Annotated in this window: 56 protein-coding genes and 1 pseudogene (1 of these 57 running past the window's edge); 26 read left to right on the top strand and 31 right to left on the bottom strand. The window is 55.7% G+C overall.

The window, feature by feature from the left end:
- Window positions 1-168, top strand: a pseudogene (locus tag QZ197_RS00355) (peptidase S41); the annotation flags it as partial.
- A gap of 44 nt (window positions 169-212) precedes the next feature.
- Here the strand turns inward: QZ197_RS00355 and QZ197_RS00360 are convergent.
- The 10 genes from QZ197_RS00360 to QZ197_RS00405 all read right to left on the bottom strand — a co-directional run bounded on the left by QZ197_RS00360 (window position 213) and on the right by QZ197_RS00405 (window position 10,604).
- Window positions 213-668 (bottom strand): DUF1203 domain-containing protein, encoded by a 456-nt coding sequence (locus QZ197_RS00360; RefSeq protein WP_296429218.1) that lies wholly within the window; start codon window positions 666-668, stop codon window positions 213-215.
- A 78-nt stretch (window positions 669-746) separates the two neighbouring features.
- Window positions 747-3,191, bottom strand: coding sequence for an FAD-dependent oxidoreductase (locus tag QZ197_RS00365; protein WP_296429219.1), 2,445 nt, complete (start codon window positions 3,189-3,191; stop codon window positions 747-749).
- 94 nt (window positions 3,192-3,285) lie between these two features.
- Complete coding sequence (locus tag QZ197_RS00370) at window positions 3,286-4,230, bottom strand: helix-turn-helix domain-containing protein (RefSeq protein ID WP_296429220.1); 945 nt, start codon at window positions 4,228-4,230, stop codon at window positions 3,286-3,288.
- Complete coding sequence (locus QZ197_RS00375; protein ID WP_296429221.1) at window positions 4,227-5,105, bottom strand: homocysteine S-methyltransferase family protein; 879 nt, start codon at window positions 5,103-5,105, stop codon at window positions 4,227-4,229. The genes QZ197_RS00370 and QZ197_RS00375 overlap by 4 nt, the downstream gene beginning before the upstream one ends.
- Window positions 5,102-5,542, bottom strand: a complete 441-nt coding sequence (locus QZ197_RS00380; RefSeq protein ID WP_296429222.1) for a pyridoxamine 5'-phosphate oxidase family protein — start codon at window positions 5,540-5,542, stop codon at window positions 5,102-5,104. Before QZ197_RS00380 ends, QZ197_RS00375 begins: the two co-directional genes overlap by 4 nt.
- Window positions 5,543-5,556: 14 nt before the next feature.
- Window positions 5,557-8,010 carry an FAD-dependent oxidoreductase gene (locus QZ197_RS00385; RefSeq protein WP_296429223.1) on the bottom strand — a complete coding sequence of 818 codons (2,454 nt, stop codon included), beginning with the start codon at window positions 8,008-8,010 and terminating at the stop codon, window positions 5,557-5,559.
- Between the two features lie 11 nt (window positions 8,011-8,021).
- A complete protein-coding gene (locus QZ197_RS00390; protein WP_296429224.1) occupies window positions 8,022-8,408 on the bottom strand; it encodes a GFA family protein in 387 nt (128 codons plus the stop codon).
- Window positions 8,409-8,417: 9 nt separating this feature from the next.
- The gene (locus tag QZ197_RS00395; protein WP_296429225.1) at window positions 8,418-8,984 is read right to left on the bottom strand and encodes an XRE family transcriptional regulator; all 567 of its coding nucleotides are present in this window, start codon (window positions 8,982-8,984) and stop codon (window positions 8,418-8,420) included.
- Window positions 8,985-9,080: 96 nt separating this feature from the next.
- Window positions 9,081-9,539: a GAF domain-containing protein gene (locus QZ197_RS00400; RefSeq protein ID WP_296429226.1), complete on the bottom strand. Its 459-nt coding sequence runs from the start codon at window positions 9,537-9,539 to the stop codon at window positions 9,081-9,083.
- A gap of 9 nt (window positions 9,540-9,548) precedes the next feature.
- Window positions 9,549-10,604: an alcohol dehydrogenase family protein gene (locus tag QZ197_RS00405; RefSeq protein WP_296429227.1), complete on the bottom strand. Its 1,056-nt coding sequence runs from the start codon at window positions 10,602-10,604 to the stop codon at window positions 9,549-9,551.
- A gap of 130 nt (window positions 10,605-10,734) precedes the next feature.
- Here QZ197_RS00405 and QZ197_RS00410 point away from each other — a divergent pair, with 130 nt between their 5' ends.
- On the top strand, window positions 10,735-12,309 hold the full coding sequence (locus QZ197_RS00410) for a gamma-glutamyltransferase family protein (protein WP_296429228.1): 1,575 nt from the start codon (window positions 10,735-10,737) through the stop codon (window positions 12,307-12,309).
- A 32-nt stretch (window positions 12,310-12,341) separates the two neighbouring features.
- Here the strand turns inward: QZ197_RS00410 and QZ197_RS00415 are convergent, their stop codons facing one another.
- Together QZ197_RS00415 and QZ197_RS00420 are read right to left on the bottom strand one after the other, a co-directional pair.
- Window positions 12,342-12,734 carry a hypothetical protein gene (locus QZ197_RS00415; protein ID WP_296429229.1) on the bottom strand — a complete coding sequence of 131 codons (393 nt, stop codon included), beginning with the start codon at window positions 12,732-12,734 and terminating at the stop codon, window positions 12,342-12,344.
- Between the two features lie 62 nt (window positions 12,735-12,796).
- Window positions 12,797-13,327 (bottom strand): NADPH-dependent FMN reductase, encoded by a 531-nt coding sequence (locus tag QZ197_RS00420; RefSeq protein ID WP_296429230.1) that lies wholly within the window; start codon window positions 13,325-13,327, stop codon window positions 12,797-12,799.
- A gap of 118 nt (window positions 13,328-13,445) precedes the next feature.
- Between QZ197_RS00420 and QZ197_RS00425 the strand changes: the two genes are divergently transcribed.
- Complete coding sequence (locus QZ197_RS00425; RefSeq protein ID WP_296429231.1) at window positions 13,446-15,098, top strand: thiamine pyrophosphate-binding protein; 1,653 nt, start codon at window positions 13,446-13,448, stop codon at window positions 15,096-15,098.
- Here the strand turns inward: QZ197_RS00425 and bluB are convergent.
- From bluB to cobO, 4 genes are read right to left on the bottom strand one after another with little or no spacing between them, the layout of a single operon-like run.
- The gene (gene bluB, locus QZ197_RS00430) at window positions 15,095-15,718 is read right to left on the bottom strand and encodes a 5,6-dimethylbenzimidazole synthase (protein WP_296429232.1); all 624 of its coding nucleotides are present in this window, start codon (window positions 15,716-15,718) and stop codon (window positions 15,095-15,097) included. The two genes, QZ197_RS00425 and bluB, sit on opposite strands and share 4 nt — an antisense overlap.
- The gene (locus tag QZ197_RS00435; protein ID WP_296429234.1) at window positions 15,719-16,078 is read right to left on the bottom strand and encodes a Lin0512 family protein; all 360 of its coding nucleotides are present in this window, start codon (window positions 16,076-16,078) and stop codon (window positions 15,719-15,721) included.
- Window positions 16,078-16,422 carry a Lin0512 family protein gene (locus tag QZ197_RS00440; protein WP_296429235.1) on the bottom strand — a complete coding sequence of 115 codons (345 nt, stop codon included), beginning with the start codon at window positions 16,420-16,422 and terminating at the stop codon, window positions 16,078-16,080. The genes QZ197_RS00435 and QZ197_RS00440 overlap by 1 nt, the downstream gene beginning before the upstream one ends.
- A complete protein-coding gene (gene cobO, locus QZ197_RS00445; RefSeq protein ID WP_296429237.1) occupies window positions 16,422-17,030 on the bottom strand; it encodes a cob(I)yrinic acid a,c-diamide adenosyltransferase in 609 nt (202 codons plus the stop codon). Before cobO ends, QZ197_RS00440 begins: the two co-directional genes overlap by 1 nt.
- Before the next feature lie 79 nt (window positions 17,031-17,109).
- Here cobO and QZ197_RS00450 point away from each other — a divergent pair, with 79 nt between their 5' ends.
- Complete coding sequence (locus tag QZ197_RS00450; protein ID WP_296429238.1) at window positions 17,110-17,412, top strand: hypothetical protein; 303 nt, start codon at window positions 17,110-17,112, stop codon at window positions 17,410-17,412.
- Here QZ197_RS00450 and cobN read toward each other — a convergent pair.
- On the bottom strand, window positions 17,409-21,110 hold the full coding sequence (gene cobN, locus QZ197_RS00455; RefSeq protein WP_296429240.1) for a cobaltochelatase subunit CobN: 3,702 nt from the start codon (window positions 21,108-21,110) through the stop codon (window positions 17,409-17,411). The genes QZ197_RS00450 and cobN overlap by 4 nt on opposite strands.
- A 47-nt stretch (window positions 21,111-21,157) precedes the next feature.
- Between cobN and QZ197_RS00460 the strand changes: the two genes are divergently transcribed.
- Window positions 21,158-21,322 (top strand): hypothetical protein, encoded by a 165-nt coding sequence (locus QZ197_RS00460; RefSeq protein ID WP_296429241.1) that lies wholly within the window; start codon window positions 21,158-21,160, stop codon window positions 21,320-21,322.
- Between the two features lie 2 nt (window positions 21,323-21,324).
- Here QZ197_RS00460 and QZ197_RS00465 read toward each other — a convergent pair whose 3' ends face one another.
- Window positions 21,325-21,774, bottom strand: a complete 450-nt coding sequence (locus tag QZ197_RS00465) for a GNAT family N-acetyltransferase (RefSeq protein ID WP_296429243.1) — start codon at window positions 21,772-21,774, stop codon at window positions 21,325-21,327.
- Between the two features lie 7 nt (window positions 21,775-21,781).
- Window positions 21,782-22,846 carry a cobalamin biosynthesis protein CobW gene (cobW, locus tag QZ197_RS00470; RefSeq protein WP_296429244.1) on the bottom strand — a complete coding sequence of 355 codons (1,065 nt, stop codon included), beginning with the start codon at window positions 22,844-22,846 and terminating at the stop codon, window positions 21,782-21,784.
- A gap of 267 nt (window positions 22,847-23,113) precedes the next feature.
- Between cobW and smc the strand changes: the two genes are divergently transcribed.
- Window positions 23,114-26,569, top strand: a complete 3,456-nt coding sequence (gene smc / locus QZ197_RS00475) for a chromosome segregation protein SMC (protein WP_296429245.1) — start codon at window positions 23,114-23,116, stop codon at window positions 26,567-26,569.
- A gap of 43 nt (window positions 26,570-26,612) precedes the next feature.
- On the opposite strand, the gene QZ197_RS00480 is transcribed toward smc, so the two are convergent.
- From QZ197_RS00480 to QZ197_RS00505, 6 genes are all read right to left on the bottom strand, one after another.
- The gene (locus tag QZ197_RS00480; RefSeq protein ID WP_296429246.1) at window positions 26,613-27,776 is read right to left on the bottom strand and encodes a membrane dipeptidase; all 1,164 of its coding nucleotides are present in this window, start codon (window positions 27,774-27,776) and stop codon (window positions 26,613-26,615) included.
- Window positions 27,777-27,790: 14 nt separating this feature from the next.
- Window positions 27,791-28,957, bottom strand: a complete 1,167-nt coding sequence (locus tag QZ197_RS00485; RefSeq protein WP_296429247.1) for a lytic murein transglycosylase — start codon at window positions 28,955-28,957, stop codon at window positions 27,791-27,793.
- Window positions 28,958-29,051: 94 nt separating this feature from the next.
- Complete coding sequence (gene cbiB, locus QZ197_RS00490) at window positions 29,052-29,948, bottom strand: adenosylcobinamide-phosphate synthase CbiB (protein WP_296429248.1); 897 nt, start codon at window positions 29,946-29,948, stop codon at window positions 29,052-29,054.
- The gene (locus tag QZ197_RS00495) at window positions 29,945-30,880 is read right to left on the bottom strand and encodes a threonine-phosphate decarboxylase (RefSeq protein ID WP_296429250.1); all 936 of its coding nucleotides are present in this window, start codon (window positions 30,878-30,880) and stop codon (window positions 29,945-29,947) included. Before QZ197_RS00495 ends, cbiB begins: the two co-directional genes overlap by 4 nt.
- Entirely contained in the window at window positions 30,877-31,251 is a 375-nt protein-coding gene (locus QZ197_RS00500) for a DUF1636 family protein (protein WP_296429252.1), read from the bottom strand. Before QZ197_RS00500 ends, QZ197_RS00495 begins: the two co-directional genes overlap by 4 nt.
- A gap of 127 nt (window positions 31,252-31,378) precedes the next feature.
- Complete coding sequence (locus tag QZ197_RS00505; RefSeq protein WP_296429253.1) at window positions 31,379-32,353, bottom strand: glutathione S-transferase family protein; 975 nt, start codon at window positions 32,351-32,353, stop codon at window positions 31,379-31,381.
- 301 nt (window positions 32,354-32,654) lie between these two features.
- Here QZ197_RS00505 and QZ197_RS00510 point away from each other — a divergent pair, with 301 nt between their 5' ends.
- The 8 genes from QZ197_RS00510 to QZ197_RS00545 all read left to right on the top strand — a co-directional run bounded on the left by QZ197_RS00510 (window position 32,655) and on the right by QZ197_RS00545 (window position 39,756).
- Complete coding sequence (locus tag QZ197_RS00510) at window positions 32,655-32,867, top strand: DUF6732 family protein (RefSeq protein WP_296429255.1); 213 nt, start codon at window positions 32,655-32,657, stop codon at window positions 32,865-32,867.
- Window positions 32,864-34,063 (top strand): sirohydrochlorin chelatase, encoded by a 1,200-nt coding sequence (locus QZ197_RS00515; protein ID WP_296429256.1) that lies wholly within the window; start codon window positions 32,864-32,866, stop codon window positions 34,061-34,063. The genes QZ197_RS00510 and QZ197_RS00515 overlap by 4 nt, the downstream gene beginning before the upstream one ends.
- Before the next feature lie 68 nt (window positions 34,064-34,131).
- Window positions 34,132-34,767, top strand: coding sequence for a precorrin-8X methylmutase (locus QZ197_RS00520; RefSeq protein ID WP_296429257.1), 636 nt, complete (start codon window positions 34,132-34,134; stop codon window positions 34,765-34,767).
- Window positions 34,760-35,962, top strand: coding sequence for a precorrin-6y C5,15-methyltransferase (decarboxylating) subunit CbiE (cbiE, locus tag QZ197_RS00525; protein ID WP_296429258.1), 1,203 nt, complete (start codon window positions 34,760-34,762; stop codon window positions 35,960-35,962). The genes QZ197_RS00520 and cbiE overlap by 8 nt, the downstream gene beginning before the upstream one ends.
- On the top strand, window positions 35,959-36,660 hold the full coding sequence (gene cobI, locus QZ197_RS00530) for a precorrin-2 C(20)-methyltransferase (protein WP_296429259.1): 702 nt from the start codon (window positions 35,959-35,961) through the stop codon (window positions 36,658-36,660). Before cbiE ends, cobI begins: the two co-directional genes overlap by 4 nt.
- Complete coding sequence (cobJ, locus tag QZ197_RS00535) at window positions 36,651-38,459, top strand: precorrin-3B C(17)-methyltransferase (RefSeq protein ID WP_296429260.1); 1,809 nt, start codon at window positions 36,651-36,653, stop codon at window positions 38,457-38,459. Before cobI ends, cobJ begins: the two co-directional genes overlap by 10 nt.
- 91 nt (window positions 38,460-38,550) lie before the next feature.
- Complete coding sequence (gene cobM / locus QZ197_RS00540) at window positions 38,551-39,318, top strand: precorrin-4 C(11)-methyltransferase (protein WP_296429261.1); 768 nt, start codon at window positions 38,551-38,553, stop codon at window positions 39,316-39,318.
- Between the two features lie 30 nt (window positions 39,319-39,348).
- Window positions 39,349-39,756, top strand: coding sequence for a hypothetical protein (locus QZ197_RS00545; RefSeq protein WP_296429262.1), 408 nt, complete (start codon window positions 39,349-39,351; stop codon window positions 39,754-39,756).
- Between the two features lie 9 nt (window positions 39,757-39,765).
- On the opposite strand, the gene QZ197_RS00550 is transcribed toward QZ197_RS00545, so the two are convergent.
- Window positions 39,766-40,938, bottom strand: coding sequence for a PatB family C-S lyase (locus QZ197_RS00550; protein ID WP_296429263.1), 1,173 nt, complete (start codon window positions 40,936-40,938; stop codon window positions 39,766-39,768).
- Window positions 40,939-41,047: 109 nt separating this feature from the next.
- Here QZ197_RS00550 and def (QZ197_RS00555) point away from each other — a divergent pair, with 109 nt between their 5' ends.
- From def (QZ197_RS00555) to QZ197_RS00605, 11 genes are all read left to right on the top strand, one after another.
- Window positions 41,048-41,569: a peptide deformylase gene (def, locus tag QZ197_RS00555; protein ID WP_296429264.1), complete on the top strand. Its 522-nt coding sequence runs from the start codon at window positions 41,048-41,050 to the stop codon at window positions 41,567-41,569.
- 10 nt (window positions 41,570-41,579) lie between these two features.
- Window positions 41,580-42,035, top strand: a complete 456-nt coding sequence (gene def / locus QZ197_RS00560; protein WP_296429265.1) for a peptide deformylase — start codon at window positions 41,580-41,582, stop codon at window positions 42,033-42,035.
- Complete coding sequence (def, locus tag QZ197_RS00565) at window positions 42,032-42,532, top strand: peptide deformylase (RefSeq protein WP_296429266.1); 501 nt, start codon at window positions 42,032-42,034, stop codon at window positions 42,530-42,532. The genes def (QZ197_RS00560) and def (QZ197_RS00565) overlap by 4 nt, the downstream gene beginning before the upstream one ends.
- A gap of 50 nt (window positions 42,533-42,582) precedes the next feature.
- Window positions 42,583-43,482, top strand: coding sequence for a methionyl-tRNA formyltransferase (fmt, locus tag QZ197_RS00570; protein WP_296429267.1), 900 nt, complete (start codon window positions 42,583-42,585; stop codon window positions 43,480-43,482).
- Between the two features lie 129 nt (window positions 43,483-43,611).
- Window positions 43,612-44,694: a hypothetical protein gene (locus tag QZ197_RS00575; RefSeq protein ID WP_296429268.1), complete on the top strand. Its 1,083-nt coding sequence runs from the start codon at window positions 43,612-43,614 to the stop codon at window positions 44,692-44,694.
- A 40-nt stretch (window positions 44,695-44,734) separates the two neighbouring features.
- The gene (locus tag QZ197_RS00580) at window positions 44,735-45,856 is read left to right on the top strand and encodes a hypothetical protein (RefSeq protein ID WP_296429269.1); all 1,122 of its coding nucleotides are present in this window, start codon (window positions 44,735-44,737) and stop codon (window positions 45,854-45,856) included.
- Between the two features lie 72 nt (window positions 45,857-45,928).
- A complete protein-coding gene (locus tag QZ197_RS00585) occupies window positions 45,929-47,869 on the top strand; it encodes an ATP-binding protein (RefSeq protein WP_272146437.1) in 1,941 nt (646 codons plus the stop codon).
- Window positions 47,856-48,215: a hypothetical protein gene (locus QZ197_RS00590; RefSeq protein WP_272146435.1), complete on the top strand. Its 360-nt coding sequence runs from the start codon at window positions 47,856-47,858 to the stop codon at window positions 48,213-48,215. The genes QZ197_RS00585 and QZ197_RS00590 overlap by 14 nt, the downstream gene beginning before the upstream one ends.
- Window positions 48,216-48,228: 13 nt before the next feature.
- The gene (locus QZ197_RS00595) at window positions 48,229-49,593 is read left to right on the top strand and encodes a DUF6638 family protein (RefSeq protein ID WP_272146432.1); all 1,365 of its coding nucleotides are present in this window, start codon (window positions 48,229-48,231) and stop codon (window positions 49,591-49,593) included.
- The gene (locus QZ197_RS00600) at window positions 49,593-49,868 is read left to right on the top strand and encodes a hypothetical protein (RefSeq protein ID WP_272146431.1); all 276 of its coding nucleotides are present in this window, start codon (window positions 49,593-49,595) and stop codon (window positions 49,866-49,868) included. Before QZ197_RS00595 ends, QZ197_RS00600 begins: the two co-directional genes overlap by 1 nt.
- A 10-nt stretch (window positions 49,869-49,878) precedes the next feature.
- On the top strand, window positions 49,879-50,550 hold the full coding sequence (locus tag QZ197_RS00605; protein ID WP_272146429.1) for a DUF1523 family protein: 672 nt from the start codon (window positions 49,879-49,881) through the stop codon (window positions 50,548-50,550).
- Window positions 50,551-50,607: 57 nt separating this feature from the next.
- Here QZ197_RS00605 and QZ197_RS00610 read toward each other — a convergent pair whose 3' ends face one another.
- The 3 genes from QZ197_RS00610 to QZ197_RS00620 all read right to left on the bottom strand — a co-directional run bounded on the left by QZ197_RS00610 (window position 50,608) and on the right by QZ197_RS00620 (window position 54,874).
- Window positions 50,608-52,926 (bottom strand): aldehyde dehydrogenase family protein, encoded by a 2,319-nt coding sequence (locus tag QZ197_RS00610; RefSeq protein WP_296429270.1) that lies wholly within the window; start codon window positions 52,924-52,926, stop codon window positions 50,608-50,610.
- 3 nt (window positions 52,927-52,929) lie between these two features.
- A complete protein-coding gene (deoC, locus tag QZ197_RS00615; protein WP_272146424.1) occupies window positions 52,930-53,925 on the bottom strand; it encodes a deoxyribose-phosphate aldolase in 996 nt (331 codons plus the stop codon).
- A 115-nt stretch (window positions 53,926-54,040) separates the two neighbouring features.
- A complete protein-coding gene (locus QZ197_RS00620) occupies window positions 54,041-54,874 on the bottom strand; it encodes an AraC family transcriptional regulator (RefSeq protein WP_296429271.1) in 834 nt (277 codons plus the stop codon).
- Window positions 54,875-54,985: 111 nt separating this feature from the next.
- Between QZ197_RS00620 and rpe the strand changes: the two genes are divergently transcribed.
- Window positions 54,986-55,666: a ribulose-phosphate 3-epimerase gene (gene rpe, locus QZ197_RS00625; RefSeq protein ID WP_272146420.1), complete on the top strand. Its 681-nt coding sequence runs from the start codon at window positions 54,986-54,988 to the stop codon at window positions 55,664-55,666.
- Between the two features lie 51 nt (window positions 55,667-55,717).
- On the opposite strand, the gene bhcD is transcribed toward rpe, so the two are convergent.
- Together bhcD and bhcC are read right to left on the bottom strand one after the other, a co-directional pair.
- Window positions 55,718-56,683 (bottom strand): iminosuccinate reductase BhcD, encoded by a 966-nt coding sequence (gene bhcD / locus QZ197_RS00630; RefSeq protein ID WP_272146418.1) that lies wholly within the window; start codon window positions 56,681-56,683, stop codon window positions 55,718-55,720.
- A gap of 88 nt (window positions 56,684-56,771) precedes the next feature.
- Window positions 56,772-57,170 carry the 3' portion of a 3-hydroxy-D-aspartate aldolase BhcC gene (bhcC, locus tag QZ197_RS00635; protein WP_296429272.1) on the bottom strand. Its footprint extends 765 nt past the window's final position, so 399 of the gene's 1,164 nt are visible here — the last part of the coding sequence; its start codon lies off the right edge, out of view; it ends in the stop codon at window positions 56,772-56,774.

The following is a 57,170-nucleotide window of genomic DNA, read 5'->3' on the forward strand; positions in this document are numbered from 1 at the left end:
CTCGAGAATGACAGCTTGTCCGAAGATGAAATCCTGCAGATCGAAGAAGATCGCGTGCGCGCCCAAGCGGCCGCAGATTTGCGCGAGGATGACTATCAATTGGCCTATGCGATTGATATTCTCAAGGGTCTGAATGCGCTTGGTCCGACAACCGTTGCTGATCGCTGAACGTAAACTGATGTAAGGTGGGTCTCGACCCACCTTGCATCAGGCTAGTCGCGCGTGATCCTGACCTGCCAGCAATTGTTTTTGGCTGACCTTATATCAACGAATGCTACGTCATCGCGGGCAAGCAGCGATCTTGCATAGCCTTCAATGTCGCTCCGCGGGGTGATCTGGCCCGTGCCATAGATGATCCGTTCATCGGCCGAATACGCCTTGAGCAAATAGTCCGGTGACGCGACAACCTCTGGCAGGGCAGTGCCGGCTGGCGCACAGTGATCCGCGCATAAGAAAACCGGGCCGGTTTCGGCGTAAGCATGGACAGCTTCAAACGGGCGGTACGCCAGCACAAGCATCGGCTTGCCCTGCGCAATCATCCGCAAGCAACAGCGGCACGGTGCGTCACCATCACTGATCTGTTGCTCTGGCGGGTTGCCATAAACATCAGCCATTCCCGCGCGGTATTGATCGGCTGTGGCCGCAGGCATTCCTGTGAAATTGGGCATTCTAGTCTCCTTTTCAGAGACAAGATCTCGCATGCAACTAGATCAAAGCCGACCCGAAACATGCGCCAAACATGCGCGTTAGACCTTCACGCGTTCACTTTTGGGGTCATAAAACGGCTCTAGCTGCGCTTCGGCCTTGACCCACGTACCCATCACGTCGATCTCAAAACTGCTACCTAGCAGATCAGCGACGCTTTCGCCCTTACACGGCACGTAACCCATGCCAATCGCGGCACCAAGGTGATGACCGTAGCCGCCGGATGTCAGAAACCCGACAGTCTTACCATCACGCACAATCGGCTCGTTGTGATAAAGCAGCGGTTCTGGATCGGTCAGCTTGAATTGGACCAACCGTTGCGCCAACCCGTCTTCGCGCTTGCGCAGAACCGCGTCGCGACCAATGAAATCAGGTTTGTCCGTTTTGACGGCAAAGCCCAAACCCGCCTCTAGGACATGATCCTCTGACGTGATGTCATGGCCGAAATGCCGGAAGCCTTTTTCCATCCGCGCGGCATCCATCATATGCATGCCACACAGCTTCGCGCCGATTTCCTGACCTGCGCCGTGCAGAGTTTCAAACACATGTCCCGCCATGTCAGAGGACATGTAGACCTCCCACCCTAACTCGCCCACATAGGTCACGCGGTGCACACGAGCGAGGCCCATGCCGATTTCAATCTCTTGGGCAGTGCCAAATGGATTGATGTCATTGCTGAAATCAGCAGGCGATACCATTTCCAACAGCTTGCGGCTGTTCGGTCCCATGACAGCCAACACACCTTCGCCAGCGGTCACATCTGTGATGACAACATTGAAATCACCCTGATTGCGTTGCATCCAAACTTGATCGGCCTGACGTGTCGCGGCGGGGGTTACGACCAAATAACAGGTTTCAGAGATGCGGGTGACGGTTACGTCCGCTTCGATCCCGGCTTTGCTATTCAAAAACTGCGTGTAGACGATTTTGCCAACAGGCACGTCGTAATCGCCGCCGCCAACATAGTTCATAAAGGCCATTGCATCGCGGCCTTCGACACGGATTTTGCCGAACGACGACATGTCATACATGCCAACATTGGTGCGCACTGCCTCGACCTCACGCGCGACATTGCCAAAGAAGTTCTGACGCTTCCAAGAGTATTCGTATGCGGGTGTCTGGCCTTCGTCGGCAAACCAGTTGGCACGTTCCCAGCCCGCTAATTCACCCATAACAGCGCCTTGGTCTAAAAGCTGTTGATGAAACGGCGTGCGGCGGATACCGCGCGCTGTCGCCTTTTGGCGGAAGGGGTAGTGGTCGGCGTAAAGCAGGCCAAGCGTTTCCTTGGACCGCTCGAACAGATACGTCTTGTTACCCTGAAACGGTTGCATCCGGCTAATATCGACATCGCCCAAATCAAACGGCTTTTCGCCTGCATCCATCCATTGCGACAGCGCCATGCCAGCGCCACCAGCGGATTGGATACCGATCGAGTTAAAGCCAGCAGCGACCCATACGTTGTCCATCTCTGGCGCAAGGCCAAGGTGGTAGGCGTCGTCGGGCGTAAAGCTTTCGGGGCCGTTAAAGAACGTGTGGATGCCCGCTTCGGCGAGCATTGGCATGCGTTCAACAGCGGCCTCCAGAATGGGTTCAAAGTGATCGAAATCCTCTGGCAGTTGGTCAAATTCGAAATCGTCGGGAATTCCCTTCATCGCCCAAGGTTTGGCGTTTGGTTCAAACGCGCCCAGCAGCATTTTTCCTGCATCTTCTTTGTAGTAGGCGCATTCATCTGGCACGCGCAGAACCGGCATTTGGGTCAAGCCTTTGATCGCTTCGGTCACAATGTAAAAGTGTTCGCAGGCGTGTAGCGGCACATTCACGCCCGCCATGCGGCCAACCTCGTGGCCCCACATGCCCGCACAGTTCACGATCATGTCGCAGGTCATTGTGCCAGCCTCGCCGCCTGCTTCCCACTCTACGGACTGTACGCGGCGGCCGGACTTATTGATCTTGGTGACCTTCGTCCGCTCAGCGACAACAGCGCCATTCATGCGCGCACCTTTGGCCAGCGCGAGTGCGATATTCGCCGGATCACCCTGACCGTCCAGCGGCAGGTAAACACCAGCTTTGACGCCTTCGATGTTTAGATGCTCGTAACGGGCTTTGACTTCGTCGGGTGTAATTTCTTCGACGCCGACACCAAATGCGCGGGCCATACCCGCTTGGCGAAAAATCTCTTCTTTGCGCTCTTCAGTGAGGGCGACAGTGATTGATCCCACACGCTTAAACCCGGTCGCGACCCCTGTTTCTTGTTCCAGACTGCCATAAAGTTCCTGGCTGTATTTCGCGAGTTTGGTCATGTTTGCCGTCGCACGCAGTTGCGCGATCAGGCCTGCCGCATGCCATGTGGTGCCTGACGTCAGCTGCTTGCGTTCCAGCAACACGACATCTTTCCAGCCAAGTTTGGCCAAGTGGTAAGCAACGGAACAACCGATAACACCACCGCCAATAATGACAACGCGTGCGTGATGAGGAAGTGTGGCCATGACGGGAGAGTCCTTTAAGCGAGTACTAAGCGTAATATGCCAGAAGCGTTGCTAATATAGTGCGTAAAATGCGTCACTTTTGGCGCAAAAAGTACTATTTTGGACGACCTTTCTTGCGGGCAGCATTTGGCGTCATGCCAAAGGCTTGGCGGTAGATTGTGGTAAAGCCGCTCGGAAATCCACAGGCCAATCCGATTTCGTTAATCCGCATATCGGTATTGAGCAGGAGATTGTTCGCCTTGTTCAAGCGCAGCCCGCGATAATAGCCGTTTGGCGTGGTATTCATCATCCCGTTGAATTTACGCTCTAGCGAACGTTTGGAAAGCTGCGCTTGGGCGGCAATTTCGCTGATGGGCAGCGGGAACTCCAGATTATCTTGCATCAATGCAACGGCCGCATCTAACCCCGGATCACCTGTCACGGTCACAGCCTGCCCCGAAAAAGGCTGAAGGGTATTGAAATGCCGGATACGCTCGTGCAGCAAAATAGCGGTCACCGTTGTCATGGTGCTGGCAGAAGCGTGCTGGCTGGCAATCGCAAGGACAATATCGAACGTTGCCCCCATACCCGCGCAAGTGATGATTGCTCCGCGATCAACGGCAAGCGTGGCTTTGGTATCAAATAGGCCCAAACGCTCCATCAATACGGTCCGGTTTTCCCAATGGGTTGTATGTCCATCAAGGGCATTTTCGTGCTCGGAAATATAGCGCGCCGCAGCCTCTGACAGCAGTACAACACGGGCCTGCCTGCTTGTGTAATTCCCAATTGCGCTGCCAAGCGATAATGCCGGAAGGGCCGGATCGGCATTACCTAAAACAAACAGGTAATCTGCATCTGGACGAAGCGGCAAGGGCGTCGTTTCAACGTGAACGGCGCTGCTTGCGCTAATCATCCCCCCATGTGCCGACCGCACGGACCACGTGAAAACCGGGGTGGTGTTGATCCGGTTGGCAAGGCGTAGAACTTCGACAATTCCTGCGAATTCGGTGAGGATAAAATCCTCAGCGACGTAGATGTCAAAGTTCCAGACTGTTTTCATGGCGCTACAATGCGGTGTCCAGCAGAGGTGATCGTTTCGGCCATTCTAGCAATATGTGCGGGGCCAACTTCACAGCACCCACCAACGATGGTTGCACCTTGGTCGATCCACTTCATCGCAAACGCGGCATATGCATCCGGACCAAGGTCTTGGCGTGCACTCAGCGCATCAACAGTTGGTTTGTCTTCCAGAAACGCGTCAGTAATCTTGGTAAAGCCATTCGCATAGGCGCCAAACGGCAAGTTCCCCTTTGCCAGCACATCCATCGACGCGGTTATCGCCTCGGGCAATGCGCAATTTATCAAGATCGCAGTGGCCTTTTGTGCAATTGGCAACACGTCCGTCAACAACTCGCCGGATCGCAGGCGCGTGCCATCGACGTCATCGACCGTCAGCGATAGCCAAACTGGTTTGCCTGTCGCCGTCGCCGCATCAAGGACGGCTTTGGCGTGGTCGATGGAGGCCACAGTTTCACACAGGATCAAGTCGACATGCGGTGCAATGATCGATGCAATTTCGGCATAAAGAGGCAGTGCGGTTTCATAGGGCGGGTGAATGTCGGGCCGGAAAGACGCAATCAAGGGACCGATGGACCCTGCAAGAACGCCCATGCCTTCGGCCTCTTTCAAAGCGGCCATATGCAGTTCCAAGAACTGACCTTCGAGGCCAGTACCTTCCAACCGGTCGTGATGAATTGTGTAAGTGTTGGTCGTGTGGACGGTCGCGCCCGCTTTGCGGTAATCAGCATGTACAGAAGCCACCATGCCGGGGTGATCAATCATCACTTGTGTGGACCACAGCGGTGTTGGGCTATCGCCTGCACGGCGAACCAATTCTTGGCCCATGCTGCCGTCTAAAAGGATGATATCAGTCATGGGTAGATCGCTCCGAATTTGGCTTTGTAGGTCGCGATCATCTCGGCCTCGGTTGCGCCGTCGTCGTAGGGCGGTGTCCAGATTTCGCTGGCCGAATGGATGTTAATCTCGACAAAGGATTGGATGCGTTTAGCCAAACCGCCAAATACATCAAGCCAAATCGGATGTTGGGCTTTGAACCAGTCCGACCCTTTGGGGTGCAAAACGGAGGTTCCTGCAACGCGGACTGCTTTGCGTTTGAAAGGATCGATAAAGTTTACCTCGACAGCGGGGTTCGCCATCAGATTGCGGCGCGTACCCGGTGAGCGGATATCGCTATACGCAATCCGGTGATCGTCCAGCACTAAGAAGGTCCCTTTGGGCGACACTGCAGGCGCACCATCCGAAGTCACCGACGCCACGAACCCCAAGGGGAACGCAGCGATCAGGTCTTTCATCGGTGCCGTTAGCATCACGCACGGATGCGTTCGTTTGTTGGATCCCAAAGCGGTTGTTCCTCTTGCACCGTTGCGGGATAGCGTATCCCGTAGATATCAATCGCAACTTTGGTGCCGGGCACAGCAAGATCTGCGCGCAGCATGCCCAATGCGATGGATTTATCAACGCGGTAGCCCCATCCGCCGGATGTGGTTTCGCCCGCAACTGTGTCACCTGCCCAGATCGTTGACATATAAGGTGCGTCCGAAGGGCCATGTTCGTCCAGTGTCAGTGTAACAAAACGCTTGGCCACACCTGCCTGCTTTTCAGATAGCAATGCGGCCTTGCCCGGGAAGTCCTGCGGTTTGTCGAGCTTGATAAACCGCTCTAGTCCGCCTTCAAGCATGGAATAATCCGTGCTCAGATCGCCTTTCCAAGCGCGGTAGCCCTTTTCAATGCGCAGCGCGTTTAGGGCAAACATACCAAACGGCACAGCCCCTGCACCAAGGACCGCATCATAAAGCGCAGGCATATTGGCATTGGCCGCATGAATTTCCCAACCCAGTTCGCCTGCAAAGCTGACACGGGCCAAGGCGCAATCAACGCCTGCAACTTTTGCTGGTTGATGGCTAAGCCAACCAGTTGAAAGGTCCGCCTCAGTTCCAAGTGCTTCAAACAGGTCGCGCGACTTAGGGCCAGTCACAATTAGAGTTGAATACTCTGTGGTGTGGTCAGTCAGCGTCAGCCCCACTGGCAGCGCGTCATTCAGCACTTCAAAATCATGCCATTGCGCAGAGGCGGCTGTGATCAGCGTAAAGAAGTCGTCAGCATGCCGCATCACGGACATCTCTGTCAGAATACGCCCACGGTCGTCTGCGAAATAAGCCAGGTTCATGCGGCCAATTTTCGGCAAAGCGCCAGTGATCCGGCCACGCAAGAATTCAGCGGCGCCATCGCCAGACAGATTGAAACGTGAAAAGCCGGGCAGGTCCAAAACGCCGACACCATCGCGGACAGCTTCGCACTCTTCTTTGACGCGTGGTTGCCATGGCCCTGCGCGATCCCAAGTCTCTGTCGCTTCAAGTGAGGTGTCATCGCCGTGTTTTGCAAACCAGTTTGCACGTTCCCAACCGTTATAAGCACCCATCTGACCGCCGAGTTCGCGGACTTTGGCGTGAACAGGTGACAGTTTTTTGTCACGTCCTGCGGGCCATGCTTTGTGCGGGAAATGCATGCCGTATTCGTGGCCGTAGGTTTCCAACGCCTTTGACAGGCAATGGTCATGATCGGTGTAGTCGGTATAGCGGCGTGGATCGACAGCCCACATGTCCCACTCGGTTTGGCCGTCCACGATCCACTCGGCTGCGACTTTGCCCGCGCCACCGCCTTGGGTGATGCCAAAGGTAAAGACGCACGCCTCGAACGCGTTTTTCACACCGGGCATCGGGCCAACCAGGGGCAGGCCGTCAGGCGCATAAGGGATCGGGCCGTTGATAATTCGGCCAACGCCAGCAGTGCCAAGGATAGGCACACGTGCCATCGCATCCTCAATATACCACTCCAACCGTTCCAGGTCGTCAGGGTAAAGCTGAAAGCTGAAATCATCCGGCTGGGGGTCGTCGGGAGTGACCCAATGGGCCTTGCAGTTCCGCTCGTAGGGGCCAAGGTTCAGGCCGTTTTTGTCTTGCCGCAGGTAATAGGACGAATCTACATCGCGCAGCAGTGGAACTTTGCTGCCGTTCTTGTCCGTCCACGCCTTCAGTTCTGGAATCTCATCGGTCAGGAAATACTGGTGTGACATCGTAACCATCGGCACGGTGCGCCCACCATATGGTTTAAACCACTCGCCCACGCGCTGGGCGCAATAGCCTGCAGCATTCACAACCTTTTCGCAGTCAATATCACCCTTTTCGGTATGCACTGTCCACGTACCGTTCGGATGCTGGGTCACACCCGTCGCGCCGCAGAAACGTTCGATCTTGGCACCCATTTGGCGCGCACCTTTGGCAAGCGCTTGTGTCAACTGAGCGGGATCAATATCGCCGTCATCGGGGTCGTAGAGCGTACCTTCTAGGTCGTGGGTTTCAAGGAACGGATACATTTCCTGCGCTTCGTCCGGCGTCATCATTTTCAGGTTCAGGCCCTGATAATTCGCCATGCTCATCGCGCGAGAAAATTCTTGGACACGTTCTTTGGAATGCGCCAGCCGGATCGATCCGGTGACGTGATAGTTCATTGGATAATCGACCTCTTCTGCCAACCCTTTGTAAAGGCCAAGCGAATAACGCTGCATGTTCATTATGGCCCAAGAGGTGCTGAATGACGGGCAGTTTCCGGCGGCATGCCACGTCGATCCGGCGGTCAATTCGTTCTTTTCTAGCAGAACGCAATCGGTCCAGCCCTTTTTGGCGAGGTGATAGAGGGTTGATACCCCCACAACACCGCCACCAATAATCACAACCCGTGCAGTCTTTGGGAAATCAGCCATGTCTTCGCCTTCTAGTCTGGGATGTGCGGGGCATCATCCGGAATGGTGTAATAATCGCCGCAATCGGCGGTATAGATATGCTTACCAGCCCGCATCTGCGTCGGCAGGTCAAGGCAACCTGCGGCAATGGCTATGTGATTTGCGCCATTCGGCTGATAAAAAAGGCTTGATCCGCAAAGTTTGCAGAATCCACGTCTGCTGGTTGGGGATGACCGATACCACGCCAACCCGATGTCTTTGGTGAATATCACATCCGAAAAATCGGCGCGGGTTGCAGCCCAGTAATGCCCGCTGGTGCGGCGGCATTGGCTGCAATGGCAAAAGGTGACTGTATCGCGGATGTGTGCCACCTCAAAAGCGACCGCTGCGCATTCGCATCGTCCCTGTATGGTTTGCATGAATTCGCCTTAGTAAACCGGGGGCGAAATAACCCAGATAATTTCACAAGGTTCATCGTAGGGGTTCGCCCATTGAAATTGCTGCCCGCGCAAGCGAAAGCTATCGCCGGCCGCAAGAACAAACTTATCGCCATCAACGCTGATGTGGAAGCGACCTTTAGTGAGATAGCAAACCTCTTGGGTTGGGCGCGTCAGCGGTTCGGTAAGCCGTGAGTGTGGGGCGAAAGTCGAAATTAGAACTTCGAAATCATCTGTCAGGTCGGGCGACAAAAGTTCCTCGAACATACCGTCAGTACGACTCCCGATTGGGCGGCGCTTACCGGCGCGCACGACTGTGCCCTCTTCACCGTCCTGCGCGATGGGACGCAAAAAGCTGGTCAACGACACGTCCAACACTGTGGCTATGCGTCCGAGATCATTGATGCTGGGTTGAGACTTGTTACGTTCTACTTGGCTGAGCCATCCGACAGAGCGGCCCAATGCGCCAGCAAGCTGTACCAGCGTCATTTTGCGGGATTTGCGCAATGACCTGATATCCACCCCAAGTGATGGCACGATGCGGATGCTATCGGGCATAATTAACCCGTGAATAATTTATTGCACATTTCATAAATACCAACCTTTTCATATACTAATCCATCAATAAAATCCGTGGCTTCCATTGTTGACACCTTACGGTTGTCTTTCAAAGACGTTTTCCAAAATAATCCCAAGACGGTCTGCATCTTCTTGCGTAAAGATATCGGGCTGATCGCTGTCGATATCAAAAACTGCAATCAAATTACCGTCCGAATTGAACACGGGCAAGACCAGCTCCGATTGGGTGCTGCTTGCGCAAGCGATATGGCCAGTGAACGCATTGACGTCAGGCACCAGCTGCACTTTTTGCGTGCGCGCCGCTGCGCCGCAAACCCCGCGTTCAAATGGAATGACAAGGCAGCCATGCCCGCCTTGGTATGGTCCGATCTTTAACGTTTCCGGCGCGGTCACGCGGTAAAATCCGGTCCAGTCAAAACGGCTATCTGCGTGATGCACTTCGCAAGCGACGGTTGCCATCAGGGCCACCTGATCATCTTCGCCCTCAGTCAGGGCGGTAATCGACTTGGCTAGGTCATCGTAGTTTACGTGCATCTTGGATCCTTATTCTGGGGTGCCGACAGTCAGTACGATTTTACCTGTATAGGCTTTATCTGCGAATGCGGATTGCGCTTTCGCAATGTCGCGCAGGGGAAACTGTGCTGCCACAAGTGGCACAACATCGCCGTTCTCTATTCGTTTGACCAGATTGCCAAACACTTCGGGTTCAAGTGCTGTGCATCCAAAAAACTGCAGGTCTTTGAGGTAAAGCGTGCGTACATCCAATTCAACGACTGGACCGCCAACAGCCCCCGCGACTGCATAGCGTCCCTTTGGGCGCAGCAGATCCAGCAAGCTTGGGAATTTATCGCCTGCGACCAGATCTATCACGACGTCGACGCTGCTATGACCCAGCAAGGCCACATAATCGGCTGTGCGATCAACAATTGTCTTCGCGCCGATGTCGCGCAACGACAGGGCCTTGGCGGGACTAGTCACCGCAATAACATGTGCGCCGCGCGCTTTGGCAAGCTGCACCGCCGCTGACCCCACCCCGCCCGAAGCACCGGTGATCAAGACAGTTTCACCCGATTGTAACGCCGTCCGCGCCAGCATGTTTTCAGCGGTAGAATAGGAACAGGGAAACGACGCAAGCGCCACATCACTTAAAGGACTGTTCACCGCGTAGGCATGCCGCGCGGCCACGACACAGAACTGTGCAAACCCTCCATCGCATTCAGAGCCCAGAAACCAGGGCTGATCGCGCATTTCCCCACCCGCTTCGACCAGACAAGGCTCTACGATCACGCGCTCGCCGATGCGCGCGACATCAACCCCTGCGCCTACCGCTACGATCCGTCCGCAAACATCGATCCCTTGGATGCGCGGGAACTGCAACGCCTCACCAGCCCAACTTGCATCGTCTGCGTCATTGTCCCCTTTGGAATACCAGCCAACGCGCGTGTTGATATCCGTGTTGTTCACGCCAGCGGCAGCGACTGCTATCAAAACTTCGCCAGTTTTCGGGGCAGGTCGTGGCAGATCGTCACGCCAGATCAGGCACTCCGGGCCTCCATGTCCTGTCAGGGCCACGCCATACATCGTTGCATCATCCGTCATCAGAACTGTCCCACTTGTTTGCATGTCACGCTACGCCTGCGTTCGCACAAGGAAAAGCCCCGACCGCAGATTGGCATTGCACCCGCGCATAAGCAGCTTAAGTTCTGGCTTCAAATAAGAGGAATGGATCATGCGCGACTTTCACCAACCCGGACGCTCGGCTGTTTATGCAACCAACGGCATGTGCGCCACATCGCACCCTTTGGCCGCCAAAGTGGCCGTGCAAATGATGGAAGCGGGCGGTAACGCCATGGACGCCGCCATTGCAGGCGCGGTGTTGTTGGGCTTTTGCGAACCACAAATGACCGGGCTTGGCGGCGATTGCTTTGTGTTGATGACACCGCCTGGTGAAGACCGCGTTGTTGCATTGAACGGATCAGGCCGTGCGCCTGCGGGCATTGATGCAGATAAACTGCGCGCCAAGGGCGACGCGATCGCGCTTTTCTCTGCCGATGCGGTATCCGTACCGGGGGCCGTTGACGCGTTTTGCCAGTTGTCCAAAGACTGGGGCAACTTGGGGCTAAAGGCCGTGCTCGCGCCGTCTATTCATTACGCTGAAAACGGTATCCCTGTTGCGGAACGTGTGGCCTCTGACTGGGTCGGCGGTATGGGCAACTTGTCTGGCGTCGCGCGTGATATGTTCTTGCTGGACGGTAAGGCCCCTCAGCCGGGACAAATGTTTACCGCACCCAAACAGGCCGAAGTCTTGCGACGCATCGCCATGGAAGGGCGCGCAGGTTTTTACGAAGGCGAGGTTGCCGAAGACATGGTCGCCAGCCTGAACGCCTTGGGTGGCACACATACCTTGGACGATTTCGCGAACACGGCTTGCGAATACACTGCACCGATCACAGGTAATTACGCTGGACTTGATCTGTTCGAGCATCCACCAAACGGGCAAGGTGCCACTGCGATCTTGTTGCTGAATATGCTCAAGCACTTCGACATCGCGGGCATGGACCCGTGGGGATCAGAGCGTGCGCATATCGAGGCAGAAGCAACCAAACTTGCCTATGACGTACGCAACAAATTCATGGCCGATCCCGACTATATGGATAGGCTAGACTACATGACTTCGCCTGAAACTGCCGAAAAGTTCGCTGCTATGATTGACCCCAAGCGCGTGCTGCCTGCTGGTTTTTCCGGAGTAGAGGCGACACATAAAGATACGATTTACATCACCGTGGTCGACAAAGACCGCATGTGTGTTTCATTAATTTTTTCGATCTTCAAAGACTTCGGGTCAGGCATCGCATCCGACAAGTTCGGTGTGCTTTTCCAAAACCGGGGCGCAGGTTTCACCCTCGAGAAAGGTCACCCGAACGAGGTAGGACCGGGCAAGCGCCCGATGCACACGATCATTCCAGCGATCCTTAAGAAGGATAACAAAGTTTACATGCCATTCGGGGTGATGGGCGGGCAGTACCAGTCTACGGGTCACGCGCGCTTTGTGACCAACGTCACTGATTTCGGACTTTCACCGCAGGCCGCAATCAACGGCCCGCGCTGCTTTGCCGAACTGAATAAACTAAACGTCGAGGACGGCTATAGCGACACCGTAAAAGCAGAGCTTTCGGCGATTGGTCACGATGTGCAAAAACCCGTAACAGCCATTGGCGGCGCGCAGGCAATCTTGTTGCATGAAAATGGCGTGCTTGAAGGCGGCAGTGATCCACGCAAAGACGGGTGCGCATTAGGATACTAAAAAGTAGGGCGGGGGTTTCCCCGCCCGACCGTTCAGCCCGCGCGCAATGACCGTAAAAACAGCCCGATCCCGCCAACGAGCAAAACAAGAATAACGATCAAATCAAACGCGCTCATCCGTGCAAGTTGCAGCGTCATATTTGCGATTACACCAAAGATCAGCGCGACCATTGATCCACCGGCAAGCAGCCAGCCAATCCAGTTCTTGGAACTGTAAAAGATCATCCCGACGCCGAACATAAACGGAATGAGCACCATGCCCGACGTGATCGGCACGCCACCAATGCCGAACACCCGCGATCCAAAGCCGAAATTGGGCCGCACGATGATCCCGTTCAGCAGCATATAGCCGCCACCGATCATCATAATCAGACCGATGAGGAACGTTCCCGTTCCGCCGTTGCTGCCGCCTGCGCCTCGTGCCATGAAAGTCTCCGCTTTGTGGGTCCTGGTTTTTGTATCCCAGTCATTCAAGCTTTGCTAGCTGATCAAATCCGTGCCTTCAATGCGTCCATCAACGCGGTCAGGTTCTTAATGTAAACCTCGCCGGTCAGTTTGCCGTTATCGTCGAATTCATTGCTGGAATTCGCCAACATGATCTCTGGTCCTTGTAAGATGTCGGGACGAAACGCCGTCATCGCATGGCGCAACGAATACTGTGACCGCTCACCGCCTGCACGCCCCGCAGCGGCGGACATGATGGCGACCGGTTTCCCGCTCCATGGTGCGCCTTTGGTACGGCTGACCCAATCCAACGCGTTCTTGAGCGACCCTGACAGTGCTTTGTTGTATTCGGGCGTTGCGATGATCACCGCGTCCGCAGCCGCGATCTGATCGGCCAGCGTCTGCACTGATGCGGGAACGCCTTCGGCGGCCTCTAGGTCACCATTATAGAGCGGCAAATTGATGTCGCCTTCGATGAATGTATCCGCGTTGAAAATCGCGGCCGCATTGCGCATCAAAAGTGTATTTGTGGACGCCTTGCGCAGCGATCCAGAGATACCAAGTAGGGTGGTCATTGTGGGCTCCTGTCCATTGTTACCTGTCCAACTAGAGCCCAATCAGAAATTAGCCATAGCAACGGTTGCACAGGCGCTGTGCGTGTCCCATTCTAGATCCACAAAGCGGGAGGTGGCGATGATCCGACACGGTGGAAAAATACTTAGCGACCAGTTGTTAAAGCTTGGCGTGCGTCGTGTCTTTTCGGTGCCCGGCGAAAGCTTTCTAGCGGCCCTTGATGGGCTTTATGACAGCGGTATTCCCAACATCGTGTGCCGCCAAGAAGGCGGTGCCGCGATGATGGCCGAAGCTTACGGCAAAATGACTGGCAAGCCCGGAGTCTGTTTTGTCACGCGCGGTCCGGGTGCTGCAAACGCGTCGGCGGGCATTCATATTGCGATGCAAGATAGCACGCCAATGGTGCTATTTGTGGGCCAGATCGACAACCGCCACACTGATCGCGAAACCTTTCAAGAAGTTGACTATAAAGCCATGTTTGGCGGGTTGGCCAAATGGGTCGCCCAAGTGAACGACACTGACCGTTTGCCCGAATACATCGGGCGCGCCTTTGCTGTGGCGATGTCGGGCAGACCCGGACCGGTGGTTCTTGCGTTGCCGGAAAACATGCTAAGTGCTGCAGCCGATGTGCCTGATCTGCGCTTGACCAAGCGTCTGAAAACAGTGCTGAGCGCTGACACACTGCAAGCCATCATGCATGCTTTGGCTGAGTCTGAACGCCCGTTGATTGTGGCTGGCGGCCCGCATTGGAACGCTGAGGCGCGCACCGATTTGCAAGCTTTCGCCGAACGGCAGCAAGTGCCAGTAGCCCTAGGCTTTCGCAGGCAAGACTACATGGACAATCACCACGCCAATTATGCCGGAGATCTGAACGTCGGCATCAATCCAAGACTGGCCGCGCGCGTGCGTGATGCGGATTTCTTGCTGCTTCTCGGCACGCGATTGGGTGACATTGAAACCCAAGGTTACACGCTGATCGACCCTGCTGATCCGCAAAAAACGATCATTCATATCCATGCCGACGCCGATGAAATCGGGCGGGTTTATACTCCTGATATCGGCATATCCGCCACAGCGCCCGCCGCATTGCGGCAACTGGCAAATGCCAGCCCCGCCGGTGATTGGTTCACGTGGACTGCCGCCGCCCGCAACGATTACGAAGCATGGCTGGCCCCACAGGAAAGCCCCGGCGCGCTTAAGCAAGAAGACGTCATCAAATGGCTGTCTGACAATTTGCCGGATGATGCGGTTTTGACTAACGGGGCAGGCAACTATGCAGCATGGTTGCATCGATATTTCGTGTACAAACAACACGGAACCCAGCTTGCGCCGACGTCCGGTTCGATGGGCTACGGGTTTCCCGCTGCGATCTCTGCATCGTTGGAATACCCTGACCGCACAGTCGTTTGCTTGGCAGGTGACGGCTGTTTCCAGATGACCTGCAACGAGATGTCGACCGCCGTGCAACACGGGGCCAAGCCCATCGTGATCGTGATGAACAATGGCCGCTATGGCACCATTCGCATGCATCAGGAAAAACACTATCCGGGCCGTGTTTCAGGGACCGCCTTGACCAATCCCGACTTTGCCGCACTTGCGCGTGCCTACGGCGGGCATGGCGAAGTTGTCGAAACCTCTGCCGATTTTCCGGCGGCATTCAAACGTGCCAAGGCTGCGGGCACAATCGCGATCATAGAATGCAAAGTGGATGAAGAAGCGCTGTCAACGGGGGCGACCCTTAGCGCCGTGCGCGCGGCGGCAATGAAAAGTTAAACTTCTTGCCAGATAGTCTGGGTATTCTCTTGCCAATCACTGCGATGCAGTAGGGGGGTATCATCGCTTTGCGCGGCTTTGCCGATGCAAAGATAGCCCGTTAAACGCCAATCTTCGGGGACATCCAGCGTCTTTGCGATGGCTTCAGGATCAAGGATCGAAACCCACCCAAGCCCAAGATTTTCAGCGCGTGCTGCCAACCAAAGCGTATGGATTGCCGCGACTGTCGAATAGCTGAGCATTTCTGGCATCGTTTGCCGCCCCAACCCATGACCTGCCTTTGGCTTGGCTTTGGTAAACACAGCAAGGTGCACAGGTGCGACGCGCAAACCTGCGAGCTTTAGCTTGTTGTAACTCGCTCGCTTAGCGTCGGCATAAATCGCAGCTGCTTTGGTGTTCTCCGCTTCAAAATTCGCAATCACAGCCTCACGCAAGGCAGGCGTCGTGATTTGCAAAACGCGCCAAGGTCGCGCGTTTCCGACGGACGGGGCCAGATCCATCGCTTCGCGCAAACGCTCTAGGACGTCGGGTGCAACGGGATCGGGCAGAAAGTGACGCACATCGCGACGCCAACGCAAAACATCGCGCAAAGCGTCTCGATGGTTTTGCGTCAACTCCATTTAGGTCTGCGCCCATTTCCCCACTTGGCTGGGCAGAAACGCCTCAACCGATGCGGTGGCCACGACGGCCGTATCACCCGTTTCATCATTGGGAATATTCAGCCCGCCTTGGACGACATTCACCGTCGCACGGCCACGCGGTAGACCGGATTTCAACGCCTCGGCGTCGATCTTGTCCGGTTCTTGCACGGCCACTGTGACCTCCACGCGCATTTCGGTGTGCGACAAGTCGATGCTTTGAAAGATGGGCAGGGTAGAATGGCGGATCGCATCTTCGATCGCGCGGCGGGCGGCCTTTTGATAGTCCATCCCGTGCAGATCGTTGCCCATGCCCATTTCGATAATCACGCGTTGGTCCATTATGTGCGCTCCATCTCGAATGATACGTTAATCGCTACATTGGCGATTACGGTCGGTTTGCCGTCAGGACGCGGCACATCAAGGCCGCCGTGATGGACGGTGATGGTGGGCTGACCATAAGGGAAAATATCCATCAAACTTGCGGTATCGACCTGATCAGGTTGCTGCACGCCGACTTGGACGTCGATCAGCATCGCCTCTTTGGGAAAACCAAACAGCTCTGCCATATTGATTGAGTTATGCCAAAGCGCATCTTGCAAACCACGCCGTGCGGCTTGGGTATAGTCTTGGCGGCGCAGGCTGGTGCCCATGCCGAATTCAGTAAGAACGCGGTGCTTGGCCATTAAAATTCAACCCCGATTTGCGCTTTGATGCCGGACCGGAACGGGTGTTTGATCAGTTCCATTTCGGTCACCAGATCGGCTAGTTCAATCAGGTCTTCATGCGCGTTGCGCCCTGTTAGAACGACGTGGGTCATTTCTGGCTTATGGTCACGCAAGAACTCCACGACTTCGGCAGCACTGACGTAATCATAGCGGATTGCGATGTTGATTTCGTCCAGCAGCACCATGTGGTTGGTTTCATCAAGGATTAACTCCTTGGCCTTGCCCCATGCGGCTTGGGCCATTTCGATATCGCGGGACTTGTCTTGGGTTTCCCAGGTAAAGCCTTCGCCCATCGTGTGAAACGCGCAAGTATCCGTGAATTTTGCAAGGATCAGATCACGCTCGCCGGTAGACATCCCGCCTTTGATAAACTGCACGACAGCGCATTTCATGTCATGCGCGATGCAGCGAAAAATCATCCCGAAAGCGGCCGAGGATTTACCTTTGCCTTTGCCCGTATGGACGATCACCAGACCTTTCTTGTCGGTCTTGGTCGCCATGATCTTGTCACGCGCGGCTTTCTTTTTGGCCATCTTCATCGCGTGGCGGTCTGTATCTTCGGTCATGGTATCCTCCGGTCATGCATAAAGGTTTTGTTAACCTCAAACGGGCACAACTGAACGCTAACGAAAATGGGGTAGTGCGATGCGATATCAGTTGGCTGGGACCATACTTGTGGCAGCGTCATTGGCTGCATGCAATACCGCATCGCCGGGGTTTATGGGGGCGGATGTGCAAACAGTGACTGTTGATGGCAGCACATTTGATGTCCGCCGCAAAGGTGATCGCGTCGAGTTAATCCGCACTAACCGCGAGGCGGTTTTTTCTTTGCGCAGCATTGTTCCGCGCGCGGCTGAGGCAGTTGTCGCGGCAACAGGCTGCGCCCCAAAAGACGGAACTTGGACTGGTGATCAAGCCGTCATGCGGGTGCGGGTGGACTGCCCCTAGGTCAGTAATCCGGCAATCCGCGCACGGGCCGAATTGGATTTGGGCTGCCAGAGATTGCGATCAATCGCTTCTTGCAGGCGCTGGGCGATCTCTTTGAGGGCAGGCGCATTTGCATCGGCGATAAACGCGCGGGTATCGTCGTCTTTGATGAATGCTTCTTCAACCAAATCGAAATGGTGGTTGCGCACGGCACCTGTCGTAGCCGCAAAGGCAAAGAGATAGTCCACTGTTGCGGCAATTTCGAAGGCGCCTTTGTAGCCGTGCCTTTTAACGCCATCGATCCACTTTGGGTTCACTACGCGCGAGCGGACAACCCGTCCGATTTCATCATCCAAAGTGCGGATCACCGGTCGTTCGGGGCGTGAATGGTCGTTGTGATAGATGGGCCTGTCTTGACCTTGCAGTGTGCTGATCGCCGCCGCAGCACCGCCTTCAAATTGGTAGTAGTCGTCGCTGTCTAGAATGTCGTGTTCGCGGTTATCTTGGTTTTGCACGATGGCTTCGGTTTGCGAAAGGCGTGCCTCAAAAGCGTTGCGGGCTTTGTGGCCTTGCGCGCCTTTGCCGTAGGCGTAGCTGCCCCATTCCAGATAGGCCTCTGCAAAGTCGGATTTATCCGCCCAGATGCGTTCGTCAATTAATGCCTGCAGGCCTGCGCCGTAAGCACCGGGTTTGGAACCAAAGACGCGGGTTTGGTCTTCGCCTGCCTGGGTACGTGCCGCGGCAGGGTTTAGATCGGCGGGCTCGTCAAGGTCTTGGACTGCGCGGGATGCTGAATCGACTAGGGCAATCAACTGTGGGAATGCGTCACGGAAAAAGCCCGAGATGCGCAAGGTGACATCAACTCGAGGCCGTCCAAGAACCGATTGCGGCAAGATTTCAAATCCAGTGACACGCCGGTTGGCGCTGTCCCATGTTGGTTTGACGCCCATCAGCGCGAGTGCCTGCGCGATGTCATCGCCGCCCGTGCGCATGTTGGCGGTCCCCCATGCTGTGATCAGCATGCTGCGCGGCCAGTCACCATGGTCTTGAAGGTGCTTTTCGATCAATAGGTTCGCCGATTTCCATCCTAGCGCCCAAGCCGTTGGGGTCGGGACCGCGCGGCTGTCGACCGAGAAAAAGTTGCGGCCAGTTGGCAACACGTCCAAACGCCCACGAGTTGGTGCACCTGATGGGCCGGGATGGACGAACTTTCCGGCCAATCCAGTCAGCAAGGCGGTCCCTTCGGCAGAGCCACAAGTTTGGATTGTCGGCAAGATACGTTCGGCGATCTCTGCTGCAACCAGCGCGCTTTGCGGACCTATTGCAGGTGTTTCCCCGCTCACGATCCGCTGGCTGAGCGCTTCGAGTTTTTCAACGGTGTCGCCATTGCTGCGCCAATGGGTTTCATCCAGCAATGCATCCGGTTTTTCTGGTGCAGGTGCCGCGAGATCGCAATCAAGCGGGTCGATTGAAAGGCCAAGGTCTTTCGCCAAAGCACGCAACAAAGAGGCGTCTCGGCCTTTGCCTGCACCGCGTGGCACGCGCGCCAGAGCAATCGCCAGATCGCGTTCTTGTTCACCTGTCGGGGACTGCCCGAAAATGTGCAGACCGTCGCGGATTTGCGCTTCTTTGAGCTCGCAAAGATACGCATCAAGTTTGCCCAGATCACCGTCGCTATCGCCCGTGAAGCCGGCGTCTTTGCCAAGGCCCGTCACATCCGAAAGCGACAAAATCTCTTTGCGTAAATGCGCGATGCGGCGTGGATCGACGCCTGCTGCCTCGTAATACTCATCAACCAATGCCTCGAGATCGCGAAGCGGTCCGTAGCTTTCGGCGCGTGTTAGCGGCGGGGTGAGGTGGTCGATTATCACCGCGGATGCGCGCCGTTTGGCCTGCGTGCCTTCGCCGGGATCGTTCACGATGAAGGGGTAAAGATGTGGTGTGGGGCCAAAGACGGCCTCGGGCCAGCAGGTTTCTGACAATGCCACCGCTTTACCCGGTAACCATTCAAGGTTGCCGTGTTTGCCCATATGCACGATCGCGTCGGCACCCCAGTGGTGCCGCAGCCAGAAATAGAATGCCAGATAGTTGTGGGGCGGGACCAGATCGGGGGAATGGTAGGTTTCGGTTGGATCAACATTGTAGCCACGTGCAGGCTGTAGCCCGACGACCGCATTGCCGAAACGGTGGATGCTCAAGGCGAAACCTGTCCGTGGGGTGTCTGTCGGAGCCTCCGGCGGAGGTATTTTTGAACAGAAGAAGACGTCGTCTTCGGGTGCGCCCCAGCGCGATGTGATTTGTTCTTTGACGTCCCAAGGCAGTGCGTCGAAGTGCTGTTTGTAGGCGTCTAAAGCGAAAAATTCGCCGCCCTCTTTTTCGGCGCGATCGGTGAGCCAGTTTGTTGGACCTGCCATCATTTGCGCCATCAAGGTGGCACTGTCGACTGGGGGTGTCACCGCATGGCCGCTGGATTTCAGCAAGTTGAGAACATGTACCGTTGCTGCAGGGGTGTCGAGGCCGACACCATTGGCCAGCCGCCCGTCTTTGTTGGGGTAGTTGGCAAGGATCAGGGCCGTCTTTTTGTCAGCAGCGGCAGTGTTGCGTAGATTAGCCCAGCCTTTGACCAACTGCGTCACAAAATCAACGCGGTCGCCGCGTGCTTGATATGTGGCGATGGGGCATTCGGTGGCTTCGTCAAAGAACGCTTCGCCTTTGAAGCTGACTGCACGGGACAGGATGCGCCCGTCGACCTCTGGCAAGGCCACATTCATGGCGATATCGCGCGCGGTCAGGCCGTGTAATCCATCGGCCCATGATGCTTCTGATGCGCCTGAAAGGATGACTTGAAAGATGGGGGCGTCGTTGCTGAGCAGCGGATTGGTTGGGCTGTCGTCGCCATCATGTGGGCTGCCCACTGCGAATGCGGTGCAGTTGAGGATTACATCGGGCGGTGCGGACGCGAAGATTTGATCAAGTGTGGCGGTGCTGACAGGGTCTTTGAGGCTGGCCACGAAAATCGGCAAAGGGTTCAGGCCTGCGCGTGATAGACTGCGCACCATGCGGTTGATGGGGTTAAGACCGCCGCCTTGGACCAGTGCGCGGTAGAAAACGATTGGCACGATTGGTGCGCCATCCGTCCAGCCCGCTTTGGCCGCGGACAGATCAGCGATGCCTGCGCCGGGCCAATAGACGCCTGCACGTAACAACGGGCTTGGTGCGCTTGGCTTTTCGCCACCATCAAGCATGGCCTTCGCGTAGGCCAGCATATTAGCGCTATTCTGCGGGCCGCCTTCGACCAGATAAGACCACAGCGTGTCGTAGTCTTCGCCGCTGACGGTCGAGAGTTCGCGCAGTTCTTGATCGGGTTTGTCGTCGCCGGGCAATGCCGCAAAGGGGATGCCAGCCTCGCGCAAACGCGCTGCATATTGGACCAGTCCATATTTCCAATAGCCCGCGCCGCCCAATATGCGGGCAATCACCAACCGTGATTTTGTGGCGCAATCATCCAGATGCAGATCAACCGACATCGGGTGGATCAAATGCATCATGTTTGCCAAGCGCAGGCTGGGTGGGGCCGTCATTTCTGATCGCGCCTCTGACAATGCTGCCAACTCGGTATCGGCCGCCGAGATAATCACAACATCGGCGGGGGTTTGCCCCAGATCGACCGGTTCGGTGCCGTCAGAAATCGCACCGGGTGTTGCGGCTAGCAGGTGCATTGGCGAAACCCTCGTGCTAAAGAGCGGCCAAACATAAGGTTACGACCATGGATTATAAAGCTACAGGAGCGGCGACATTGGGTAAGAATGCACCGAGACATAACGAACACAATGCCCACGGCAGCACCAAAAAACCATTTGGTCAGCGCCCCAGCAAAGAAGAATTGTTGGCGCGGATGAAAGCGGCGGCTGAGGCCAAAAAGGAAGAGTAAGTTCACAGCTTCTTTTCCATGAAAAGAGAGCTGTTTGCTTCTGCGTAGTCGCCAAAGACACCGCAGTCTTCAAATCCAAATCTGCGATAAAGCCTATGGGCTGCATGCAGTACATTGCCTGTTTCAAGCTTGATCACGGTCAAACCATCTGCGCGCGCTTGATCTTCGATCTGGCGCAGGATGGCGTCGGCGACACCTTTGCCGCGGGCGTTCTCTGCGACGAACATTGATTTCACTTCACCGTAGCCGTTATTGATCTTCAGCGCGCCAGTGCCGCAAAGGTCCTTGCCGATCCTTGCGGCAAAGAAATGAATGCTGGGGTCAACCAGATCAGCGATGTCGAGATAGAAGTTATCCTCCGGCGCAAACTGGCTTTCCATCAAAGCATGACTTTGCTTTAGCAGCGCCGTGGCCTGCGGGTGGTGAGGATCTGTTTTCTCGACGATGATCATCTTGCAATTAGGCTTGCAGGGCGGCGGTGATTGCGGCGTGATCCAGTCCGGCTTCGCCGATCACAACGAGCCGCGTTGTGCGCGGCGCATCGCCAAAGGGCTGGTCGAAATAGGTGTCAACGCGTGGGCCCACGGCCTGTAGGGTCAAACGCATCGGCTTGCCTTCGATTGCGACAAATCCTTTGAGCCGCAGAATGTTGTTGGCGCGGATCACGTCTGCGACTTGCGCGGCGAAGGCCGCCGCATCCGCGATTTCGCCGCGATTGACGATGAAGCTCTCGAACTCGTCATGACCATGCTCGTGGGCGTGATCATGGTGATCGTCTTCGTCGTCATCATGGTGATGGTGGTGATGCACCTCGTGGCGGGCCTCAAGATCGCTTTCGGCACCGATGCCTTGGCCCAGTAAAATATCAATAGGCAGCGCACCCATAGAGGTTTTGACGACTTGTACGCCAGCGCGCGATTCCGATTTAAGACGGGTGGTCAACGCGTCAGCCTCTGCCGGATCAAGTAGGTCGATTTTATTCACAACGATCATATCGGCGCAGGCGATCTGGTCCTCGAACAACTCTGACAATGGCGTCTCGTGGTCCAGATTTTCGTCCTGCGCGCGCTGGGCGTCGACCGCCGCAACGTTATGCGCAAACTGCCCATCATGAACGGCGCGGCCATCCACAACGGTCACAACACCGTCGACAGTCACTTTGGTCGAAATGCCTGGCCAGTTGAACGCGCGCACAAGTGGTTGCGGGAGGGCCAAACCGGATGTTTCGATCACAATGTGATCTGGTTTTGGGTCGCGCGCCAGCAAGGCTTCCATCGTAGGAATGAAATCATCGGCAACGGTGCAGCAAATGCAGCCGTTGGACAGCTCGACGATATCGTCTTCTGTGCAAACCTCTGCGCCGCAACCCTTCAGGATATCCCCGTCCACGCCCAGATCGCCGAATTCGTTGATGATCAGCGCGATCTTCTTGCCCTGTGCGTTTTGTAGCATGTGGCGGATCAGCGTCGTTTTACCAGCGCCAAGAAAGCCGGTGACAACGGTAGCGGGGATTTTAGCGGCCATGAAGAGTGTCCAGTTCAAAAAGGTTAGAATCGTGGGATAAGCAGGTTTGCGCAGAGACCTATTCAATCAAGCGCCCAGCTTCAATAACCCGTCATGCTGCAGTCGCCGCAGCGTCCAGCGGCAATTCCCCGCACGAAACCGCCCTAAACCGCAATATCTTGTGGATAACTAGCCCAATTCCGCCACATACGGGGGCTGCCCGTTGACAGCTACCGTGACGCAGGGCGATGCTTTTGAACCTTTAGGAATCACTTGGGACAATTGTAGGTGCGCTTTAGCAAACTGCGACTGAACGGCTTCAAAAGCTTTGTGGACCCCACCGATCTGATCATCACCGATGGTTTGACGGGCGTTGTGGGCCCAAACGGCTGTGGAAAATCCAATCTGCTAGAGGCGCTGCGCTGGGTCATGGGCGAAAACCGTCCGACGGCAATGCGCGGCGGCGGCATGGAGGACGTGATTTTTGCCGGAACGGCCACGCGGCCTGCGCGCAACTTTGCCGAAGTGTCACTGGTCATCGACAATGGTGAGCGGCTCGCCCCTGCCGCGTTCAACGACAATGATAACCTTGAGATCACGCGCCGGATCACGCGTGATGCGGGGTCTGCCTTTAAAGTAGGGACCAAGGACGTCCGTGCCCGCGACGTCCAGATGTTGTTCGCCGATGCATCAACCGGTGCGCATTCACCTGCGCTGGTCCGGCAAGGCCAGATTTCTGAATTGATCAACGCAAAGCCAAAATCGCGCCGCCGGATTTTGGAAGAAGCTGCGGGAATTTCAGGTCTGTATCAACGCCGCCATGAGGCCGAGTTGAAGCTGAAGGGTGCGGAATCAAACCTCACGCGCGTTGATGATGTGATTGAGCAATTGGCAGCGCAACTGGCGCAGTTGGCGAGGCAGGCAAAGCAAGCAGCACGCTACCGTGAAATCGGTGAAAAGCTACGCAAGGCCGAAGGATTGCTGTTGTTTCGCCGCTGGAAAGAGGCGGACGAGGCTTTGTTGGCTGCTGCTAACCAGTTACGCGAACGCACGACAGCGGCTGGTGCGGCCGAAAAGGCGGCCCGTGAAGCCGCCAAAGCGCGGGCTGTGGCTGAGGACGCATTGCCAGCTTTGCGCGAGGAAGAAGCGATTGCTGCCGCTGTCTTGCAGCGTCTGCAGGTCCAGCGCGATACGTTGAAAGATCAAGAAATTCGCGCCCGCGAGATGATTGAAACATTGCGCGCTCGCATTGATCAACTGACCCGCGATATGGACCGTGAAAGTGGTTTGAACAAAGACGCGCACGAAACAATTGAGCGTCTAGAATGGGAAGCCCGCGAAATCGGGAAAGCCGGCGCAGGCCATGACGGCCGACTGGAAGAGGCCCAAGTTGGCGCACGTGAAGCTGCTGGCGTTTTGCAACAACGCGAAGCGGATTTGGCACAACTAACAGAAGACGTCGCCCGACTGGCCGCGCGCCACCAATCTGCGCAGCGTTTGCTTGAAGATAACCGTACGACAATGACGAAAAGTGAAGCAGAAGCTGTGCGCGCTAAGGCTGCGATGGCTGATGCTGCTGCAGCGCTTGCCAAAGCCGAAGCTGATTTTGTAACGGCAGGTGAGGCTGAAACAGCGGCCGTCGCCGCTGCCGAGGCCGCAGATGCGGCACTGATTGCGGCAGAAACGAAACGCGCCGATACCCAGTCACGCGAAAGCGATGCCCGCGCTTTGCGGTCGGCTGCCGAAGGCGAAGCCAATGCGCTGCGTGCCGAAGTGTCTGCCTTGGCTAAACTGGTTGAACGCGACACGGCCGAAGGCGGGCAGGTTCTTGATCTGCTGCGTGTGCAGGGTGGTTATGAAAAGGCGCTAGGTGCTGCGTTGGCCGATGATCTGCGCGCGCCAGCTGTTGACGCAAGTGCGAAATCAGGCTGGGCGATGCTGCCCGGATATAAAGCTGCGCAAACCTTGCCCGAAGGGGTGAAGGCGTTAACAAACTACGTGACAGTGCCGGAAGTGTTGGCGCGCCGGATGAGCCAAGTTGGCCTTGTGGATGCCGAGGACGGCCCGCGCCTTCAAGCTGACCTTAAGCCCGGACAGCGGCTTGTCTCTGTTGACGGTGATTTGTGGCGTTGGGACGGGTTCCGTGCGGGTGCCGAAGATGCGCCCTCTGCAGCGGCATTGCGGTTGCAGCAGCTGAACCGCTTGACCGAACTCAAGCGTGACTTGGAAGAGATTTCAGCGACGGCCCAAGGTGCTGCTCAAGCGCACGAGACGCTGACTGCGATGCTCAAAACGCAATCCGAAGCGGATCATGCCGCCCGTCAGGCCCGCCGGAATGCCGATGGTGCAGTGGCAGATGCCAACCGTGCGGCGAGCCGCGCAGAGGCAGATCGTAACCTTTCGGAAGGCAAATTGGAAAGCTTTGGCTTGGCGGTGAAACGCCATGAGGAAGAAGCGTTGGGTGCACGCCGCGCTTTGGTTGAGGCTGAAAAAGCGGTTGCGGCGCTGGGCGATCTTGGGACGGCCCGTGCCGCTGTTGAAGATGTAAAAATGACCGTAGAGGCCGCGCGCATCACGATGATGTCGCGAAGGTCAGCGCATGATGAAGTGCGCCGCGAAGGCGAAGCACGGCTAAAGCGTAGCCAAGAAATCACGAAAGAAGTCAGCGGCTGGAAGCACCGCCTTGAGACGGCCAGCAAGCGCACCGCTGAATTGGCCGAACGCAAAGATGCTTCGCAGGCCGAACTGACAGAGGCGTCAGCCGCGCCAGAGGAAATTGCCGCCAAGCGCGCCGAACTCGCAGATGCAATTGACGAGGCTGAAATCAGACGACAGGCATCGTCCGATAAACTAGTGGTGGCGGATACTGCTTTGCGTGATGCAGGGCATTTAGAACGTGACGCAGAGCGGCTTGCCTCGGAAGCACGCGAAGCCCGTGCGCGGTCGGAGGCGCGTGCAGATGCTGCTCGCGAAACTGTCGCTTATGCGGCAGAACGGATCATTGAAGCGCAAGAGGTAGCCCCTGAAAAACTGCTCGAGACGCTTGATATAGACGCTAGTCAAATGCCTGCCTCTGATATCGTTGAAGGGCAAGTCAACGCGCTGAAGCGGCAGCGCGACAGTCTGGGTGCCGTGAATTTACGTGCCGAAGAAGATGCCAAAGACGTGCAGGTCGAGCACGATGGATTGGTATCCGAAAAGATCGATCTTGAGGCGGCGATTGCTGCTTTGCGCTCTGGTATTGCTGGTTTGAACAAAGAAGGCCGTGAGCGGCTTTTGACTGCGTTTGAGCAGGTAAACGATAACTTTGGCCTGCTGTTTACACATTTGTTCGGTGGTGGTGAGGCCAAGCTGGTCTTGGTCGAATCCGATGACCCGCTGGAAGCCGGACTTGAGATTATGTGCCAGCCGCCAGGTAAAAAGCTCAGCACGCTTTCGCTCTTGTCTGGTGGTGAGCAGACACTGACCGCCATGGCGCTGATCTTTGCGGTGTTCTTGGCAAACCCCGCGCCGATCTGTGTGTTGGACGAGGTTGACGCACCTTTGGACGACGCCAACGTCACCCGCTTTTGTGATCTGCTGGACGAAATGACCCGCCGGACTGAAACGCGGTTCCTGATCATCACGCACCATGCCGTCACCATGAGCCGTATGGACCGGCTGTTTGGTGTCACGATGGGCGAACAGGGCGTGTCGCAGTTGGTGTCGGTTGATCTGAAACGTGCGGCGGCGATGGTGGCCTAGGGCCGGAGCCTCCGGCGGGGATATTTAGGCTCTGAAGAACAGTTTAGCGTAGGCGTGCGCGTAGGACTCTGATCATATTGCCGCCCATGATTTTCGTGATTTGTGCTTCGGTGAGGCCGGTTTCGAGTAGGGCATGGGTGAGGCTGGCGAGTTGTGATACGTCAAAACCGGTTGTCACTGCACCGTCAAAGTCTGACCCAAGCGAAACGTGATCTTCGCCCAGCAAATCGACCGCTGCTTTGATTGTTGCGGCCACCCCTGATGGACTGTCGTCGCAGATGACATCGGCCCAATAGCCGATCGCGATGACCCCGCCTTTTGCAGCGATTGCTTGCATCAGGTGATCGGGAAAGTTGCGTTTGACGGGGCAGACGCTGAAAATACCTGTGTGACTGACGACGATGGGCATGTCAGTTATTTCCAGCACATCACGCGCCACTTGCTGCGACGAGTGCGCAAGGTCCAGGATCAGCCCGCGTGCTTCGACGTCTGCCACAACTTGCCGTCCGAAATCGGTCAGGCCGTGGTCACCCTCGCCATGCAAAGACCCACCCAAGACGTTATCAAAAAAGTGTTGCAGCGCGATCATGCGGTGCCCTGCTGCCATCAGTTTATCAAGGTTTGCGATGTCCCCTTCGAGCGCATGTGCCCCTTCGATACCCAACAAGCCGCCAACCACGATTTGCCCCGCAGCGCGGTCTGAAAGCAGTGTTTCAAGGTCGGCACGGGTTTTGATGACCCGCAGTTGCCCATTCGATGCATCCGCATAATCATGCAGTCGCTTTGCTTGGTGCATTGCGCGCTCCAGCAGGCTGTTCCATGTGCGCGGCGGCCAGAGTTGTGCGACAACCAGCGTTGTAATGCTGTCTGAAGCATCGGCTGAATTGCCATCATAATTTTGCCCTGCCGGGCTTTTTGTGACCGCAGTGAACATTTGCAAGGCGACATTGCCTGCGATCAAACGTGGCAAATCCACATGCCCGCGATCGGAGTGATCCAGCAAGCTGCGTCGCCACATAAGAGTGTCAGCATGCCAATCGCCGATGATCAGTTCATCGTGCAGGGCTTGCGCCTGCGCCGATACGGGAAATGGGACATGCGGTGTGACGGCGTTGCGGTTGTCTTCGACGATGCCGGGGACAAATATCAAAAACCCCGCGACGGCCGCACAGAGGGCAAGGCCCAGAATTTTAACGAACAACTTCATTGGTTGCGGTCTATCTAGAGCCGACCTAACAGATCACGCGTAGGCCATGCATCGGCTGGCAACCCGAGGCGTCCCTGTTCAGCCTGTACCGCTGCCCGTGTCATCGCGCCCAGGATTCCGTCTATGCCACCCACATCATGCCCGCGTGCGGTCAGTTTGCTTTGCAGTTGCTGCATTTCTTGACCGCTAAGTGCAGGCGTCGGATTGCCCGCATCATAGACGGGTGCGCCGCCCAAACGTGTCGCGAAATAGGCAGCAGTTGTGACGTAAACAAAGCTTTTGTTCCACTCAAAGTAGACCTCGAAATTCGGATAGGCCAAGAACGCTGGGCCGTCGCGTCCCATTGGCAGCAGGACCGATGCTTCGAGGTTGGAGGGCCCCAGCGATCCAGTGCGCGCAGTGACCCCGCGACTGGCCCATTCACGCACACTGGCTTTGTGGTTCAGGCCGGTTTGTGACCAGTCCAGATTGGAGGGCAAAGCGATCTCTTGCAGCCACGGTTCATTCGCCCGCCAGCCTAGTGACGACAGAACATTCGCGCCCGTCATCAATGCGTCGGGTGACGAGTTTTTGAGGTCCACGACCCCGTCGCCATCCCCGTCCATGCCTTGGCGCACGATTTCACGGGGCAGTTTTTGCAATTGCCCGATTTCGCCTGCCCATGCCCCAGTTGTTGTAGCCGGGTTCATGCCGCCGCGGCGGTAAAGTTCGATTGCGGCAATCAGTTGAGGGCGGAACAGCTCTGGCCTGCGGCAATCGTGGGCAAGTGTGAGCAGTGCGTTGCGTGTGTTAAAGTTACCTTGGACTTGACCAAAATCGGTTTCAAACGCCCAAAATGCCAAAAGGACGCCGCGCGGGATGCCAAAACGGGCTTCGATCGTGTCAAAGGTGCTGTCAAAGCGGCTTCCATAGGTTGCCCCGTTGTTGATGCGGTTTTGGCTGATTAAGGCACGCGAGAAACTTACAAAGTCTTTCTGGAAAACGCCTTGTGACCGATCTGCATTGATGACCGATTGTTCGATCTGCGCGCCTTGGAAAAAGGCATCTGTGACGGATGCGGGAATGCCCGTTGCTTGCGCTTCGGCTTTGACGTCGTTGATGAATGCGCCAACTGGCCCGCCGCAGGTTTGGGCATTGGCCGCATTTGCGAAAAGAATGAGGGCGAGGGCTGCTGCGCGCATTGTGATCTCCGGCTTGGTTGATTGCGTTGAGCGTAGCAGTGCAGGGCAGGCGCGCAAGTGGTCATGCAACACAGCGGGGCAATACGCCGACTGGTTAGAGCAGAGCCAAAAGCAGGGCCATCACGAGCGACGCACCCCAGGTTTTCCAAAGCACGCCTATTGTCCGGTCGATATCGTCCGCACCCAGATCGCGCTCTCCATCGCCATTCACAAACGGGAAATCCTGCATTTGCCCATCATAGCTGCGCGGTCCACTGAGGGCGATGTCCAGACCATGCGCCATCGCGGCCTCTGGCCAGCCGGCATTTGGAGAGCGGTGCAGCGGGGCTTCGTGCAGGATTGGACGCGGGTTCGGGCGCGTTGTCACAGCCCAAATCAACACTGCGGTCAAGCGCGCAGGGATCAGGTTCAGCAGGTCATCAAACCGTGCCGCTGCCCATCCGAATTGTTCATGTTTTGGTGTGCGGTAGCCGATCATACTGTCGGCAGTATTGGTAATCTTGTAGATTAAAAGCCCCGGCAGTCCTGCGATTGCGAACCAAAAGATTGGCGCGATTACGCCGTCTGACAGATTTTCAGCGGCACTTTCGATAGCAGAACGCGCAACTGAAGGTCTGTCCATCGTGCGCGTGTCGCGTCCCACGATCATCGCCACGCTTTTTCGTGCATCGCCGAGTGAGAGGCGCAACGCGTTGCCCACGGCCTGCACATGTTCGACAAGAGATTTTTGTGCCAGCAGAATGGCGAGGATCACGATGTCTAGGAGGTTTGTCGGCAAAAGCTGGATCAGCCAGCCTGACAATCCCGCACTCACGCACAATCCAATCAACGTCATTACGCCCATGAGCTGCTTGTTGTCGCCGCGATTGAACCGCGCGTCGCACCACCCGATGAGCCGTCCCATTAGCACGGCTGGATGTGGGACGCGGTTCCATAGCCAGCGCGGTTCGCCCAAAGCAGCATCCAGAAGCATCGCTATGACTAGCGTCACAACGCGGCTTCCAACTGGTCCCACCGATCAGCAGCAGGCAGGCCAAGGCGCAGCCAATTGTCTGCATAGGGAAATGTGCGCGACCATATGTGATGACGCGCTAGGCGGTCTTGCATGGCCGCAGCGTCCCCAACATCATAAAGCCGGAAAAGCGTTGTGCCGCCGACCAGTTTTGCTCCTGTCGCTGTGACCAAACGGTCAATGCGTTTGGTGTCACCTGTCAGACACATGCGGGTTTCATTGGCCCATTGCGGATCAGACAATGCCTTTGCCCCGATGGACAGGGCGGGGCCAGATATCTGCCAAGGGCCAAGTGTGTCCGTCAGATTGGCGATGATCGCAGGGTCGCCGATTGCGAAACCAAGACGCAAGCCTGCCAACCCCCAGAATTTACCGAAGCTTTTCAAAACGACTGTGCCGGGGCGTTTGGCCAATGCGATCAGCGAAGCATTGGGCATTACATCGCAAAAGCTTTCGTCGATGATGACATAGGGGGCTGTCAGATTGTCAGCCTGCCACAAATGCCCGTCTGGATTGTTAGGATGCACCGCGACGATCGCGTGGCTTGGTTCTTGACCCAAGATCCATCCGGATGCAGCAAACGCTGCCGCATGTTCATTGTAGGTCGGGCCGGGGATAGAAACTGTGCCCGTGGGAAGGACGCGCGGCATTGCTGCAATGATCGCCGACGCACCAGTGGCCCCAATGATAGCAGCCTCATCAGGGATGTTCCAAAAGCTCCGCGCTAAATCATAAAGCCGCGTGAATGCTGCCTGATCCGGCAAGGCCGTCCAAGCGTCATGCGGAAGTGTCGGCATGGGGTAAGGTGTTGGATTAATTCCAGTCGACAGGTCCAGCCAGCTTTCACGCGTCCCACCGTATTGGGCAATCGCGGCATCAATACCGCCGCCATGATCGCGCTTTTGGGTCATTCGTCTGTCGGCAATGGCGGGTGACGGGTCACAAAGTGGCCCTTGATCGCGACCGGCCATTCACGAAACGGAACGCGGCCTGTTTCGGACTGGGCATGCTGCATGGCGTAAGCCACGATTCCAGCTGCGGCATCCGCGTCAGGATCAAACGCACCAAGGGTATAGTTCAGCTTTCCGGCGCCCTGAATTGCGACATTGCATGCGCCTTTGCAGCCCATCAGGCACGACACACGACGCGTTTTGACGCCGGACAAGCCCGTAGCTGCCGCTTCGATCAGTTCGGCAAGCGCCTCACCGTCGGTCTTTTCCATCGCACCCGCGTCCCAGCCTTCGCGCTTGCAGGTGTCGCAGGTCGTAATCCAAGTCGTCATCGCTCACCGCCCAATCTGTGTTGCCGCGTTTCAAACGGATTCTTGCTCTGTGCACAAGGTATCAAGCGCCAAACTGCCGATTGGAACAGTTTGGCGCTGCGTTTTTGGGCTGAATGATGCTTGGCGCCTATGACCGCCCGTGTGGTGCATCCAAATGCAGTTCCGGATTGATCGGGATAATCCGGTTTGGGTTAATCGTGTCATGGCTATAGTGATAGTGGCGCACGATATGCTCCATATTCACCGTCGCTGCGACCCCTGGGATTTGATAAAGTTCACGCATGTACCCTGTCAGGTTTGGGTAATCAGCAATGCGCTTGCGGTTACACTTAAAGTGCAGGTGATAAACAGGATCAAAACGGACCAGTGTGGTCCAAAGCCGCCAATCGGCCTCGGTCAACTTGTCGCCCATCAGATAGCGGTTTTCAGCCAAACGTGCCTCTAGCCAATCCAGAGTGTCAAATAGCGGGTGAATAGCCTTGTCGTAGGCCGCTTGAGTTGTCGCAAAACCGGATTTGTAGACGCCATTGTTCAGCGTGTCATAGATCCGGTCGTTCACAGGCGCGATGGCATCACGCAATTCTTCCGGCCAGTAATCGTCGTTGTTGCCGGTCACGTCATTGAACGCGCTGTTGAACATGCGAATGATCTCGGACGATTCGTTCGAGACGATTTTGTTCGTCTGTTTGTCCCACAAGATCGGCACGGTTACGCGGCCGCTCACGTCTGGTACGGCTTTGATGTAAATATCGCGTGCAAACTGCAGACCGAACAGCGTGTCACCTGTGGCGCCGTGTTCATCTGCCTCGAAGGTCCAGCCCTCGGACAACATATCGGGATGAACTGCAGAGATGCTAATATGATCGGTTAGGCCCTTAAGTTGGCGAAAGATCAATGTGCGGTGCGCCCATGGGCAAGCGTATGAAACATAAAGGTGGTAACGTCCTGATTCCGCTTTGAAACCAGCCTCACCAGATGGGCCAGCAGACCCGTCCGCTGTGACCCAATCGCGAAAGCTTGCGTCTTTGCGCACGAATGCGCCGCCGGATTTCTTTGTATCGTACCAAACGTCGTGCCAGACACCGTCAACAAGTTGGCCCATGTGTATTCTCCTTCAATGCGTTGATCCGTACTTAGCGCAACTGCAACCTCGAACATAGGGCATTGAATGCGCAAAGAGCGTGCGATGATGCACACCAGAGGATCTTGCCGCGGCGCAGGTCCAAATTGTCGCTTATGCGTTTGCCCTGCACCTCACTGGCCACTATACGGACCACCAGACGAAGCCCACGCAGGGCCAGAACGGTTGGGGGCAGATCGGTCGACCCACTAAGGGGACCAGATGCCGCATCGTCGATATCCGCAGTGCGGGTTTCTGGTCATGTCGTGAAACGGAGGGTCCCATGCGCGGATTGCTAACACTGACGTTGATTTTTGCTGGAACTGCTGCGGCAGCACATCCCGGCCATTGGGCGGATATTGCAGGCCACGACCATTGGGTCGCAGGTGCGGCAATCGGTCTGGCGGGATTAGCCGCGATATGGGGTGCTCTTAAAGGCAAAAAAGCCCAAGAAGACGCAGAACCCGAAGAAGAAATGGAAGAGGAAGCAGCATGAAAACCGGTGTTATGATTTGCGGTCACGGTTCGCGCAGCCAATCGGCCGTGGACGAATTTGCAACGCTTGCTGACAAGTTGCCCGCCTACTTGCCCAAAGACTGGATGACTGACTACGGCTATCTGGAATTCGCCAATCCGGTCATCCGTGACGGCCTTGATAAACTACGCGAGGCAGGCTGCGAACGCATCCTTGCGGTGCCCGGCATGTTGTTCGCCGCGATGCACGCCAAGAACGATATTCCTACGGTTTTGAACACCTACGCTGCAAAACACGGCATGACCGTATCTTACGGCCGCGAATTGGGCGTTGATCCAAAGATGATCGCCGCCGCCGCTGGACGTATTCAGGCTGCGGTTGATGCGGCCAATGCAGAACATGGCGAAATGCCTCTGACAGAAACGTGCCTTGTGGTTATCGGACGCGGTGCATCTGACCCTGACGCCAACGGCAACGTCGCCAAGATCGCGCGCATGCTACAAGAAGGCATGGGCTTTGGCTGGGCAGAAGTTGGTTATTCCGGTGTCACTTTCCCACTTGTCGAACCCTGCCTGCAACACGTGGCAATGCTGCCTTACAAGCGCATTATAGTGTTCCCGTATTTCCTATTTTCCGGCATCCTGATCGACCGTATTTACGGCTTCACCGATCAAGTCGCTGCCGAACACCCCGATCTTCAGTTCATTAAGGCTGGCTACTTGGGCGACCACCCCAAAGTCCTCGAGACCTTTGCCGAACGCATTATGGAACAAGACAGCGACACCCCGCCGCCCAACTGTGGCATCTGTGGATATCGCAGTCAGGTACTGGCGCTCGAGGACGGCAAATCACACAAAATCAGCGTCGAAGACCGGAGCCATCCGGCCTTTGGCTCCGTCCCGCCGCCGACCTGCGTTCTGTGCAAGTACCGTACGCAAGTGTTGGGCTTTGAAGGCGAAGTGGGGGCCGTACAAGAAAGCCACCATCACCACGTCGAAGGCCAAGGCGCAAACGCACCCGGCTCTAACGTTGCTGATTGCGCGCTGTGCGACACATTCTGTACCGGCATGTGCCGGCTCGCGGCGCAGGACAAGCACGACCATGATCACCACCACGGTCACGACCATCACCACCATGATCACGACCACCAGCACGCAACGTACCCACATGCTAAACACCCGCATGGCCCCGAAAGCGCGCGCAAGCCAAAGCCCTGATCATCATCTTGCCCTGAAAACTCCCGCCGGAGGCTCCGACCTTCGCCTCCCGACACAAAGGCCAGCCATTGCGCCCCTACGAAAAAGACCCAAAGGCGATCTACGCCCAAAGCTTCGCCACAGTGCGGGCAGAGGCGCGTCTGGACCGGTTTGCTCCGGCGATGCAGCCGTTGGTCACACGGTTGATTCATGCGTGTGGCATGATCGAAATCGCAGATCGCTTGGCGTTTTCCCCAGATGCCGCAGTCGCCGGACATGCGGCACTTGCTGCCGGTGCTCCTGTCTTATGTGATTGTGAAATGGTCGGCGCGGGTATCATCCGGCGTTATTTGCCAGCCCAAAACGAGGTCATTGTGACTCTCAACAATCCGTCCGTGCCAGCGCATGCAGCAGAGATTGGCAATACGCGATCTGCCGCAGCGGTAGAGCTGTGGAAAGAACATATCGACGGCGCTGTTGTGGCGATTGGAAACGCGCCAACCGCACTATTCCACTTACTAGAGATGCTTGATGCTGGCTGGCCAAAACCTGCTGTGATCTTGGGCTTTCCAGTCGGGTTTATCGGCGCCGCCGAAAGCAAGGCAGAACTTGCGTCGAACCCGCGCGGCAGCGAATTCGTCGCATTGCGCGGACGGCGTGGCGGGTCTGCAATGGCTTCGGCTGCGGTAAATGCGCTGGCTGCGGGATTACCCGAAGATGTCTGATCCTTGGCTGCATATCGTCGGGATTGGCGAGGACGGAATGGAAGGGCTTGTGCCCGCGACCCGCGCCACTGTCGAAGCCGCAGAAATTATCATTGGTGGTGACCGCCATCATGCGCTGACAGATAATATCACCGCCGAGCGTCTCGCATGGCCCCACCCCTTTGATGCGCTAATTTCAATCATCGAAGGCTTGCGTGGACGGCGCGTCGTGATCCTTGCGACGGGCGACCCTTTGTGGTTTTCGGTCGGTGCGCGGATTGGACGGGCGCTTGACCCATCAGAGATCGTTTATCACCCGCAATTGTCAGCTTTCCAATTGGCTGCCGCCCGTATGGGATGGTCGCTGCCCGACGTGGAAACACTGACCGTGCATGGGCGTCCTGTTGAACAGATGATCGCGTTTATCCAACCTGATGCGCGCTTGTTGGTGTTGACGACGGGTGCTGAAACGCCAGCACAAATCGCAGCGTTCTTGACGCAACGGGGTTTTGGTGGCTCAAAAATGACCGTGCTTGCCGCGATGGGTGGCAAAGATGAGGCCCGTTTTGACGGCATAGCGGAAAGCTGGAACCACGAGGTGCCGGCTTTCAACACACTTGCGGTTGAATGTATCGCCGCACCAGACGCCGCCCTTCTGCCGCGCGTCCCGGGTTTGGCGGATAACCTGTTCCAGTCAGACGGCACCATGACCAAGCAAGAGGTCCGCGCAGCAACTGTCGCCAAACTGATGCCGATGCGAGGTGCGCTTTTGTGGGATATCGGCACAGGCTGCGGCTCTGTCGCAATCGAATGGATGCGCGCGGCACGCTATGCGCGCGCTATCGGGATTGAACCGCGCGCTGACCGGCGCGCAATGGCAGCCGCAAACGCGCTGGCGTTGGGCGCACCCAAGCTTGAACTGATCGAAGGCACGGTGCCCGAGGCGCTGATTGGGCTGGACGCGCCGGATGCTATTTTTATTGGTGGCGGGCTTAGCCGTGCTACGTTTGATGCTGCTTGGGATGCCCTACGCCCCTTGGGTCGTTTGGTCGCCAATGCGGTCACCCTTGAAAGCGAAGCCGAATTGATTGCCCTGCATAAAATCTACGGCGGCGATCTGGTGAAAATATCGATCCACCGCGCAGAACCTGTGGGCCGTATGACGGGTTGGCGACCTTCAATGCCAGTCACACAGTGGAGCCTTGTGAAACGATGACAGGAACACTTTATGGTGTCGGCCTTGGGCCGGGCGCGCCCGATTTAATGACTTTGCGCGCCGCCCGCTTGATAGAGGCAGCGCAGGTCATCGCCTATCCGACGCTTGCGGGTGCGGAAAGCTTTGCGCGTGCGATTGCAGCGGATTTAATCGCCAATGATGCCCGCGAAATTGTTATGGATGTCCCGATGTCCGTTGAACGCGCACCTGCACAGGCCGCCTATGATAAAGGCGCTGCCGAGATTGCGGCAGCGCTCGATGCGGGCGATGATGTTGTCTGCCTTTGCGAAGGCGATCCGTTCTTTTACGGGTCGTTTATGTATCTTTTTGCGCGCCTATCTGATCGCTACCGCGTCGAGGTCGTGCCGGGCGTGACATCTATCACTGCATGCGCTGCACGTGCGGGCATGCCGCTTGCGGCTCGCAACGAACGCCTGACCGTGCTGCCCGGCCCTTTGCCCGAAGCAGAATTGCGCGCGCGCATTGATGGCGCAGAAAGCGTCGTGATTATGAAGGTCGGCAGGCATCTGGCCAAGATCCGTTCCGTGATCGCCGATCTTGGGCTGACTGCATCTGCGGTTTACGTCGAACGTGCGACCCTGCCACAAGAAGTTGTCTTGCCGCTGGCCGATGCCCCCGAGAAGGCACCATATTTTTCAATGATTTTGTTGACGAAAGGGGCCGATCCTTGGCTTTGAAACCCGTTGTTTTGGCGCTGTCGCGCTCGGGTGAGGCGACAGCCCACCGTGTCGCAGGCGTCCTTGGCGCACAAGTACATGGCCGCAAAGACCGTGTCACAAAGGCGGATGCATTCTTTGACAACGCGCTGGACCACGCGCGTGATCTGTTTGCGGCAGGTGTGCCTGTTGTTGGGGTCTGTGCGTCTGGCATTCTGATCCGCGCCGTGGCCCCCTTGTTGGCTGACAAGCGCACAGAGCCACCTGTGATTTCAGTCTCTGATGATGGTGCTGTTGTGGTGCCGCTGTTGGGTGGTCATCGCGGTGCAAATAAAATGTCTGCGCGGATCGCCGCCGCTTTGGGTGCGGTTTCGGCTGTTACTACGGCGGGCGATGTGGCCTTGGGGGTTGCCCTTGATGAACCGCCTGCTGGTTGGCGTTTGGTAAACCGCGATGATGCAAAGGGTGCCATGGCAGCGTTATTGTCTGGTGCCGGAGCCAATGTCGTTGGCGATGCACCTTGGTTGGCTGATTTGCCGAAAGGCGAGGGCGTAAAGTTATCGGCTACAATGACGCGCCAGTCTGATTTGGGCGCGGCGCATTTGCAGTTTGCACCGTTGCGTCTGACACTGGGTGTTGGCTGTGCACGTAATTGCGATCCGGTAGAGCTGTCTGATCTTGTGGCCGAAGTCTTGGCCGAAGCTGACGTGGCACCTGAGGCAATTCATTCGGTTAATACGATTACCTTAAAAGCGGACGAACCCGCGATTATTCAACTGGCAAATGCGCTTGATGCGCCGCTGTGTTTGTTCGAGGCCGAAGCACTTGAGGCGCAGACGCCACGTTTGGCAAACCCGTCCGATGTTGTGTTCGCCGAAGTTGGCACACACGGCGTATCTGAGGCGGCGGCACTTGCCCAATCTGGTGCATCGGGTGAATTCCTAGTGACCAAGCGTAAGACGGCAAATGCCACTTGCGCGTTGGTTTTATCCCCAACGCCGTTGACAGAGTTTGTTGGACGGTCACGTGGAAAGCTAAGTGTTGTTGGGATCGGCCCGGGTCAAGCTGCATGGCGGACACCCGAAGTATCTCGGCTTGTTTCCGAGGCGGAAGAGCTTGTTGGCTACGGCCTTTATATCGATCTGCTTGGCCCCTTGGCGATTGGCAAGGACCGCTCTGATTTCCCGCTTGGCGGAGAAGAGGATCGTTGCCGCTATGCGCTGGAACAAGCGGGTAAGGGCAAGAACGTTGCACTGGTGTGTTCGGGTGATGCGGGTATTTATGCGATGGCGGCACTTGTGTTTGAATTGCTGGACCGTGGTCCTGAACAGATGGGTGTCACGGATGCTGCGCGGCGGGTTGAGGTTGTTTGCTCGCCGGGTGTCAGTGCGCTGCAAGGTGCCGCTGCAAGGGCTGGGGCCCCGCTGGGTCACGATTTCTGCGCGATCTCATTGTCTGATTTGCTTACCCCGCGCGAAGATATTGTGAAGCGTTTGAAGGCTGCAGCGGAGGGTGATTTTGTGATCGCCTTTTATAATCCGGTGTCGATGCGCAGGCGGACGTTGCTGGCCGAAGCGCGGGATATCCTGCTGGAACATCGCCCTGCAGATACGCCCGTGATGTTGGCGTCATCGCTTGGCCGGCCAGAGGAATATGTCCGCTATCGTCGCTTGGATGAGTTACAGGTGGATGAGGTGGATATGTTGACTGTTGTTTTGATCGGGTCTTCGCATTCAAAGCTGGCCCAATTGGGCGAGGGGCCGCGGATGTATACCCCGCGCGGTTATGCCCGCAAGATTGACGGGGACTTGGCAGGATGACGCTGTTTCGCAAATGCGAAATGCGCCCCACCCTGCCTGCCCGTGGCCTCTGGCAGACGTTTATTTGGAATAAGAAGTATGAGGGTGCGCTATGACTGTTTACTTTATTGGCGCAGGGCCGGGCGATCCTGAATTGCTGACGATCAAGGCGGCTCGTATCATCGGGGAATGTCCGGTGTGCCTTTATGCAGGGTCTTTGGTCCCTGTCGAAGTTGTCGCATGCGCGCCCGAAGGGGCGTCTGTGATGGACACGGCCCCCATGACTTTGGATGATACCCATGCCGCGATTTTGGCAGCTCATGCCAAGGGTCAGAATGTGGCCCGTGTCCATTCAGGTGATCCGTCGCTTTATGGTGCGATTGCCGAGCAAATTCGCCGGTTAAAGGCGGATGGTATCGACTATCAAATCATCCCGGGCGTGCCTGCCTATGCTGCCGCTGCCGCCGCGTTGGGCACTGAACTAACTGTGCCAGAGGTGGCCCAATCTATTATTCTGACCCGTATGTCGATGAAATCAACGGGCATGCCAGCAGGTGAAACGCTTGAGAATTTTGCGCGTACCGGTGCGACTTTGGCGATCCATCTTGGCATTCGTGCTTTGCGTGAAATCGAGCGCCAGTTGGCCCCGTTTTACGGCGAAGATTGTCCGGTAGCGGTGATTTACCGCGTTGGCTGGCCGGATCAGTTGATCATTCGCGGGACGTTGATGGATGTGCGTGAAAAGGTGCGTGAGGCCAAGATCACCCGCACGGCGCTGATCCTTGTTGGGCCTGCATTATCTGATTCGCATGGTTTTCCGGACTCGGCGCTTTATGATGCAGCCAAACCGCATGTGTTGCGCCCCCGCGTTAAGGCATAAGAATAAGGCATTGCCGCACTGCGGCGGATTTTGTCATTTGATCTTTACCTTTTCCGTAGCATCTTTGGTGCAGGTAAAAAGGGTGCCGTTATGTATACGTTTATGTCAGATGCCGTGCGTCAGGGTTTGGAAGATGCGCGTAAGGCCGCGCTAAAACGCAAAGATCGCCTTTCAGTCCATGATGGCGACGATACATACCGTGTTCGTAGGCTTTGGGATGGCGGATTTGCGCTTGATCTGGATGGATCAGATCGGTTGCGCGGACGCGTCGATATCTATGATGGTCCCAAACATCTCTACCAATGCCTTGTTATGTCGTCGGTTGCTGACGACAATGAGCGGGTGTTCGAATTCAAATGGCTGACACCTGCAGCAACTGCACCAGCTGCAGATTTTGTGAAACCAGACTTTGTACCAGCAGGGCTAATCAGTAGATAAAGCCAAGCGTTATTGCAGGTCTGCAAAGGCAGCTTGCATGCGCTCGACCGCTTCTTCAACGTTGGCGCGCTGTGTCGCGAGGTTAAACCGCATGAACGTTTCGCCACCTGCGCCGAATGTCGGCCCCTGAGAGACAGCAATTTTTGCTGTTTCACGAATGCGCGTTGCAACTTCTTCATGCGACATGCCTGTATCGGCAAAATCAACCCACGCCAGATACGTTGACTGCAACGGAAGCGATTTGACGCCGGGGATTGCGTTGATACCGGCATCAAAGATTTCGCGATTGGTCTGTAGGTGTGCGATCTGTGCATCGACCCAAGCCGCCCCTTGGGGAGAGTAAGCCGCGGTAATCATCGTGATCCCAAAACCAGTTGGCGCGTAATCCAACGACCTTAACCGCTGGCGCATCTCACCGCGCAATTTATCATCAGCAATGATCATGTTGCCTGTGCGTTGACCTGCGATGTTGAATGTCTTGGACGCGGCGGTCAGGTAGATCGTGTTGTCGCTATCATCGGGGGCTGCCACCCCTGTGGGGACAAAGCTGTTGCCTGCGTAAACCAGGTCGTGGTGAATTTCATCGCTGACCAGCAGCATGCCGTTCTTGCGCGCAAATGCTGACACCGCACGCAGTTCATCTGCTGTCCAAACCCGTCCAGACGGGTTTTGGGGTGAACACCAAATGAGCATTTTCTCTTTGCCAGTCAGCCTGCTTTGCGCGTCGTCAAGATCAAGAGCGTAAGTGTCGCCTTCGCGTCTCAAAGGGCATTCGGTCACAACACGCCCCGCCTTTCCAATCTTAAGCGCGAATTCATGATACACGGGGGTAAATATCGCGACTGCATCATCAGGCGCGGTCCAGACATCAATACAAAGCGCGATCGCATTGCCAAGACCTTGGGTCGTCAGAATCCAGTCGGGTTTTATCTCCCAGTTGTGGCGCGTCTGCATCCACCAAGTGATCGCATTTAGGTAGGCCTCATGTTCAAAGCTATAGCCGAACACACCACGGTCGACTGCTTCTTGCAGCGCAGCGGTCACGCAAGGTGCTGTCGCGTAATCGGAATCAGCCGTCCACATTGCCAGTCCGTCGTCAGGCGAGACGCCAAAGAGCTTTTCCATCAAATCCCACTTTGTACTTTGTGTATTCCGGCGGTCGATGGGGGTGTTGAACGACATGCATTTTCTCCTGCGATTATGCGGCCAAACTGCGGCGCTGCGCCACGAGGTGCAAGTCGATTTTCGTCCACTGCTTGCGATGTGCGCGCGGACGGATTAAATCACCCGAATGTCAGTTAGAAACATCCTTCTTCACCCCGACCCGCGCTTGAAAAAAGTGGCCACGCCTGTGACGTCCGTCTCGGATGAATTGCGCCAATTGGCTGATGATATGCTTGAGACAATGTATGACGCGCCCGGCATTGGGTTGGCAGCACCACAGGTGGCTGTGATGAACCGTATGATTGTGATGGATTGCGCCAAAGACGAAGACGCAACCCCAGAGCCGATGGTTTTGATCAATCCAGAAGTTGTTTGGACCTCGGACGAACAATCCGTCTATGACGAGGGCTGTTTGTCCATACCAGAGCATTATGCAGAAGTTGAACGCCCCGCGGAAGTTGAAGTGTCGTGGATGAACCTTAATGGTAAAATTCAACGCGAACACTTTGACGGGTTGTGGGCCACCTGCGTGCAGCATGAAATAGATCACCTGGACGGAAAGCTGTTCATTGATTACCTGCGCCCGCTGAAACGCCAGATGATCACCCGCAAGATGCAAAAGCTGAAACGCGAAATGGCGCGGGGCTAGGGTTTTGGCATTGCGCGAAATCTGTTATGAAGGCGCGCCGGTATTGTTAGCGACAGCAGCGCCAGTCTCCAAATTTGACGACGCGCTTGGCCATTTGATCCGTGATATGTTCGAGACGATGTATGCAGCCCCTGGGCGCGGATTAGCCGCCCCGCAGGTTGGCGTCAGCCAGCGGGTGTTTGTTGTCGATACGAAATGGAAAGAAGCAGATCCAGAATCGATGCTTTTTGTGAACCCGCGTATTGCAACGCAGGCGGATACGCAAATTGATGGCGAAGAGGCCTGCTTGTCGATCCCCGACAAACGCTTTCGCGTCAGCCGCCCCGCTTGGGTCGAACTGGTCTGGCAAGACCTTGACGGTGTCGTCCAGAAAGGCCGGTTTGAAGGCATGAAAGCCGTCTGCATTTGTCACGAACTGGATCATCTGAACGGTATCTTGATTACCAAAAGTGGAATGCAATTATGACTCATCGCCCTTTTGTCATGTGGCCCCATACATCACTCAAGACGGTCGCCGCCCCTGTGAAAGAAATCACGGATGACGTGCGTGCGATTTGGGACGAAATGATCAATGCGATGGATACCATGCCGGGCGTTGGTTTGGCTGCCCCGCAATTGGGGATTGATATGGCATTGGCCGTTGTCGATGCGTCGAGCGAGCGCGGCAAAGCAATTCGTATGGCCAACCCAGAGATTTTGCACAGCAGTATAGAGCCGCGCGATCATGAAGAAGGATCGCCCAATTTGCCGGGTGTTTGGGCTAAAATCACGCGACCTCGTGCTGTGACTGTGCGGTTTTTGAATGCCCAAGGCCAATGGGACCGCCATGATTTTGTGGGTCTTTGGGCGACATCCGTGCAGCACCAGATTGATCATTTGAATGGCAAGATGTTCTTTGATCGCCTGACACGTATGAAGCGGGATATGTTGATCAAGAAAGCGCGCAAGCTTAAGCGTGGCTGACCACCGGATGCCTCCGGCGGAAGTTTTTTAGGAATAAGAAGGTGGAACCAATGCGTGTGATTTTCATGGGGACACCTGATTTTTCAGTGCCGGTTTTGCAAGCTCTTGTGGATGCAGGGCACGAGATTGCCGCAGTTTATTGTCAGCCGCCCCGTCCTGCAGGGCGTGGCAAGAAAGATCGCCCCTCGCCCGTTCAATTACGGGCAGAGGCATTGGGGCTAGATGTGCGCTATCCGGTAACGCTCAAGTCCGTTGATGCGCAGGCAGAGTTTGCGGCGTTCAATGCCGATGTTGCTGTTGTCGTTGCGTATGGCTTGATATTGCCGCAAGCGATTTTGGATGCGCCGCGTCTTGGGTGTTTGAATATTCATGCGTCGTTGCTGCCGCGCTGGCGTGGCGCTGCCCCGATCCACCGCGCGATTATGGCGGGTGATGCGCAAACTGGCGTTTGCATTATGCAAATGGACGCGGGCCTTGATACTGGACCCGTTTTGTTGCGCGAAGCGACGGATATCGCAGCGGATGAGACGACCGGCGGTCTGCATGATCGGTTGTCTGCAATGGGTGCGTCCCTTGTCGTGACTGCTTTAGATCAGTTGCAGAACCTGACCGCGACGGCCCAACCGCAAGGGGGCGTGACTTATGCTGCCAAGATCGACAAAGCAGAAGCGCGCGTGGATTGGACCCAATCCGCAGCCGTTGTCGATCAACTCATCCGTGGATTGTCACCGTTTCCAGGTGCGTGGTGCGAGGTGTCGGGCGAGCGTCTTAAGTTGCTTGGGTCGCGTGTCGTTGACGGCGTGGGACAACCCGGAGAAGTCTTGGACGGGTTTGTTATTGCTTGCGGGCAAGGCGCTGTCGAGGTGACGCAGGCCCAACGGTCCGGTAAGAAAGCAATGGCCGCCGCGGACGTGTTGAAGGGGCTGACGCTGGGCGCACGCATCGGATAGCGGAATTGCTAAATCGCTTTTCATTGCGGCGATGTTGTTTAAGAATTGCGCCAAAGCGCACACCAGATTTGAAAAGCACGGCAATAGTGCTTACGTATATTTCGACAGAATAATAAATAGGGACGGGATATGGCGAATTTTGAGACTCAGATAAAGCAATCACAAACGCAGGTCGCCGAAGCGCAGAGCAAGATTTCAGAGCTGACAAGCCGGATTGAAATGGCGCGTAGCAAGATGGCAGAAGGTACCGATATCGCGGTCGATATCGAGAACGCCAGCCTTGAGGACGTGCATGCCCATACTGAGTTGATGAACGCTAATATTGCAGAACTGATCATGGGCTTGGATGACGTCACAACGGCGTTTTCCAAAGACTTTGACGAGATGCGATCAAAGACTGGCATGGAAAGCCTGATTGGATTTTTCAGCAAAGGAAAGTCCGACAGCATGCGCCAAGAGCGGATGCGCACTGCGTCAGTTGATGACAAATTGCAGGATCTGATTAGTAAGTCTGATGTCATTATGAAGCTACTCGAAGGTCAACTGGGTGTCCTGAACGAGCAGAAGATCAGTGTTGAAACGAACCTGACGGGCACTTTGGAAGAACGTGAAATGACGGTCGGTTCGCTTGAGGCGATCCGTACCGATATCCTGGCGATGGATCCGAAAATGATCACGCTAGAGAATAAGATTTCTGTTGAGCAAGACGCCGCCGCCCGAACTAAGCTTGAGACAGAGCTTGCAGGGTTGAACGGCCAATATAACGAAATGGTTCAGAACGAGCAGGTTCAATTGGCCAAATCGCAGACTTTGGAACGCTATATCGAAAAGGGAAAGACCTGGATTGATAGTTTGCAAAATCAGGCGGCCACGCAAATGGTGCTGATCAACAAATTGCAGACAGATACCAAGCAACGTGTTGTCTTGTATGACGCCTTATCCAAGTCGCTGAAGACGGCTCAGCAGCAAGATGTGGCTCATAAGATCAACGAGATCGGTGTGAAGACAGACCAAGAGGCACAGACGGCGATGGCCGCCATTGGATCGGCCACAAATGCGCGGATGGCGGACATGTTGGAAGCTCACGAGGATCACATGGTCTTTGCACGCGAAATTCTGGAACAGAAAGCGAAAGCGGATGAACGCTTTGTGCGTCGGTTCCAGAAGATTGTCGAAAAGCACGACAGCAACCAGTATGGGGATCAAAGCTAGGGGTGCGCATTTGTACTGTGGTCAAATTGAGGGCAAGTGAATGAGTGGTTCCAGCCTTCATGCTGATCACATGAAGCTTGAAGATACCCGCGTGACCCGTCGGTATTTTGACAAGTTCGCCAAAATCACCAGCTATCTCACCAAGGTTGCTGCTACGATGGAAACCGAGGGCCGCTTTGACCGTCATGATATTGATGTCATGGCACGCTATCTTGTCGCGCTAAACTGGACGTTCACGGCACTGGCGCACAAGTATCATTTTGCTGGCCGTTTTGAACATGCGGGCAAGTTGACATTTGACCGCAGTGAAAGCGGGTTCCCGATCTACCAAGAGATTTTGGAGATGGCGAATGATGCGCTTCAGGCCAAGCGGCATTTGGCGTCGCAGCCTTCGGTTGATGCGCTCAAGGATCAAATGTTGCAGGTTATTTTGCGCGAGCAAGAGATCCCTTCAAAGCTGCAGTTTGCGCTGTCCCAGCGGCTTTATTATGAAGAACTGTCGCGTGGAGATCAGTTTTGGGCGCGCAATGATCCACAGACTGTTTGGCTGGGTAATGAGGGCGATCGCCGACATTTCTTGGTGCATTGGGCGGTCTATGACAGTCAGGTCAATTTGCCGACAATCTATTTGATGAACGTCGAAGACACGGGCCGCACCGGTTTGCCCAAAGACGAACAGCGCTGGCCCGAAGCGCAGGCGCATTTAATGGCGCAGTCCTTGGCACATCTAAAATTGCTGACGATTGCCAAGGGGTTTGATACCGATTTCGACGATTTGCACCCGACCCGTTTGCGCAGGTTTCACATCGGGCCAATGTATAGCAGTGCGTTCACTCGTCAGACTGGCCCGTTGCGCGAAGTACTGAAGGAAGCGAATGCGCCGGTTGGCGAAGACTGGGCCTTGGTTTGGACCGAAGAAGAGTTGATTTCGGAGCGGGTCGAGAACGTCAAATCAGGCTGGTTTGGGTCGGTGGAACGGCAGATTTTTGCGCTTGATCCGTTTGAGGGTGGAGGTGCTGAAATGGGAGCCAGCCGGATGGAACGGTCTTTGATTATGCCGCAACGTCCCTATCAGGCGCTAGCCGAACGCAACCCCGCAGGGTTTCGTGATGTGCGGAAATTTGTGGTCAGTGAAACTGGCCGTGTGTTGAGCTATCGCTAGCGTCCAGAGTGATGCGAAGGGGCGGGATGCCTCCGGCGGGAGTTTAAGAGGCAAGATGATAAGGATAAGACGATGAGCCAGACAAGCGATCAGATGGAGTTGCGTGAGGAAGATATTCGCGCCCACTATGTGCCAGCAGCCGAGATGTTGATGCATCTGGATCATGCACCGCGTTTGGCAAAGGCGCGACTATCGTTGCAAACAGCAGAGAAATCACCAGATGTTGCGGCTACCCGCAGGCGGTTTCGGTCGACCACACCCGGGATATTGTCGCGCACGTCGGCCCCATCGGGAGGTGTGCGTTTGTTGGACCGGATAGCAGAATCGGACGAGGATGATCCACTGACGTCGCCAGCGCAGGCCGCGACCGCGCATGCGCTGCGCCGTGCATTGTCGATTGCCTTTACCGTCGCGGATGCGTTTTCGGATCAGACCGCTTTGACGGAACTTAAGCGTATCAATCTGGAGGGGCGGTTGTCGCCGGAAAGATCGGCTGAATTCACCGAGTACTTGGCCGCGGAATCGCTGGTTGCGCTTTATACATTTGCCAATGCCACGACGTTTTTTCTGGCGACGCGCGCTGGTGAGCAAACTGTGGACGTGGGCAACGTTGATGAGGTGCTAACAGATAACGCGCCTCTTGCATTGCATGGCGCCCTTTGGGAATTGGACCAGAAGCTAGGCCAATTCGCCACGGACGAGCCAACATTGATTGCGACGCTGTTGGGTTATTGCGAGCAGTTGATGGCCAAAGTAGAAATGCGGGCCGCGAATGCAGGCCGCTTGGCGTCTTTTCATGCCGCATCTTGGCGCGTTGAAGCGGATGATTTCACGGTTCAAGGTTTTACGCCTGCGCGCAAAGCCAAGGGCACGGCGCTGACGATGACCTTCAAAAAGCCCAATGAGGTCGTGGGCAATCACATCGCAAAGTATCAGGCGATGAAGCTGTCCAAGATGCTGATGGCCTATGATTTCGAGCGTAAACTGAACCCCTTTGCCGAACTTGGCGGGTTTATCTTTACATTCATGGGGGACGGTAAGCCGGGCACAGGTAAGACCACTTTGATCCAGATGATGGCAGGGCTGGTTCATGAGTATTGCCAAAATGCGGGCTACCCGTTCCGGTATCAAAACCTATCGACGGACAATATTGACAGTTATCAGGGCAAGTCGGGCCAGAATGCGAAAGCCTTTATCAACAACGTGCTTGATCCCGGTGTCATTGGCTTTGGTACGATTGATGATATCGACCAATTGGCGGGCAAGCGTGGAGATAGGCAGTCTTCTGCGGGGCAACTTGAAATCACTGCCGTGCTGATGGAAAGCTTTGCGGGGGCCAACACAGTTGTGCGTGGCAACTGCACCTTTGGCATGTTTTCGAATTATCCTGAAAACGTTGATGACGCGCTGCGCCAACGGGCCGGTGCGCGGTTCTTGGTGGATGGGCCGCAAACGCTCGATGACTATATTGATATTCTGTATCTGCTGATGGGTAAAAACCACGATATCCCCGTTGGCGCGCATGAGGTTTTCAGTGCGCAAGAGATCAAAAAGGCGGTTGCTGCATCCTTTGAAGGGCATTCGCGTCCTCATGAAGAAGGGCTTCAAAAGGTATTTGAACAGGTCCAAGCGCAGGTCGGTGATCTGGACACAATTGCGAAGTTGGGAACTTACCTGAAGGGAATTCAAGAGGCTGATCCGCGTTTCACAGGCCGTGCAATCAAGAACATCACTGATGCCGTTAAGGTCCGCGCGATGGATTTTGAGCTGCCTGATGAGTGGATAGAAGAGCCTGATTTGTTCTTGTTCAAAGACTACGACACAAAGAAGGGTATGATTTCGGAGTTGCGCCAACCCATCACGGTCGAGATGCTGATTCAAGAGATCAACCGCTATGCCGACAGCGAATTCCGCTATGCTGATAAGTCCGATGAGGTAGCGATTGATGCGATGGTCCGCGATTTCGGCCGTCAGGAATTAGCGAAGAAGCGTTATCTAGATGGGAAAATCTAACATGGCCGAGGTGCTGTCAGACGGGTTAATCCTGCCGGCGCTTGTGTTGGCAACAATGGCATTCTTTGTGCCCCGTTTGCTGGCCCTTGCATTGCCAGAAGGTGTCGCGCCTTTGTTGGCCAATGCCTTTTTGTCCACCGTGTTCCTAATCGTCCTATCGGGCATTTTCTTTTGGTGTCTTTATATCTGGCAAGGTTTGCAGGTGGCACAGTTGACCAACCAAGGCGTCGCTGTGAACGTCGTGTACTTTGGCCAATTGGGTTTGATATCCGCGATCATTTGGGCGCCGATCATGATCTTGTCGGTTGCCGGGCTACCGCGCAAATGGGTGCACAGGACATGGTAAAAGGGGCGCCACTATGCATCGTTTAATCGAGAAGGGCTTGATGTTCGGCAACCTTGTTCGGGTCGACTCGTCGATTCTGGTCGATAGATATAATCGTGCGTTAAATCACCTAACTGGGCGAAAAACGGAACAAAAAGTATTCCATATTGATATATCAGGGTATTCACCAGAGATCGGCGAGGAGTTTGACGACCCGCTGTATCTGAACCATCAAGGCGTCAACCGGCAGTTTATTCTGGTGACTGTTGATCAAGTTACCGCACCGTTGCTGAACGCCAAGTTTTCGACGTCGCGGGGGACTTTGAAGCAGTTCATCGAAGACAACAGAGCAGAGCTATTTGCTTTAACCGCGCGCGATGCAGTTGCCGGAGAGTTGGTGAATTCAGTTTATAGTGCTCAGACGCCAGATAAATTGTTCGATATTCGTATGATAACGGTTGAGGCTGACACGACCAGCGGCACAGTTGCAGAGGCCAAGCAATTGGGCATCCTGATCGACCAGTTCAAAACAGAGCCGGATGGTTGGTACGATGACGTTCTAATCGCCAAAATGATTGGCATGGCCAAGCGCACGGGCGATGTGATCCGAAATCCGGTTTCCCTCAAACAGATGTCGTTCGCCCAAGACAATTTCTGGACCAGTCACTTTGGCGGAATATATGTGTTTCGAGGGGTTGCGCATCCTGCTGCGATTACTGCGGCACCAAAGGAAGAGCTTGGCAAATTGCCGATCCCTTTTACGTTTGACTTCAACGACCGGTCCGCGATCGCGAAATTCCTATCTCTCAATAAGCTGGTAGAACCTATCATGGAGGCGCGCGGCGTCGATTCCGCCGCAATCATTCGTCAGAAAATGGACTTTATTGTCATGTCGGTTGCCACCGAGATGAAGGAAGAATTGACTGGTGCGACCCGCCGCGACTTGCGCCGGATGGGACGCCAATATGCCGACAAACTGCCAGAAGCGTGGCAGGGATTGGCAGAATTGCTGCGCTGGGCCGAAGAAGACGGCCCTTGGCCTGTAATCACGTCAGAGCATCCAGCCTATTTCTATACTTTGCGCGCGCGTGCGCATGTAGATGCAGACCTTGTGAATATGCTTTTGGCTGAACTGTCTCCGCTTGATATTCGCCAGCTCTTTATTTGCCACAAAGAGGCGTTTTATGCGGCCTACGCAAGCTGGCCGGATGAAAAGCGCGCCTATGTCGTTGATTTTCTTGACCGCGAGTACCAGGTCGATAAGGCAGGGACGCGCGAGGCGTTATTCGGACATGAGGGGTCTATGTTTGATATGCCTTCCGTGCCACATAGTGGATCGCAGCGCGATTTGATTGCGCGCGTTGGCCCTTGGGGCGCTGTTTCGCGAAGGAGTAACTGATGGGATTTATCAAACTTGTTGTGTTCGGCTTTATCGGACTTAGCATTATTTATCTGTCCGTTTCAGTCTATTCGCGGTCGGTCCGCAAGGAACGCCTTGAAGACAGGTTCGATACTGAAAATCCGGACGGTGGAACGCCCGGCGCACGTGAGACCTTTATTACCGAAGGTATGGTGGCCTATAATAGTTCTATCCGGCCAAAGCTGATTGGGTTGGTCTATGTTGTGCCTACGGTTGTGATTGGCGCAATCATCTACACAATCAACGCAAACTAAGGACATCACTATGCAGCGTTTCAAAACGATTCTTCGTGTCACTGCCTTTTTGGTGATTGGCAGCTTTTTCCACTACGTTTTGCCGCAGCATGACGTCGTAAAGGTCACTTCGACCGAGATCATTCGCACCGATTTCAGCTCTTTGAACCGCATTTTTTATGCGCAGGCAGACTCGGGTGCTTCAGAGCAACCGACACGGGACTTGCGCCTGATCAATACACAAAAGCAAAAGACGTTTTTGTTGGGCTTTTTGCCGCGCGACACGTCCGGCGTGATGGTTTACCGCAATGAGGACACAGGCTGGATCTGGCCGCCCTATTTCAAGTTCGATAGCTCTGATTTGCAGGCAGAGGCCGCGAACTTGGCGCGCGGTGACGAGTGGGCCGTCGTGACGCATTATGGCTGGCGGATCCGCTGGGCGAGCATCTATCCAAACGCTGTTGGCGTGAGGACGATCTCTGGACCTGAAGTCACGATTATTCCGTGGTTCAATATTTTCTTCTTCGTGTTTTTGATGGTCGCACTTGTTTTCATCCGTGCCATGTGGCGCCAGTTCCGCGAGCGGTCCGTTGATCCGCTATTGGATGCGGCGGGGCATGAATTTGACGAGGTGCAGGCGAGTGTCGCCGCGCGCAAAGGTCGATTGTCGCGTTGGATTGATACTTGGCGTAGCAAAAAGTAGGGGCTTTGCCCCCGGCGCTGCGCACCTCCCCCAGGATATTTTTTCTCGGAAGAAGGCCTATTCGCCGTAGGGAATCCAGATGTTTTTGACCTCTGTTGCGGCGGTAAGGTATTCCTTCGTGGTCGGGGATAATGCTTGACCGTTGTTGACCCATGTCCGTTTGAGGTTGCCTGCGCTGGCTTTTTCAATTTGGGCTGAAAGGTCAGTGCTAGAGAAGGACCAGATGGCATCGATATCAAGGTGCTTGGCCAACGTTGGAGCGAGTTGCGCATGGCTGCCAGTGATGATGTTCACGACGCCCGCAGGCACGTCCGAGGTTTCGAGCACTTGATAGAAATCTGACGCGGCCAAGGGGAAGGGCTCGCTTGCGACAAGGACCACGCGGTTGCCCATCGCGATGGCAGGGGCCATTGCGTTGACCAGTCCAGCAAGGGGGGCTGCATCATCACATAGCACGCCAATTGTGCCGACAGGTTCTTTCATTGCCAACGCGACCCCGCGAATGGGAACGCCGTGCGCTTGGCCGTCATATTTGTCTGCCCAAGCCGCATAGGTGAACAATGTGCGGATCGCGGTTTCTACTTCGTCTGCACCGGATCGTTTGCCTGTCATGTTGTTGATGCGGGTCGCGAATTCGTCCGTCCGTGCTGATAGGTTCTCGGCGATGTAGTAAAGGATTTGAGCGCGCAGATGCCCTGTGGTTTTGGACCAGCCCTTTGCCGCATTACATGCTTCAACCGCGTTGCGGATGTCTTTGCGGTTGGCGACTGACGTATGCCCCAACAGTTTACCACGCGGGCTAAAGACCGGATTGGAGTAGCCTCCATCTGGGCGTGATTGTTTGCCGCCGATATACAGTTTCGCGGTTCGGTCGAGTGGATCGGCAGGGTGGCCGTCTTGGGTCGTGAACGCTTCGATTTTCTCAAGCGGTTTATGCGTGCCTTTTGGTTTGGTGTAACCCGCAAGACCTTCCCAGCCGCCTTCGCGTCCAAAGCCGCTTTCGCGTACGCCGCCGAAACCGGCGGCCGCGTCCATCATGTTCGTGCCGTTGATCCAGACGATGCCCGCGACCAGTTTAGGCGCGATATCCAAAGCCAGATTAATGTTTTCCGACCAGACTGATGCCGCCAATCCATAGCGTGTATTATTGGCAATTTCGACCGCCTCGGACGGTGTCCGAAAGGTTGTCGCTACCAGTACTGGGCCAAAGATTTCTTCCTGCATCAGGGTCGATGCGGGTGACAAACCTGTGATTAATGTCGGCGGGTAGAAGCAGCCTTCGGGCGCTTTGGTCTGATAGATTTCGCCTTCGGTATTCGCGTCCACCATCTTGGTGATCTGCGCCAATTGGACAGGGTCCACGATCGCACCCACATCGATGCATTTGTCCAAAGGGTCGCCGATACGCAGCCCGTCCATGCGGGATTTCAGCTTGGTATAGAATTTATCTGCGATCCCTTCTTGGACCAGCAGGCGTGACCCTGCACAGCAAACCTGGCCTTGGTTGAACCAGATTGCATCCACTAGACCTTCGACGGCGGAATCGAGGTCTGCATCCTCAAACACGATGTAGGGGGATTTTCCGCCCAGTTCGAGGGACAGTGCCTTGCCGCTACCTGCGGTGGCTTCGCGGATTTTGCGGCCAACCTCTGTTGACCCCGTGAAGGCGATTTTGTCGACGTCAGATTCTACCAGTGCAGCCCCTGTTTCGCCGTCACCAGTGATGATGTTCACGACACCGGGCGGCACACCTGCCTCTGTACAGATTTCGGCGAAAATCATCGCTGTGAGTGGCGTGTATTCTGCGGGTTTCAAGACAACGGTGTTGCCCATCGCCAAGGCAGGCGCGATTTTCCATGCCAGCATCAGCAGTGGAAAATTCCATGGGATAATTTGACCGCAAACACCCAATGCTGCGCGGTCCGGCAGTTCGGCTTTCATTAGTTGGGCAAAGCCCGCGTGATGGTAGAAGTGCCGGATTGCCAATGGCACATCAATATCGCGGCTTTCGCGGATCGGTTTGCCGTTATCAAGCGTTTCCATGACTGCCAGCAAGCGGCTGTGTTTTTGCATCAACCGCGCGATGGCATAGAGAACACGCGCGCGTTTATGGCCGGACTTTGCCCAAGCTGGCTGCGCTTTGCGTGCGGCAGCGACGGCCAAAGCGACCTCGTCGGCTGTGCCTTTGGTCACGCCCGCCAGCTTGACGCCTGTAGCGGGATTGGTTGTCGCGAAATCATCGCGGAGCGCGCCCCATTTGCCGTTGATGTAGTGGCCAGCGATACCGCCGCGATCTGCAAGCCACGCCAGCGCTTCGGCGCTGCTTTCGGGGGCAGGGCCGTAGTCCATGGTGTCAAAAATCTCTTTAATGGTCATGGCTTATCCAATCGCGTGCCGCCACTGGGCCGAATAGGCCCCCGTGACGTGATGTTCGAGTTGCCGTTCAATGTCGCCCAGCAAGCTGGATGCGCCAAAGCGGAAAAGGTCGGGTTGTAGCCAGCGGTCGCCCAGTTCGTCTTTGATCATGCTGAGGTAGACCAATGCGTCTTTGGCTTTTGAAATTCCGCCAGCGGGCTTGTAGCCAACTTTGATGCCTGTCCGGTCCTGGTAATCGCGGATTGCACGGATCATCGTTAGCGTGACTGGCAAGGTTGCGTTTACAGGCTCTTTCCCAGTCGATGTCTTGATGAAATCAGCACCAGCCATCATGCAGACCAATGATGCGCGGGCAACGTTGCGAAGGGTCCCAAGTTCGCCCGTCGCGAGGATCGCTTTTACGTGTGCATCACCGCAAGCGGCGCGCATTTCGCGCATTTCATCATAAAGTGCTTGCCAGTTGCCGGTCAGCACATGGCGGCGGCTGATCACGATGTCGATCTCTTGCGCGCCTGCGGCTACGCTGTCACCGATTTCGGCGATACGCAGGTGGAAAGGTGACAGGCCCGCGGGAAATCCGGTCGAAACCGCAGCCACAGGAATGTTCGTGCCTTGCAGTGCATCAACTGCCGTTGCGACCATATCGTGGTAAACGCAGATCGCACCTGTGGTCAGCCCCTCCATACCGAGGGCCTCCAGAATATGTTGCGAAACGGGTTGGCGTGCCTTGGCACATAAGCGCCGCACGCGCCCTTCGCTGTCGTCACCCGAGAGGGTAGTCAGGTCCATCAAACTAACGGCTTTGCAAAGCCATGCGGCCTGATAATCTTTTTTGACGCTGCGCCGTCCGGGTAAAGTTTGCGCCCGGCGTTCAATTGCAGACGTGTTGGCTTGCACCGCCATGACCCAATCAAGGTCAAGCGGCATGCCTTCGTTGCGTGCTTCATGAAGCTGCGGCAGTTGCTGCGTCGTCAGCGTTGAGGATTGGGTGGTTTGCAAGGGAGCCTCCTGCGGTACCGGATAAGGGTCGCACTTTGACTTTGTCTTGGCAAGTTTTGTCCAAATGGTCAAATTATTTTAACGGGTCACGCGGCGCATTGCCTGCGACCTCGCGTCAGTTGGGCTGAACGACGTCGCGCTGCAACTTTTGACGGTATTGCAAGGGGGTGACGCCATAAGCGGCCCGAAACAGCTTATGGAAATGCGACATGTTGGGAATACCGCATTCAGCGGCTATTTCACTGATCGCTTCGCTGTCAGTTGTTAGCGCACGGGCTGCATGGGTCATCCGAATGGTGTTCACGTAATCCGAAGGCGTCTGACCAAGGTATTTGCGCATCATCCGGCTGACATGCGGATGTGCTTTGCCTGCCTGTGCTACCAACCCAGCAGACCCTGCACGGAAAACTTCGGGATCATTTGCAGCAAGGCATGCTTGCGCAAGCCATGCCGGAACATCTGCTGCGAACGCTTCCGCAGTCAGGTCCGCGCAAAGTGGCAGCAGGAATGCTTCGGCGGCAAGAGTATCGCCCAAGCTACGTTCCAATTGAACGGCTGCATGGTTTAATGCCGCCAACTGCCGAATATCCCGATGGACTTGGACGGGGCCGGTTTTGGACCAAAACAGATGGCCGTTTACGCTGGGGTGCCGTTTGGCCAAAGACTTGATCGTCTGGGGATGAAAACAGATCGAGACTACTAGTGCATGTTCCCCACGCCCTTGCAGGGCATGTGTTTGACCGGGCTGGATGAAAACAACATCGCCTTCGGTCAGGGTCACGACTTTGCCCTCAAGATGATGACGTATCTTGCCGTTTTGCACCCAGACCAATTCAAAAAAGTCGTGGCCATGCAATGTCCGCGGGCGCGCAGTGGTTAGCGTTGCGCGCGTGAGGTGGGACTGGGCACCAGCTATTAGAATATCTTTGTGGCGAAGAATTTGCGTCATAAGTGCACTCTAGCACCGAATTTGCTGCACTGCAGCATGAAAATGTATCAGCTCGTGACAAACTGTACGTGTCAGGGTATCGCGTGGCCAACAAATCGCATGAGGTATGCCATGACTTTTGACCGTTCCATCAAGATCGCCCCGTCGATCCTATCCGCTGACTTCGCCAATTTCGGGGCCGAGTGCGAAGCCATCGAAGCGCAAGGCGCCGATTGGGTGCATGTTGACGTTATGGATGGGCATTTTGTCCCCAATATCACCTTTGGTCCAGCGATCTGCGCCGCGATCCGCCCGCATATCAAAGGCGTCATGGACGTGCATCTGATGATTTCGCCTGTTGATCAGTACATTGAAGGCTTTGCCAACGCGGGTGCGGACATCATTACTGCCCACGTTGAGGCAGGCCCGCATATCCACCGCACACTGCAAGCAATCCGCGGTGCAGGTGCAAAGGCGGGTGTCGCGCTGAACCCCGGCACACCTGCGTCATCAATTGAGACATTGCTTGATATGGTAGATCTGGTTTGCGTGATGACAGTGAACCCCGGTTTTGGCGGGCAAAAGTTCATAAACAGCCAAGTCGAAAAGGTACGCGAGCTGCGCGCGATGATCGGTGATCGTCCAATTCATATCGAGATTGACGGTGGTGTCGATCCGACCACTGCGCCCTTGGTTGCAGCGGCTGGTGCGGATGTACTGGTGGCAGGATCTGCGGTTTTCCGTGGCGGGTCTGTCAGCAACCCTGCGCCATACGGTGAGAATATTCGCGCAATCCGGGCTGCTGCGGAATAATCACGCAAAGAAAAGCCCCCTGAGCTTTGTGCTAGGGGGCTCAATTCCGTCTTAAAAGTCGACTTCGATCGCGATGCCTTGCGCAATCGCCAATTTCACGATGCTTGCTGCAACCGCAAGATCCTGCAGGCCGACACCTGTGCCGTCAAACAAAGTGATTTCGTCGTCTGACGTGCGCCCCGGATGCGTGCCATTGATGACCGCACCCAATTCGTTCACGTCGCTTTGCTTGATCAAACCTGCGGCAATGGCATGCTGCGCCTCGCCGATGCTGATGGATTGCGCGACTTCGTCGGTGAAAACGGTTGCTTGCGCAAGAAGTGCTGTTTCAAGCTCTTGCTTGCCCTTTGTGTCAGTCCCCATGCAGGCAACATGTGTGCCCGGGCTGATATGCTTGGCCATGACTGTGGGGGCAAAGGTCGACGTGATCGAAATCACGACATCGGCTTCGACCATGCCCTCTAGCGCGACCGCTTCAAAAGGCACGCCAGCTTCATTTGCAATCTTTTCAATGTTGGGCAGCATTTCTGGATGATAGTTCCAGCCGATGACTTTCTCGAACTCACGTTGCTCAAGGGCAGCACGCAACTGGAATGTCGCCTGATGACCTGCGCCAACCATACCCATGACTTTCGCGTCTTTACGGGCCAAATGCTTGATCGAAACAGAGGACGCCGCAGCCGTCCGCAACGCCGTCAGCAGATTACCACCGACCATTGCGCTGACCTTGCCGGTATCGGGATCAAACAGGAAAACCGTGGACTGGTGGTTGATCGCCCCATGCTTTTCCATGTTGTTTGGCCAGTATCCACCAGCTTTCAGACCAAGCGCCATGCCCGCCTTGTCGAACCCGCCTTTGAAGCCATAAAGCGCGTTTTCATAGCCAATCGCTTCGCGGATAACCGGAAAGTTGTAGGCGTCGCCTTTGGACATTGCGGCGAACACATTTTCAACGGCTGTAAACGCATCGGCGCGTGTTAGCAGGGCTGCGATCTCTTTTTCAGGGACAATATACATCGTGGTTTTCCTTGCAAAACGGGCCGGTCTGAACGACCGACCCTGACTTCTTTTTTCCTAAGTAAACTTCCCCCGGAGGGTCCGATGCTTAGTATGCTTTACCGCGTGCAGATACGGGCCACAGCGTTTCGACCTTGCCGTTGCGCACACCGACGTACCAGTCATGCACGTTGCACGTCGGGTCACAGTGACCTGGAACCAGCTTGAGCTTGTCATTGACCTTCAACACACCGTCGGGGTCAGCAACAACGCCGTGCTCGTCCGAACATTTGACATATTCGACATCGGTGCGGCCATAGATCGTTGGCAAGCCACTATCGACGGACTGCGCTTTGAGGCCCGCATCAACGATAGCTTTGTCGGCCTTTGCGTGGCTCATCACGGATGTCAGGATGAACAGCGCGTTCTCCCACTCGCCTTGGTCGATGCGGTTGCCGTCCTTATCAAGGATACGGCCATAGTCGGCGTCCATGAAGGCATATGACCC

The organism is Yoonia sp. (assembly GCF_017854415.1).
In the GTDB taxonomy this organism is placed as follows: Bacteria; Pseudomonadota; Alphaproteobacteria; order Rhodobacterales; family Rhodobacteraceae; genus Yoonia.

Coding starts and splice junctions, on each gene's coding strand:
- bhcD (WP_272146418.1), bottom strand. CDS start 56,683: ATGTATATTGTCCCTGAAAAAGAGATCGCAGCCCTGCTAACACGCGCC.
- QZ197_RS00400 (WP_296429226.1), bottom strand. CDS start 9,539: ATGCACGTAAACTACGATGACCTAGCCAAGTCGATTACCGCCCTGACT.
- QZ197_RS00585 (WP_272146437.1), top strand. CDS start 45,929: ATGAGCCAGACAAGCGATCAGATGGAGTTGCGTGAGGAAGATATTCGC.
- QZ197_RS00550 (WP_296429263.1), bottom strand. CDS start 40,938: ATGTCGTTCAACACCCCCATCGACCGCCGGAATACACAAAGTACAAAG.
- QZ197_RS00440 (WP_296429235.1), bottom strand. CDS start 16,422: ATGGCCAAGCACCGCGTTCTTACTGAATTCGGCATGGGCACCAGCCTG.
- QZ197_RS00390 (WP_296429224.1), bottom strand. CDS start 8,408: ATGCAAACCATACAGGGACGATGCGAATGCGCAGCGGTCGCTTTTGAG.
- QZ197_RS00385 (WP_296429223.1), bottom strand. CDS start 8,010: ATGGCTGATTTCCCAAAGACTGCACGGGTTGTGATTATTGGTGGCGGT.
- fmt (WP_296429267.1), top strand. CDS start 42,583: ATGCGTGTGATTTTCATGGGGACACCTGATTTTTCAGTGCCGGTTTTG.
- QZ197_RS00590 (WP_272146435.1), top strand. CDS start 47,856: ATGGGAAAATCTAACATGGCCGAGGTGCTGTCAGACGGGTTAATCCTG.
- cobO (WP_296429237.1), bottom strand. CDS start 17,030: ATGACCGAAGATACAGACCGCCACGCGATGAAGATGGCCAAAAAGAAA.
- def (WP_296429264.1), top strand. CDS start 41,048: ATGTCAGTTAGAAACATCCTTCTTCACCCCGACCCGCGCTTGAAAAAA.
- rpe (WP_272146420.1), top strand. CDS start 54,986: ATGACTTTTGACCGTTCCATCAAGATCGCCCCGTCGATCCTATCCGCT.
- QZ197_RS00370 (WP_296429220.1), bottom strand. CDS start 4,230: ATGAAAACAGTCTGGAACTTTGACATCTACGTCGCTGAGGATTTTATC.
- cobM (WP_296429261.1), top strand. CDS start 38,551: ATGACTGTTTACTTTATTGGCGCAGGGCCGGGCGATCCTGAATTGCTG.
- QZ197_RS00465 (WP_296429243.1), bottom strand. CDS start 21,774: ATGATCATCGTCGAGAAAACAGATCCTCACCACCCGCAGGCCACGGCG.
- QZ197_RS00395 (WP_296429225.1), bottom strand. CDS start 8,984: ATGCCCGATAGCATCCGCATCGTGCCATCACTTGGGGTGGATATCAGG.
- cobI (WP_296429259.1), top strand. CDS start 35,959: ATGACAGGAACACTTTATGGTGTCGGCCTTGGGCCGGGCGCGCCCGAT.
- QZ197_RS00495 (WP_296429250.1), bottom strand. CDS start 30,880: ATGACCCAAAAGCGCGATCATGGCGGCGGTATTGATGCCGCGATTGCC.
- QZ197_RS00415 (WP_296429229.1), bottom strand. CDS start 12,734: ATGGCACGAGGCGCAGGCGGCAGCAACGGCGGAACGGGAACGTTCCTC.
- QZ197_RS00580 (WP_296429269.1), top strand. CDS start 44,735: ATGAGTGGTTCCAGCCTTCATGCTGATCACATGAAGCTTGAAGATACC.
- QZ197_RS00450 (WP_296429238.1), top strand. CDS start 17,110: ATGCGATATCAGTTGGCTGGGACCATACTTGTGGCAGCGTCATTGGCT.
- QZ197_RS00365 (WP_296429219.1), bottom strand. CDS start 3,191: ATGGCCACACTTCCTCATCACGCACGCGTTGTCATTATTGGCGGTGGT.
- QZ197_RS00375 (WP_296429221.1), bottom strand. CDS start 5,105: ATGACTGATATCATCCTTTTAGACGGCAGCATGGGCCAAGAATTGGTT.
- QZ197_RS00620 (WP_296429271.1), bottom strand. CDS start 54,874: ATGACGCAAATTCTTCGCCACAAAGATATTCTAATAGCTGGTGCCCAG.
- QZ197_RS00380 (WP_296429222.1), bottom strand. CDS start 5,542: ATGAAAGACCTGATCGCTGCGTTCCCCTTGGGGTTCGTGGCGTCGGTG.
- QZ197_RS00425 (WP_296429231.1), top strand. CDS start 13,446: ATGATCCGACACGGTGGAAAAATACTTAGCGACCAGTTGTTAAAGCTT.
- QZ197_RS00410 (WP_296429228.1), top strand. CDS start 10,735: ATGCGCGACTTTCACCAACCCGGACGCTCGGCTGTTTATGCAACCAAC.
- QZ197_RS00505 (WP_296429253.1), bottom strand. CDS start 32,353: ATGGGCCAACTTGTTGACGGTGTCTGGCACGACGTTTGGTACGATACA.
- QZ197_RS00610 (WP_296429270.1), bottom strand. CDS start 52,926: ATGACCATTAAAGAGATTTTTGACACCATGGACTACGGCCCTGCCCCC.
- cobW (WP_296429244.1), bottom strand. CDS start 22,846: ATGGCCGCTAAAATCCCCGCTACCGTTGTCACCGGCTTTCTTGGCGCT.
- QZ197_RS00485 (WP_296429247.1), bottom strand. CDS start 28,957: ATGCGCGCAGCAGCCCTCGCCCTCATTCTTTTCGCAAATGCGGCCAAT.
- QZ197_RS00510 (WP_296429255.1), top strand. CDS start 32,655: ATGCGCGGATTGCTAACACTGACGTTGATTTTTGCTGGAACTGCTGCG.
- QZ197_RS00500 (WP_296429252.1), bottom strand. CDS start 31,251: ATGACGACTTGGATTACGACCTGCGACACCTGCAAGCGCGAAGGCTGG.
- QZ197_RS00420 (WP_296429230.1), bottom strand. CDS start 13,327: ATGACCACCCTACTTGGTATCTCTGGATCGCTGCGCAAGGCGTCCACA.
- QZ197_RS00600 (WP_272146431.1), top strand. CDS start 49,593: ATGGGATTTATCAAACTTGTTGTGTTCGGCTTTATCGGACTTAGCATT.
- QZ197_RS00480 (WP_296429246.1), bottom strand. CDS start 27,776: ATGAAGTTGTTCGTTAAAATTCTGGGCCTTGCCCTCTGTGCGGCCGTC.
- QZ197_RS00360 (WP_296429218.1), bottom strand. CDS start 668: ATGCCCAATTTCACAGGAATGCCTGCGGCCACAGCCGATCAATACCGC.
- QZ197_RS00595 (WP_272146432.1), top strand. CDS start 48,229: ATGCATCGTTTAATCGAGAAGGGCTTGATGTTCGGCAACCTTGTTCGG.
- cobN (WP_296429240.1), bottom strand. CDS start 21,110: ATGCACCTGCTAGCCGCAACACCCGGTGCGATTTCTGACGGCACCGAA.
- bluB (WP_296429232.1), bottom strand. CDS start 15,718: ATGGAGTTGACGCAAAACCATCGAGACGCTTTGCGCGATGTTTTGCGT.
- def (WP_296429266.1), top strand. CDS start 42,032: ATGACTCATCGCCCTTTTGTCATGTGGCCCCATACATCACTCAAGACG.
- QZ197_RS00435 (WP_296429234.1), bottom strand. CDS start 16,078: ATGGACCAACGCGTGATTATCGAAATGGGCATGGGCAACGATCTGCAC.
- QZ197_RS00605 (WP_272146429.1), top strand. CDS start 49,879: ATGCAGCGTTTCAAAACGATTCTTCGTGTCACTGCCTTTTTGGTGATT.
- cbiE (WP_296429258.1), top strand. CDS start 34,760: ATGTCTGATCCTTGGCTGCATATCGTCGGGATTGGCGAGGACGGAATG.
- QZ197_RS00575 (WP_296429268.1), top strand. CDS start 43,612: ATGGCGAATTTTGAGACTCAGATAAAGCAATCACAAACGCAGGTCGCC.
- QZ197_RS00405 (WP_296429227.1), bottom strand. CDS start 10,604: ATGACGGATGATGCAACGATGTATGGCGTGGCCCTGACAGGACATGGA.
- QZ197_RS00460 (WP_296429241.1), top strand. CDS start 21,158: ATGGATTATAAAGCTACAGGAGCGGCGACATTGGGTAAGAATGCACCG.
- QZ197_RS00515 (WP_296429256.1), top strand. CDS start 32,864: ATGAAAACCGGTGTTATGATTTGCGGTCACGGTTCGCGCAGCCAATCG.